Genomic DNA, 57,671 nt, shown 5'->3' on the forward strand with positions numbered 1-57,671 from the left:
GCCTTTGATTTAATTCTTTTATTGTAACGAGAAAAAGAGACATTCTTTGTGTCGAATGTCTCTTTCAGTTCTTTATGGACTTTTTCAGTGGCCTCGCAATACGCGCCGGGGTTTTTTTATATATTTTTTAAGAGGGTATGATATACATCTGCGCGTGGATCTAGTGCTCTTACGTACGTATGTGGGGGCCAAGATGTATGCGGAAAACAGAATACAATGGGTCGCCGGGGAGGTGACAAGGCCCAGTGTATACGGAAAACCGAATACATTGGACAGTGGCGAGGACATGAGGGCCAAATGTATGCGAAAAACCGAATACAATGGGTGTCACGGAGACGACCAGGCCCAATGTATGCAAAAAACCGAATACAATTGGCGGCAGCGAGGAGATTATTTTATATTGTGCTGAAGACATACCAAAAGAACAGGCTTCCTAAAGCTAGCACAGCAGTCATACCAAGCAGCACTCCAATAATGACTTTTTCAGATCTGTTGTATTTCTTCAATTTGATCACCTCAACAAACTCTAATATAAAAAACCAACAGCTCTCTTTTACCGAGAAATAAATCCCCGACTGCTGTTGGTGTATGGAACTGAACGTCTCTGATTAGGTTAATGTATGATTATATATTTTGGTGATCCTTATGATGAAGATCCCTATATTCATTCTTTGTTAAACCAAACAACATAGAATCATGATATTTACCATTGATATAGAAGATTTGACGTCGGACTCCTTCTTGAACGCATCCTACTTTTCTAAGCATAGCAGCCGATGCCTTATTTCCGTCCAGAACATAATCATTAAATTTATTAAGTCTACGCTCGAAAAATGCATATTTTAAGAGCATGTGCACTGCCCTGGTACCGTAACCCTTACCTCGATAGGGATGATCAATTACAATACCTATGCTGAAAGTACCATTCCTCTCGTCAATGCTGTTTAAATTAATACCACCTACCGTTTCACCATTCATATCTTCAATAGTAAACATGATTCGGCCATTAGTGGATGAAAATTCAACGTTCTCTTCAACGAATTTCTTCGCCTCCGAGATTGTAGGCGGCAATTCAATAGTGCATTCCAGAAAACGACGGGCAGGGGTATCGAATGCATTTAAATATATACTTTCCCAATCCTCAGCCTCTATTGAACGCAATCTAATTTCATCATCTTGCCAATAATAGTTTGTATAATCTATATTTCGCATAAGTACACCTCCAAATAATATCACTATTCTATAAGTTTATCTCATGAAATATATATTTTGGAGGTGCTTTTTGATTATAAGTAATCTTAACATGTTGACATTACTTAGATGGTGAAGTTCTAAGAATATTGTTCAAAGTCAAACGGGGGGCGGAAGATCTGCTACATTAGTATATAAGTTATTCCGAAGTATGTTTATAAAAAAGGCGCCTACTCCCACCAAGCGTAGTATGTGCCTAGCTGTTTTGTAAGTTGGTTGATCGTAGGGAGGATCTCTGGCGAATATTCGGTGATCAGAACACCTTGGATGAGCGGCATAGCCTTAAGCGAAAATCCATTCACGTTCCCTCCCAGGTTTAATAGATTATTCTTCAACAGGAACCGAGGACTGGAAGGCATACCATAGCAGTCCATAAGCTATTCCGAAGTAAAGGAGTACACCCAGTATCGATATAGACAGTAGAATGATGATAACTTTATTTCCATTCATACATTTACCTCCTACATAAAAAAAACTCTCCCGATTTTTAGTATGGGGGAGAGGAGTGAAGATGAAGACTGAGCAAAACCCTTACAACATAATATAAAGGAATTATAACTTCAGATCAATCCATTTTACATACTATTCCATCTCCTATATACTTAACCAGAAGAGAATTCTAGTGGCAGACATGGGAGTGGATCATGAAGAATACATATAAGATTATGCTTTCGCTGATGCTCATCCTGGCGTTGATAGGTCCGGTGGCTGGGGCGGAAGGAGCGGCTGTGCCAGCGGAGACCCAAGCGAGGCTTATGGAGCAATATGGGCTGGATGCGCCGGCTCTGCCGTTGTGGGATTGGAGCAGCATTGATGTCGGGGGCAGTGGAATTACAGGTGGGATGCTGTTCGTGTACCGGATGATATTTAATCCGCTGGGGGTCATGTTGCTAGAGATACTATATATTCTGTAGTAGAGGGGGAAAAGAATGAATTCGCGTTATGATACGCCAAGCCCTGCACGCAGAGTCCGCAGGAGATCGGGCGGTAAGTCGTTTCTGGTCCTTATCCTTGTTCTGATTGTGATGGCGGTTACGAATCCGGGAAAGGAAGCATTCAGTGAATATTCTGTAAAGAATCTGGAGAATATGCTCGGTAAGGAAATAGGCGACGGAATTACCAAGCAGGTGGCCCAGCCTGTAATTGAGTCTTTGACCGTGAGGGATAACTACATTTTGTTCTCTGTATTCAGTGTACCGGACCTTAAGAATACCAATTTTTTTACCCGGGATGGCGGGGCCACGAAGAAGTATATCGGATTGTTCAAAATCCTGTTTATTAAGCTGTAAATATGGTTTACATATTGTTCCATGACCCGGTATAATTGAATAGATTCGAGACGGAATCTTTAATATGGTTGTGGAACAAGGAGGAACGAAGTTGAATACGGCTTATAAAGTACTGTCCAGTGATGCTGATCTATTCGCTGCCGCACTGGCACAGGTACAGGTCTACGTCGTTCAGCTGGTTGATGGCAAACCGCATGTGATTGCTGATTATGCCGGACCTGTACAGAAATGGACACCGGAGTACATTGTGCTGGCCGGAATGACTTATAGACGCGATGAATTTGAATTCCGGGTACGATTGAACAAAAAGTAAGCAGATTCGCTGCCCACTACCTGCAACTCTAACTAACATTACTGCCGAATCACACAATCTTTGGAGCCATTCTTGGCATCTCTTATACTATCCAAGTGTAAAAGAGGTGTAAAGATGAGCCAAAGAGAACGTAACCGGATTCGCAGAGCCATTAATGTCCTGCTGACACAGCGGGCTATCCTGCTCGAGAGACTGGAAGAAATCAATGAGAATCTGCGCAGAGTGCCTAGAGGTTCGCGGGCCAGAAGAGAACTGCTGGCAGCCAGAGAATCGATCCGCGAGGCCATCCGTTTGAATACGGTGGCTATCCGTCTGTTGAGAAGTGTGCTGTAGTCTGTATCCGCTCTAATTCATATGAATCACAAGAACCCTTGGGGCGCAATCTGGCGTCTCAAGGGTTTTTGCGACGTTCCTATTCCCGGATAGTGACACGGGTACCTATGGAAACGAGGGCGGCTAGAGCCAGAACATCTGCGTTATACATACGAATACAGCCGTGTGAGACCATGTGGCCGATGGAGGATGGGTCATTGGTTCCGTGGATGCCGTAATGCGGCTTGGACAGTCCCATCCAGAAGGCACCGAACGGGCCGCCTGGATTGGGCTGTTTGTTAATGATGGTGTATTCGCCTACAGGCGAGACGGTTAACATTTTGCCGATGCCGACAGGGAAGCCTCTGGTGACAACGTCATTATCCAGCAAATACAGCATGCGCTGTGACAGATCGACGATAATTCGGTAATTGGGCATACAGATCAGCACTCCTTTGTAACAGGATATGTGCGGAGCTGAGCAGCGGTTCACAGAAAAAGTGGCCAAAAAGCCGAATGAGAACAAATGTTTTCATTCGGCTTTTTGGCCACTACACGAAGTAAAATGAACATAAAACAGGCTGCTTCGCATGGTGCGGAGCAGCCTGTTCTTAAGCGGGGAGTAGATTAGTGGATATCGCGGAATAATCCGATGACCCGGCCCAAAATCGTAACGCGGTTGAGGCGGAGAGGCTCGTACGCCGGATTCTCCGGCTGCAGCCTGATATGATCCCGTTCCTTGTAGAAGGTCTTGACAGTTGCTTCATCTTCTTCGGTCATCGCTACAACAATATCGCCGTTGTCGGCAGTCTGCTGCTGGCGCACGATGACATAATCCCCGTTCATAATTCCGGCATCCACCATACTGTCACCAAGAACAGATAGCATAAATACCTTGTTATCACCTACATAATGAGCAGGCAATGGGAAGTAATCCTCAATATTCTCTGTAGCTGTAATAGGAACACCAGCTGTAACCTTACCCACAACCGGGATGCGGGTAACGGTCTGGACAAATTGATGCACATTCTCTGAATCTTCCTGGCCGAGTAATTCAATGGCACGCGGTTTCGTTGGGTCACGCCGGATCAGGCCCTTCTTCTCAAGCCGGTCCAAGTGACCATGCACGGTAGAGCTGGAGGCCAGGCCGACAGCCTCGCCAATCTCGCGGACGGACGGAGGATAACCCTTGCTGCGGACTTCATTACGTATAAATTCCAGGATCGCCAGCTGACGACTAGAAATCTTTGACATCGGTATCAACCCCATATACTATGTTTGGGAAAATTATAACATAGAACTTCCGTTCGTACAAACATAAGTTCTAAAATGAGGAAAATAAGAGAATGAAAATAAAGAGAACAAATGTTCCGAAAAAACTATTGATCGAAACACATGTTCGTGTTATATTATTTTCGAAAGCAAGAACATGTGTTTGGAGGATGATGATCATGTTAAAGTATAGTACATACAACAGCATCTACAATAATGAGGATATCAAGGTGTCCGCTCCCGGTAATCCAACTGCTTATAGTTATGTAACCAAGATCAAGGACGGGATTCTTCATAGTCTCGCTGCGCTCTCATCACTATTCCGTCAGGTCAGCCTGATGAAGCTGGTCCTGGTGCTGATGCTTGTTATTTCGGGATTCACTGTGGTGGGGAATGTTTTTGCCGGTTCGGTCTCTTCACTGAAGCCGGATAAACGGATCGTAGTCGAACGCGGAGATACCTTATGGAGTATTGCGTTAAGCAACAAGCCTGAGGACATGAAGACTGCCGTATATATAGAAGGAATAATGAAGACGAATCATTTGGAGAACAGCGTCATTAAGGCCGGAGATATTCTGACTTTACCTTTATACTGAAGGAATATGTCAGACTAATGATCGACTGTGAGAGCTTTCAGGGGGTAGACCTTGACAAGCTCTTTTTCTCATGGCAAAGTTAAAATGAATTTAGAGGGAGGGAAACGTATTGAATATTGACGAATTGGTCGCACGCATCAATGAATTGGCACGCAAAGCTAAGAACGGCGGCCTGAATGACGAGGAACTGGCTGAACGTGCCAAGCTCCGCGAGATGTACCTGGGGAATATCCGCACTAACTTTCGGGCCCAGCTTGATACCATCGAAATTGTGGACAATCCGGAGCATGAAGAAGGCAATAACGGACTTAAGCATTAGCCTGTTGCCTTTTCATAGATAATACAGGATGACTAGGGGGAACTTACATGGCCCGTTCTTGGGAAAGAATGGTTCAACGCAACACGAAGCAAATTAACCAGCAAAGAAAGAAGCAGGGGAAGGACTCCATTTACACTTCCAGCACTAAGACTGCCGCGAAAAGCATCGATATTTTCAAAGGCCGCAATATCGTATTCCCCGTTGTACTGATGCTGCTCGGTATCATGTTCTGGGTGGTCGGCTCAATTGACGAAGCGAAAGGAAGCGGGATTCTGGCTAACTGGCTGGGTGTAGTGCTGTACTTCCTGCTCGCTGCGCTGCTGTTCTTCCGCCGTCCGTTCCTTAAGGTAGAGCGTGCGCGTATCTCTACTATTAAATACAACCGCGAACGCTTCCTGGCTGCGGCGGATATTGAGAAGATCACTTTATCGCGTAGTGTAGTTACCATTAAGTATAAGGGTAAGCGCAAGCAGTGGATTTTCTCCAAGCTGATTAACCGTTATGACACTGCTGCGATGGGGGAACGCCTGGAGCAGTTCGCCAAGAACAACAACATTGAGGTCGTGCACGAATAGGAAGACAGACCAGCATATAGGGAGTGGGAGAACAAATGCCGATTACCGCCGTACTATTTGACCTTGACGATACTCTGCTGTGGGATGACCGCAGTGTGGAAGAAGCTTTCCGCCATGCTTGTGAGGCTGCTGGAGATTCCGTTGATCCCGGGGAGCTGGAAGCTGCTGTACGCAGGGAAGCCCGTACACTGTACGAATCCTATGAGACGTATCCGTTCACGAAGCTGATCGGTATTAATCCGTATGAAGCGCTGTGGGCGAACTTCACTGCCGGTGAGCAGCCTGAGTTCCGTCAACTGGAACAGCTTGCCCCTGTCTACCGTAAGGAATCCTGGCGCCGTGGCCTGGCCTCACTCGGGGTAGAGGATGAAGCGCTGGCTGCACAGCTGGCTGACAAGTTCGCCGCAGAGCGCCGCAGCCGTCCTTATATCTATGAGGAGACGCTTCAGGTGCTGGACGAGCTGCGCGGTAAGGTGAAGCTACTGCTGCTGACGAACGGCTGCCCGGCCCTTCAGCAGGAGAAGCTGGATGGTGTGCCGGAGCTTACCCCGTATTTTGACCACGTTGTAATTTCGGGAAGCTTCGGCAAAGGCAAGCCGGACAAGGGAATCTTCGAGCATGCGCTCGGACTGCTGGATATTACTCCAGAGCAAGGTATAATGGTGGGCGATAAGCTCACGACAGATATTCTTGGGGGCTTGTCTGCCGGACTGACCACGGTCTGGATCAACCGCAATAGCAAAGCCTCGGACCCGGAGATTACGCCGGATTACCAGATCAGCCATCTTTCAGAGCTTCTGCCGCTGGTAGACTCCTTATAATTGAATTCTATGAGGCCAGTATCCTATTTTAGGATATTGGCTTTTTTTATAAAGATATGACTATTCTCATGTTCACGAGTGAATCATGCAGCTTCTTTAAGGCAAATTGAATAAAATGTGTATAATAAGAAGAGTAGCGATCTGACTTTCATTGTAATATAGAATGGATATGTTCGTGGATGAAGAAGAATCTACCTATGAACCGGGAGGACTTCAGATGATGAAGCCAAGGATACGCAGGGGACTTATATGCATTGTAATGGGGATGACGCTAGCCGGATGCTCGGGGAATAAGGAAAATGAGATGCAGATGCATGCTGCGGCCAATTCCTCCATGTCACCGATTAAGGTGGAGCTGAGCTGGACCCCGGAGGAAGTAACCGGAGGGACGGCAGTTAGCTTCAAGGCTGTGGTGACACAGGACGGTGAACCAGTGGATGATGCGAGAGAAGTAATGTTTGAGGTCAACGAGGCAGCGGATAAGACCAAGAAGGTTGAAATCAAGGGTGAAAGTGCCGGAGAAGGGGCTTATGTCGGGGAACATACCTTTGCAGAGGCAGGCGAATTCAGTGTCACTTCACATGTGACTGCCCGGACGCAGCATTCCATGCCAAGCAAGAAACTTGTGGTAGCGCCGTAATAGAAATGAAATCAATGGAAATACAAATAATGCAGGGTGGAAAGGAAGGCTTTCCGAAATCCCTTTATTCTGCTAAAATTACTCTAATGTTTCACTGGGGGGATGGAAAGTGGCCAAATACACACTTGCTGAGAGCTTGCAGCAGCGCATATTGATACTGGATGGAGCTATGGGTACCATGATTCAACAGGTGCCGCTCACCGGCGAGGATTTCGGCGGGGATGACCTGGATGGCTGTAATGAAATGCTGGTGCTGACCCGGCCAGAGGTTATACAGGACATTCATGAGAAATACCTGGAGGCCGGTGCGGATCTGATTGAGACGAACACCTTCGGTGCCACTTCAGTGGTGCTTGCCGAATATGATATACAGGATCGTGCCCGGGAGATTAACCTTGCGGCCGCCAGACTTGCACGTAATGCCGCAGATAAATATGATACACCGCAGCGCCCGCGTTATGTTGTAGGAGCTATGGGACCGACCACCAAGACGCTCTCTGTCACCGGGGGAGTCACCTTCAAGGAGCTTATAGACAGCTATGAAGAACAGGCGGTTGCCCTGATCGACGGCAAGGTGGACGCGCTGCTCCTGGAGACATCCCAGGATACCCTGAACGTGAAGGCTGGAAGCATTGGCATCCGTAACGCCTTCGAGAAGAGCGGAATTACGCTTCCGGTGATGATTTCAGGAACGATTGAACCTATGGGAACTACACTTGCCGGTCAGAATATAGAAGCCTTCTATATTTCGCTGGAGCATCTGAAGCCGGTGTCCATCGGACTGAACTGTGCTACCGGACCGGAGTTCATGCGGGATCATATCCGTTCACTGTCCGCGATCTCTTCAGCGGCCGTCAGCTGTTACCCGAACGCAGGTCTGCCGGATGAGAACGGGAATTATCATGAATCTCCGGATTCCCTGGCCCGTAAGCTTGGCGGCTTCGCGGAGAAGGGCTGGCTGAACATTGCCGGCGGCTGCTGCGGAACGACTCCTGATCATATCCGGGCGATGGCTGAAGTGATGGCGGCTTACCCGCCGCGTAAGCTTGACGGCCAGCATCCTCCGGCCTTATCGGGGATAGAGCCGGTGTACGTTGAGAGTGAGAACCGTCCGTATATGGTCGGTGAACGGACCAATGTCCTCGGTTCCCGGAAGTTCAAGCGTCTAATCGTCGAGGGGAAATATGAGGAAGCTTCGGAGATAGCCCGTGCCCAGGTGAAGAGCGGCGCACAGGTTATTGATGTCTGCGTGCAGGACCCGGACCGGGATGAGACGGAAGACATCATGCGGTTCCTGGAGCTGGTGGTGAAGAAGGTCAAGGTGCCGTTAATGATCGATACGACGGACCCGAAGGTCATTGATCTGGCCTTGCAGTATTGTCAGGGTAAAGCGATCATTAACTCCATTAACCTTGAAGATGGTGAAGAGAAATTCGAGCATGTTACGCCTTTGATTCATAAATACGGGGCAGCGATTGTTGTAGGCACCATCGACGAGACCGGCCAGGCTATCCTGGCTTCGGACAAGCTGGAGGTGGCCAGACGTTCCTACGATCTGCTGGTCAACAAATACGGTCTGGCTCCCGAGGATCTGATCTTCGATACCCTGGTATTCCCTGTAGGAACCGGAGATGAGCAGTATATCGGCTCCGCCAAAGAGACGATTGACGGCATCCGTCTGATCAAGGAGGCCATGCCTGCTGTTCACACGATTCTCGGTATCAGTAATGTCTCCTTCGGTCTGCCGGAAGCCGGCCGCGAGGTGCTCAATTCGGTATTCCTGTACGAGTGCACCAAGGCCGGTCTGGATTATGCCATTGTGAACACCGAGAAGGTGGAGCGGTACGCATCGATCCCTGAAGAGGAGCGCAAGCTTGCAGAAGAGCTGATCTATAATACGAATGACGATACCTTGTCTGCGTTCGTGGCGGCTTTTCGCGGCAAAAAGGTGGAGAAGAAGGAGAAGATCTCCAATCTCTCCCTGGATGAGCGCTTAGCTTCCTATGTGGTAGAAGGCACTAAGGAGGGGCTGATTCCGGATCTGGATGAAGCGCTGAAGACCTCACCTCCGCTGGAGATCATTAATGGACCGCTGATGGCGGGGATGTCTGAAGTAGGACGGCTGTTTAATAACAATGAATTAATCGTGGCAGAGGTACTCCAGAGTGCGGAGGTCATGAAGGCCTCTGTAAGCCATCTGGAGCAGTTCATGCAGAAGGATGAGACCTCGGTTAAGGGGAGAATCATGCTTGCGACCGTCAAGGGTGATGTGCATGATATCGGTAAAAACCTGGTCGAGATTATTCTCTCCAACAACGGTTATGAGATCGTCAATCTGGGGATCAAGGTTCCGCCAGAGAATATTATTGAAGCCTTCCGCAAGGAAAAGGCTGACGCCATCGGCTTGTCGGGACTGCTGGTGAAGTCGGCGCAGCAGATGGTACTGACTGCGCAGGATCTGCGGTCCGCCGGTATTGATGTACCGATTATGGTGGGCGGCGCAGCGCTGACCCGCAAATTCACCAAGACACGAATCCGTCCGGAGTATGACGGGCTCGTCTTATATGCCAAGGATGCCATGGACGGTCTGGATATCGCCAACCGGCTGATGAACCCGCTGGAGCGGGTGAAGATTGAGGAGGAGGTCCGCGAGGAGGCTGAGGCTGCCGTAGCTGTCGCTCCGCAAGCGCCGCTTCCCGAGCTTACGCGCGCAGTCCGCTCCAAAATCTCGGCTGATGCCCCGGTGTTCACCCCGCCTGATCTGGAGCGTCATGTCCTGCGCAATTATCCGCTGGGACATGTGATTCCTTATGTGAATATGCAGATGCTGCTCGGCCATCATCTCGGCTTGCGCGGCTCTGTAGAGGCGCAATTGGCAGCGCGGGACCCGCGTACGGTAGAATTGAAAGAGACCGTTGACGATATTCTGCATCAGGCGATGCTCGAAGGCACGATCGTGCCGCATGCGATGTACCAGTTCTTCCCGGCCCAGTCACGCGGGAATGACATTCTGATCTATGATCCGCAGGATCAGGCTAAGGTGCTGCATACCTTCACCTTCCCGCGCCAGAATGTGGAGCCGTATCTCTGCCTTGCTGATTTCCTGAAGCCAGTGGAGAGCGGAGTCATGGACTATGTTGGCTTCCTGGTGGTTACTGCGGGACATGGTGTCCGTGAATTATCGACTGAACTTAAGGATAAAGGAGATTATCTCCGTTCCCATGCTCTGCAGGCAGTCGCTCTTGAAGTCGCAGAGGGTCTGGCTGAACGTGTCCATCATATGATGCGCGATACCTGGGGATTCCCGGACCCGGCAGATATGACTATGAAGCAAAGACATGGCGCGCGTTACCAGGGCATCCGTGTATCCTTCGGCTACCCGGCCTGCCCGGATCTGGAGGATCAGGGGCCGTTATTCAAGCTCATGAAGCCTGAGGATATCGGCGTGCAGCTTACCGAGGGCTTCATGATGGAGCCGGAGGCTTCGGTCTCGGCGATGGTCTTTGCCCACCCTGAAGCGCAGTACTTCAATGTGGAGAAGCTCTGAGCCTTCCGCATGCTTACCGGTCAGAAGGGGCTACGCCCCGACTTTTCGGAACCTCCCGTTACCGGGAGGTTTTTTGCTGCAAAAGATGCTTTTGCAGCAAAAACAGAGTAGAATTCTTGTCATAAGAACGGGCAAGATCACAAAAAATAATAAAGACATCTGGGCGAGAGAGAGGAGGGGCATAATGGAAATCTATTTTCTCGGAACGAATGCCGGGGTGCCGACGCTGCAGCGCAATGTGACGTCGGTTGCACTCCGGCTGCTTGAAGAACGGCGAACCTTCTGGATGTTCGACTGCGGGGAAGGGACACAGCATCAGGTTCTGCGCTCGCCGCTGCGGCTGGGCAAGCTGGAGAAGCTATTTATCACCCATCTGCACGGTGATCATCTGTTTGGCCTGCCCGGACTCATCTCCAGCAGGGGCTACCAGGGCGGGACTTCACCGCTTACGGTGTACGGACCTCCCGGGCTCAAGGCATATCTGGACATATCGCTGTCTGTCAGCCAGTCCCGCATTCCTTATAAGCTGGAGATTGTGGAACACAGCGGCGGGCTGATTTTTGAGGATGAGACCTTCAAGGTGGAAGCAGGACTGCTGGAGCACCGGATTGACAGCTATGGCTACCGGGTTACGGAGAAGGACAGTCCGGGTAACCTGAATACGGAGCTGCTGAAGAGCTATGGACTGAAGCCGGGACCGCTGTATGGCCGGTTAAAAAAAGGCGAGGATATCACTACTGATGAAGGCGTGCTGATCCGGGCGGCCGAGGTGATTCATGCACCCAAGCGCGGACGTATCGTAGTTATTCTGGGAGATACCCGGCCTTGTGCGGGCTCACTGCCGCTGGCGCAGGATGCCGATCTGATTATTCATGAGGCGACATTTGCCCATAGCCTGGCAGAAATGGCTCATCAATATCATCACAGCACTGCACAGCAGGCTGCGGAGCTGGCAAGGGATGCAGGCGGGGCTGAGCTGATCTTGACCCACTTCAGCTCGCGTTACACTTCGCAGGAGGAGCTCGCTCCGCTGCTGAAGGAAGCGCAGGAGATCTTCCCGAATACGCTGCTGGCAGAGGAATTCTGCACCTTCCCGGTCTACCGGAGAACCCCGGGAAATGACGCTGCGGACTGAATTATTTTCCGGGAAAGCGCAGGAAATGACAGGGCTATGCCAAAAATAGCCGGGCGCTGCTGGCGTTCGCTAGCGTTCGACGAAGAATGTTAAATTTAAAGTAAAAGGTAAGGATTAAGGGTACGAAGCAGTAGAGAAAATGCCGAAACAAAGCGGCTAAAAATAGCAGGCAGGCGGGCAATAAACCCATTCGCAGCGCGCTTCCCGGAGAAGCCGCCGCTGCTCTGAAATATAATTCATAGGGTTAATAATAAATGAGATGAACCACCAAGTTCGAATCGATAGGAGGAGTTATGAACAATATCGGAGGCTTGTTAATTGATCTGGATGGCACCTTGTATCATGGCGGCAGAATGATTCCCGGGGCCCAGCGGCTGATATCAGCGCTTCGTGCGGCGGAGATTCCGTTCCTGTATGTGACGAATAACTCTTCAAGAACACCGGCGAGTGTAGCTGCACATTTGCGCGGAATGGGCATTGAAGCCAGGCCCGAGGAGGTCTGCACTTCATCGCTGGCTGCCGCCCGTTACATTGCCGGAGAATCTCCGGGAGCATCCGTGGCGATACTTGGAGAAGAGGGGCTGGTGGAAGCCTGCACAGAGGCAGGGCTAACCCTGGTCTCCGAGCATCCGCAGTATGTTGTGCAGGGGATTGACCGTTCTTTTACATATGAAGCACTGGCCCGCGCCTCGCGTTGGATTCGTGAAGGAGCCAGATTCGTCCTGACCAATCCCGATCTGATGCTTCCCTCCGATGACGGAGTGATGCCCGGTGCAGGTACGATAGGTGCAGCTATTGAAGCAGCCAGCGGAGTGGCGCCCGTGGTCATCGGCAAGCCCGAGACGCACCTGGTGACATATGCGACATCTCTGCTCGGTATCAAGCCGGAGGATGCGGTGATGGTGGGTGACAATATGAGAACGGATATCTTGGCGGGTGCCAATGCAGGTTGCCGGACCGTACTGGTGCTTACGGGACTTACCACCCGGGATAATCTGGAGCATTACCAGCAGCTGACCGGAGTCAAGCCTGATGAAATTTGTGCTGATTTAGCTGAACTTATGGTACTGCTCGGTGTATAATGACAAAGGTGACCATTTGACCATCCAAGAAGGGAAGATGACAATATGCCGGAATTGCCGGAAATGGAGAATTACAGAAAGCTGCTTAGCCAGCATCTAATAAACGTACCCATTACAGGGGTAACCGTAAATAGAGAAAAGACTATCAATATGGAGACTGAAGAATTCGTGAAGGGACTGGTCGGTGCCCGAATTGTATTCGTGGAACGCCGCGCCAAGCATATCCTCTTCCACCTGCATGACGGCCGCAGACTGCTGCTGCATCTGATGCTGGGCGGACTACTGTTCTATGGTACAGAGGAAGAACGTCCTGACCGTACTACACAGGTTGAGCTTGCGTTCGGTGAGCATATCCTCTACTTCATGGGGCTGCGTTTGGGCTATCTCCATCTGCTGTCTGTCAAGGAGGGTGAAGCGGCAATGGGGAAGCTTGGACCCGAGCTGCTGGACCGCCGGATGACGGCCGAACGCTTCGCCGGACTGCTCAAGGGACGGCGCGGCGCGTTGAAGAGTCTGCTGGTTAACCAGCATGTTATGGCCGGAATCGGCAACTGCTATGCTGACGAGATTGCTTATGAAGCCCGTCTGCTACCATCTACGCTTGTTCAGAATCTGTCAACGGAAGCGGTGACCCGGCTGTACGACAGCGTGCGTAAGGTGTTAACGGATGCCACTGAAATCGGCGGGTATATGGAAATGCCGTTCATGACCGGCGACACCGTGACCGGTTCTTATAATGATGCCTGTAAAGTGTATGACCGCGAAGGCGAGCCTTGCCTGCGCGGCGGGGGAACCATAGTGAAGACAGAGCTGTCCGGACGCAAGGTATTCTATTGCCCGGATTGCCAGCATGACGCATAGCCCCTTCATAGGGGCGCATGTCAGCATACGCGGCGGGTACGGGCAGGCTGCCCGGTCCGCCAGGGAGAGCGGGGCTACATGTTTTCAGTATTTTCCGAAGAATCCGCGCAGTCTGAAGCTGAAGCCGGTAGACTACCGCGATGCAAGCAGCTGCGCAGAATACTGCCGGGAGCAGGGGATGGCTTCCATTGCCCACACCCCGTATCCGACGAATCTGGCTGCTGGCCCGGGCGACAGAGAGGTGATGATTGCCTCCCTGCGCAATGATCTGGAGATTGCCGAGGCGTGCGGATCGGTGGGCATTGTGGTGCATTTCGGTCATTTTGCCGGGATGGAGCCGTTACAGGGTTATCAAAAAATTATACAATGTATGAACGAGGTGCTGGCAGACTGGACCGGACGAACCAAGCTGCTGCTTGAGAATATGGCAGGGAATCATGGGTATGAAGGCATGACGCCCGAAGAGCTGGTTAAGGTCCGTGAGCTGTGCCGCTACCCGGAGAAGATCGGCTTTTGCTTCGATACCTGCCATGCTTTCGCTGCAGGCATCTGGAATCCGGAGCAGACGGACGAGCTTATCGTACGCGGTGAGAAGCTGGGGTACTGGGCGAATCTGGCGGCTGTGCATTTGAATGACTCCCGGTTCCCCTACGGCTCAAGGCGGGACAGACATGCTGGAATCGGTAGCGGATACATCGGGGGTGCGGCGCTTAGCCAGCTTGTGAAGATGGAGTTCCTGGCTGATAAAGTGATCGTTATGGAAACAGAAAAGGGACCGGATGGCACGCACAGAGCGGAGATTGCTGCTGTGAGGACCTGGTTTGAGGCGGGGGAGGATTGAAGATGAAGGAAATGAATCAGCCGGAGCTGCTGGAGCTGCTGGCCACGAAGGGCGAGCCGCTTGTCCTGTTCCTGCATACCCCGCTATGCGGAACCTGTAAGGCAGCCCGGCGGATGATTGAGGTGGCGGAGCATCTGCTTCCGCCTGATCTTGTGATTGCTGAGGGGAATGTGAATATGCTCCCTGATCTGGTGAACACCTATCAAATCTCAAGTGTGCCCGCACTGCTGGCCGTATCTGCTGACCGCAGCGCTGAACCGGACATCATTTATTCCATACACTCTGTTGAACGGGTGCTGGCATACATAAGGAGAGTGACATTATAATGATATCATTACAACATCTGTCCCTGCGCAGGGAGGAGAGCCTGATTCTTGACGATGTATCCCTTACCATGAAGCAGGGGGAGAACTGGGTCATTCTCGGACGTAACGGCTCCGGCAAAACCACCCTGCTGGAAATGATGACCGGCTACCTGTTCCCCAGCAAGGGCTCTGTTGAAGTGCTGGGGTACAAGTACGGTCAATGTGATCTGCGCGAGGTGCGCAAGCGAATCGGTTATATCGGCCCGTCCCTGATGGAAAAGCTCTCGCTGACCGACCCGGTCTGGGAGGTTGTAGCTACTGGTGCCTATGCGTATTTACGCTTCTACCAGGAGATTCCGCAAAGTGTGAAGGACCGGTCGCTTAAGCTGCTGAAGGAGATGAACCTCGGCGAACTGGCTTATCATCCGTTCGGCTTGTTATCCCAGGGGGAGCGTAAGAAGGCTATGCTGGCCCGCTGCCTGATCGCAGAGCCTAAGCTGCTTATTATGGACGAGCCTTGCGCCGGTCTTGATTTATATGAACGGGAGAAAATGCTTGCCGAGATCGACAAGCTGCGGCAGCATAACGTTGGAGTGGTGTATGTCACCCATCATGTGGAGGAGATTGTTCCGCTCTTCACTCACGTGGCGCTGATCCGTGACGGGAAGCTGGCAGGAGCCGGTCCCAAGGAAGAGGTGCTGACGCAGGAGATGCTGATGGCTACCTATGATCTTCCGGTCAAGGTTGAATGGGATAACGGACGTCCCTGGATAAAAATAAGTTCTGGAGGCCAAGCGATTTGAACGATGATACGGAAGACAAGATCATTTCAAGATATATCTGCACGGCGAATCATGGCTTCGCCCCCTATGCACAGGAGGAGCTTAGACGCCTGTTCGGAGCGGTGAAAAGCACCTTGCTGCTGCCGGGAGAAATCTTCCTGGCCACGCTTGAGGCGGAGCCGGAGGAGGTAGTGCAGCGGCTGGCACAGAACCTGCCGGTCTTCTTGCGCCACATCCAGCCTGTTGATTTCCAGGACACCGGTGATCTGCCGGCACTGGAACGGCTGGCGGTATACTTAAGCCGGCGTGCGGAGCTGCAAGGCGAGAAGGTGTCGCTGCATGTCCGTAAAGGCTCCTCCTCCTTCTGGGAGCAGAGTCCGGGCGAGCTGCGCGAATGGCTGCAGGGCAAGCTTGATAGCCTGGACGCCGAGTTCACCGTACAGGAGCCCGCTTGGGTGATCTCCGTCTATGCGGACGGTGACGCGCTGTATGCCGGGGTATCCCGGCCGGAGGCGAACCTGTCCAGCTGGAATGGCGGCATGATCCGCTTCCGCAAGGAGGACGGACAGATCTCACGGGCCAAATTCAAGCTGATGGAAGCGGAGAAGGAATTCGCCATTCCGTTCTACAGCTTCAAGAATGCGGTCGATATCGGCGCTTCTCCGGGCGGCTGGACCTCGTTCCTGTTGGAGCGCGGTCTCAAGGTTACCGCTGTTGATCCGGCGCTGATGCACGAATCCTTACGTAAGAATCCGGCACTCAAGATTCTGCGCAAAAATGCCGGAGAGGTCAAATTCCGTGAGAACGAATTCGATCTGCTGGTCTGCGATATGAGCTGGAGCCCCAAGCTGATGGCGAAGCTGGTCACTGAGCTGCTGCATAGCCTGACACCGGGCGGCAGCGCGATTGTTACCGTGAAGCTGATGCACAAGAAGCCAATGGCGGTGATCAAGGAGATCATCACCATGTTTGAAGGCCAGCGGATGCAGGTCCAGCGTGCGAAGCAGCTGTTCCATAACCGGGACGAGATTACACTTTATATGATTAAGTATTAATTCATATTTGCAGGATTATGGGAAAGCATCCCGCAGTCTGCACCTCCGGCTTCTTGCCGGTTCCGGTGCGGGCAGTGGGGGGCTTTTTTTGCGTTATACAACATTCTATATGAACAGGCGGGGAAGAGATGGAATTCACAGGAAAGTTAAGTCCCGGACAGATTCTGGGAGGGCGTTATTATGTAACCGGGCTGATAGGAACAGGCGGAATGAGCCGGGTATATCTGGCGGAGGATGTACGGCTGCCGGGTATGCTGCGGGCCATTAAAGAGAGCGTCATCCGGGAGGGGAGTTATGGTGCGGGCGCCATTCAGGCGGAAGCGGAGCTGTTAATCTCGCTACGTCATCCGCTGCTCCCGCAGATTGCGGATTTCTTTCCGCCGGACGCTGACGGCTACACCTACCTGGTGATGGATTATATCGAGGGCATCACCCTGCATCAGTATATGGCAGAGCATCCCGCTGTAATGACGGGAGAGCGAATCCTCAGCTATGCCCGGCAGCTGCTGGAGGTACTGCATTATTTGCACAGCCATGAGCCGCCAATTATCTACCGGGATCTCAAGCCTTCGAATATCATGCTGACTGGAGAGCATGAGCTGAAGGTCATTGACTTCGGGATTGCGCGCAGGTTGAGGAGCGGCTCCGGTGAGGACACCGAGAAGCTTGGGACTGCCGGATTCGCGGCCCCGGAGCAATATGGCGGCGGGCAAAGCAGCCCGGTATCGGACCTGTACGGGCTTGGTGCGCTGCTGCTGTATATGGCTTCCCGCGGGGAGTTCAGCGCCTGGCAGCCCGGGATGGAGCGGAAGCTGCAGGGTCAGCTCCCGGGCCGGATGATTCCGGTCATACGGCGGCTGCTGCGGCATCACCCGGAGGAACGGTATGGCAGTGCTGAGGAGGTAAGGGCGGCTCTCCAGCAGCTGGAGATTGGCGGTGCGGGGGAAGCCAGACATGAGCGTGAGCGAACGAACATGCTCAAGGCTGCGGAGGACAAGCAAGCGCAGCAGTCTACTGCGGTGGTGGCCGTATTAGGGGTGTCCCCCGGAATTGGGACCACACATACCTCGCTTGCTGTCAGCCGCTGCCTGTCGCCCGCAGGACGGACGGCATGGGTAGATTGTAATCCCGGTTCGCAGGTATTTAACCGCATGAAGGAAATGGCGGGAGGTCCTGAAACTAGCGGTGTTCAGGGGACACAGGAGAAGCCGTTCACCTGGATGGGGGTAGACTACTGGAAGCTTCCCCCTTCGGAGGGACTCCCGCACCTGCCGGATCAAGCCTATGCTTATATCGTCCTGGATCTTGGAACCGGCGGCGGTGAGGGGGCGCTGGAGGTGTTCACCGGCAGCAGCTTCCCCTTGTTGATCGCCTCGGGTGCGGATTGGCGGCTGGAGGATACCCTGCACTGGCTGCGCCGCAGAGGTCTGATTCCCCGGCCGGAATGGCGGATATGTCTGCCGCTGGCCGGAGAGCATACGGTGGCGCTGCTGGCTTCCCTGCTTGAGCCTGCCAGCGTATACAGCCTGCCGCTTCAGCAGGACCCTTTTCAGAGTAAAGGAAAGCTGGTTCAGGCCATTAGGGGGCTGATTGGTCCGCTTAAGGGTGCACGTTCTCCTGCAAAGAATATTAGATTGTTTCAGAAAAAGAGCTGAACGCTCAGAGCTTTTTGACAGTTTTTCAGAAATCGGGCTTTATTTCTATTTCAGTGCAGGGTGCAGGTGTGCTAGAATGGAGCGATATCTATAATTATTGAACCTCTTGGTATTTACAATATAGAATGGAGCTTGCAGAGAATTTATGAGTTTACTTAGTGTAGAAGACGTTTCCCATAATTTCGGGGACCGGGTGTTGTTCAAGGATGTGTCCTTCCGTCTGCTGGATGGAGAGCATGTGGGAATCGTGGGTGCGAACGGCGTGGGCAAATCGACGCTGATGAATATTTTGACCGGCAAATTATTGAAGGACAACGGCAAGGTGGAATGGACGCCGCGGGTCCGTTACGGATATCTGGATCAGCATACCCTGCTTACCGCCGGTAAAACCGTGCGCGATGTGCTTAAAGATGCCTTCCTGCCGCTGCTGGAGCTGGAGCATGAGATGCTGGCGATTACCGATAAAATGGGGGAGGCGACGCCCGAGGAGCTGGACCTGCTGCTTGAGCAGATGGGCGACATTCAGGAGCAGCTCGATATCGGCGATTTTTACCTCATCGATGTGAAGGTTGAAGAGATGGCGAACGGACTGGGGCTGACGGCGATCGGTCTGGACCGGGATGTCACTTCCCTGAGCGGGGGACAGCGGACCAAGGTTCTGCTGGCGAAGCTGCTGCTGGAGAAACCGAATGTACTGCTGCTCGATGAGCCTACCAACTATCTCGATGTGGAGCATATTGACTGGCTGACGAACTATCTGAAGCAATATCCGTATGCGTTCATGCTGATCTCCCATGATACCGAATTCATGAATAAGGTGGTCGATGTGATCTATCATCTGGAGTTCTCGAAGCTGACCCGCTATACGGCCAATTACGAGAAGTTCCTGGAGATGGCGGGGATGAACAAGGCCCAGCATATTGATGCGTACGAGAAGCAGCAGGATTTCATCAAAAAGCAGGAGGACTTCATTCAGCGCAACAAAGCGCGTGCCTCCACCTCAGGCCGGGCCAAGAGCCGCGAGAAGCAGCTTGGACGGATGGAGCGGATTGACAAGCCGGAAGAGGCGATGAAGCCTACGTTCCAGTTCAAGGAGAGCCGGGCCAGCGGAAAGACGGTGTTCGAGGGCGTTGATTTTGAGATCGGGTATGACCGTCCGCTGCTGCCAAGTAAGCTGAATATGATGATTGAACGCGGTGACAAGATTGCGATTGTCGGCTACAACGGGGTCGGCAAATCGACGCTGCTCAAAACGATCCTGGGTGTCATCCCTACGTACAGCGGAAAAACCTACCTTGGTGATTATCTGAGTTCTGCCTATTTCCAGCAGGAGCTGAAGGCGGAGAATATCACGCCGATTGAAGACGTATGGAATGAATTCTCCGGTCTGACCCAGAATGAAGTGCGTGGCCATCTGGCCCGCTGCGGTCTCAAAAATGAGCATATCACCCGTCCGATGAACATGCTGAGCGGCGGCGAGCAGGCTAAGGTCCGCCTGTGCAAGCTGATGATGCGTGAGAGCAACTGGATTCTGTTCGATGAGCCCACGAATCACCTTGATATTGTGGCCAAGGCTGAGCTTAAGCGGGCGCTTATGGAATACAAGGGAACGATTCTGCTGGTGTCTCATGAACCGGAATTTTACGAGGATTGGGTGACGAAGGTCTGGAACGTGGAGCAGTGGTCCGCGCAGACCGTACACTAATGGAGTCCGGGAAAAGTGGAGGTCTGCGCTTTTCCCGGTTTTCACCAAAAACCTACCTACATAGGGGGCTGTTCAGAGATGGGTTCTGATCAAAACACGCCGGTTCCGGCTTCTTCGGCCGGCAGGGATGGCAGATATTCAAGACAGGTCCGCTTCGCGCCGTTCGGCGCAGCGGGACAGCAGGGGCTGGCACGTTCCTGTGTGCTGGTCGTTGGCATGGGGGCGCTCGGGACAGGCATCGCCGAGACATTGGCCCGCTGCGGGGTAGGGCGGCTTATCCTTGTTGACCGTGACTATGTGGAATGGAGCAACCTGCAACGCCAGCAGTTGTATACGGAAGAAGATGCCCGTGTGCGGACGCCCAAGGCGGCTGCAGCCCGTACCCGGCTGATGGCGGTCAATTCGGAGATTGTGATTGATGCCCATGTGCTCGATGTGCGTGCAGAGGAGCTGGAGAGTCTGCTTCCCGGCGTAGATCTGATTATGGACGGGACCGATAACTTCGATACCCGGCTGATCATTAACGACCTGGCGCAAAAGCACGGCATCCCCTGGATCTACGGAGCCTGTGTTGGAAGTTACGGCATTACGTATACGATTCTGCCGGGTGAAACCCCTTGTCTGAATTGTCTGCTGGGCACAATCCCCCTGGGCGGGGATACCTGCGACACGGCGGGCATTCTTCCGCAAGCGGTGCAGATGGTTACCACGAATGGAACGGCTGAGGCGCTGAAGCTGCTCGGCGGATTCAAGGACAAGTTGCGCGGCAAGCTGCTGACCTTCGATATCTGGCGTAATGAGCAGCAGGAGATTGGGGTTCAGATGGCGAAGAAGTTGGACTGTCCCTCATGCGGCGAATCACGGAGCTACCCGTATCTTTTAGCTTCTAACACAGAGCGCAGCGATGTGCTGTGCGGCAGGGATACCGTGCAGATTCGTCCGGCACACCGCAGAAGTCTAGATCTGGAGGAGACAGCTGCCCGCTTGTCCAGGCTGAATAGCGGCAAGGTGGAGAGCAATCCGTATCTGGTTTCTTTTACAGAAGAGCCGTACCGGATGGTTGTGTTCGCAGACGGGAGAGCCTTAATACATGGAACCAGTGATATCGCTGCCGCCCGCAGCTATTATCACCGGTATTTCGGATAATGGAGGAGAAACGTAATGAACAAGGGAACCATCCGTCATATGGCTGTATTTACACTGAAATCTGCCCCGGATTCGGAGGAGACCAGAGCTTTCCTGCGGGATGGTGCTGAGATTCTTAGCGCTATTCCGGTGGTGGAGAATTTCGAGGTGCTGCGTCAGGTCAGCGCCAAGTGTGAGCACCAGTTCGGCTTCTCGATGGAGTTCGCCGATCAGGCGGCTTATGATGCCTACAATAATCATCCGGCGCATCAGGCTTTTGTGGCAGAGCGCTGGGACACCCAGGTGGCCGCATTCCAGGAGATCGATTTCGTACTATAATTAGTGCCGCAAAGAGACCATTCCCCCGAATGGTCTCTTTGTTTTGCGGGAATTCTAGGTATCATCTGCGGCGGCACAGCCGGTGCAAGACTGGTACAGGGGGACTATCCCGGTGAATGAAAAGATAGCATGGTATATACCCGGTCCGCGCCCGGATAGCCTTGAAGCTGATGCAGACAGAGAGGATAGGGCTGCCGGCCATATCGGGCTTGAGGAGGCCATTCATAGCCTTGGTATAAGAACAGCAATAAGCGAAGACCTGGATAGTCTTCGCTTATTGCTCTCAGGCGGTGAGCCTGTGCTTCTGCTCGCGGAGCTGGAGGAACCCGGAGGCTGGGCGGGCTGGGAAGCTGTCTCGGAGGCGCGGAAGGAGGGGATGGTTCTGCCGGTGATGGTCATATCCGGAGGGGCGCCTGGAGTGAAAGGGGAAGCGGCTGTCTCCGTATTCGATGCCGGAGGCAACGAATACATGGAGAAGCCTGTACATACCGGTGAGTTCAAACACAGAATATTGAATCTGCTTAAGCTGACAGGCCGCCGTAGAGATGCGGCCTCGCTGCTTAAGGTGGACGGATTGCTCCTCGATCGCGGACGCCGGCAGGTCATCCGGGATGGAGCCGAGCTGAAGATGACCCCCAAGGAATTCGACCTGCTGTATTATCTGGCAGAGAATCTGGGTGAAGTCTGTCCCCGTGCTGAAATATTGCAGCAGGTATGGGGGTATCATTTTCAAGCGGATACCAATGTGGTGGATGTGTACATCCGGCATCTGCGACTGAAGGTGGATAAAGGCCGCCGGAATAAACTGATTCATACGGTGCGTGGAACCGGATATGTACTGCGGACACCGGAGAGCGGGGCCACAAGCTGACGGCCGCTGCAAGCAGCTCTCCGGCTAATAGACATGTACTCTCTTGGTACAAGCTATAATAGATCTTCTGGCTGTTACAGTACGCGGCGTGATTTCAGGTAGGTTTTTTTCCAGTTACCCGAATTCAGATCTGAAATGGTCACGCCGGGTGAGCCGTAAGTGTGAAGGATCTTGCCATTGCCGGCATATACAGCCACATGGGTGACGTTCTTGCCGTTGGCCCGGCTTCCGCTGGAGAAGAACACCAGATCGCCGACACGCAGATTGGCTTTGCTGACCGATTTACCCACTTTAGATTGGGCAACGGACGTACGGGGCAGATCTACACCATATTTTTTGAAAATATATTGAGTAAAGGAGGAGCAGTCAAAATAACGTGTAGTTGAAGTGGAGGCACCGAACTGGTAACGCGTACCCAGATACTTTTTACCGAAGCTGACCACTTTGGAGCCAGTGGAAGATGCGGATACAGAATCGGCACTTACAGAATCCGCAGATACAGCATCAGCGGATACAGCTGAAGCGGCAGCAGGGGCTGTTCCTGCTCCGGTTGCGAGTAAGGCGCTGAACCCGATTGTTGTGCACAGACCAATTGTCATTGCTTGCTTGAACCAGTGTTGTTTATTCATGTTGTATACCTCCAAGGTTGTAATGAATTCTAGTAGTTTCGTTCGTCTGATTCGTAGTATAGCAGGTTATGACAGGCCTAAATTATGGAAGAGATGGGCTAAATGCAGGCGGGATATGCAATGTAAGCGTTTTATTAAAATCACATTAAAAGTTACAAAATATTAATATTTGCGTAGTGAGTTCGCCGAAAAAAGCCGGGAAACCCTTGATACACAAAGGGATTCCCGGCTTTACGATTTTGAAACAAAGGTTACAGCGATGTCTCCAAAAATCTATGTATTCAGTCCTTGCTCTGAATAATTAGCAGAAGTCCGCTCTCAATATGAACGGTTCCGCTCTGCTCCAGCAGCACATTGCTCACGGCCAGGGATTGTCCTAACTTGAGGGTGGCGTTCTCCAGAGGATATTGGAAGCCCTGAAGGGTGATGCCTGTTACCTCGGGAGTCAGAGGCAGCAAGGAGACATAGGAATACCCCCGTTCCTCTACAACCGCCTGAGAGCCGGTAAGCGTAATGTAGTTGTTCGCATCCATAATAGAGCAGGCTACCTGCCGTTGCAGTGCTCTTGTCATCATTTGAATGCTGGCCAGCGTATGGTCCATGCGTGTACCCGTTACCCCGATCATCAGAATAGACTGCGGCTGGAGGTTCAGGGCAAGATCCAGGGCCATTTCACTGTCGGTAAGGTCTTTGTTGACCGGATCACAGCTTATAGTCTTCTTGCTTCCCGCCTGAATCCGCTCCAGTGCCTCAGGAGAGACAGAATCGAAATCACCAACGGCAAGCTGGGGGGTGAAGCCATGATCAATCAGGAACAGCGCTCCCCGGTCAGCACCGATAATATAATCCTCTTCATCTAATAAGCGCAGGCATTCCGCGGTCAGTTCACCGCCTGCAACAATTACAATACGCCCGGATGGCAATAGCTCCCCCTCCTTGTTGTTCAATTAAGTTCATCATCCTGAACAGTATATAGCAGTTTCAAAAGTTGTACAATTGCCGCGCTGACGCTAAAATAGGGTTAGTGCGTCTGACCGCACCCATCTATTACGGATGATAAGGAATGCTTGAGCGCAGGAGGTGAGAGGGATCGTTAACGTGTTGTTTGTATGTCTTGGGAATATTTGCCGTTCGCCGATGGCGGAGGCTGTGCTGCGCAGCAAGATTGAACAGCGTCAGCTTACGGATCAGATTACAGTGGATTCTGCAGGAACGGGAGACTGGCATATCGGGAAAGCGCCGCATGAAGGGACAAGGCGTATCCTTGATCTGCATGGCATCAGCTATGAGCATATGAGAGCAAGGCTGGTAGCCAGTGAGGATTTCGAGAGATTCGAATATATCATCTGCATGGACAAGTCCAACGGGGAGAATGTGCGCAAAATTCCCGGCGGTGAGCAGTCCAAGCTGTTGTTCTTCATGGATCTGTTGCCGGATGAGGAGCTGCGTGAGGTGCCTGACCCGTATTTCACCGGTAATTTCGAGCAGGTCTATGATTTAATCAACGCCGGTTGTGATGTGCTGCTGGAACGGATTATTCAAGAGAAATAAATTATCCTTCTATTTCTCGCTGAAACGGTACCGCCCTTTAAAAGGACGGCAAAGCCGCTTCCACTTGGCAGGCATAGTGCTACAGCCGGACCGGTTGCCGTCCTTATGATTTAAGGAACGGCACCGTATGTCCGATTCGTGATGAAAGCGCAGTCAATCGTACTGCATACATAAGTTCGTAAGATGTTCACTTTTGGGGTTCTATTTGCTGTTTCAGGAGCTGAAGAAATAGAGTAATGATTCCGGGAGCTCTTTTTGCCAAAAACCCCAAAGATGCTGGCCGTCCTTCTCGCGGTAGGACACCGTGGCTCCCTTGGCTTCAAGCATGGCCTGGGTCTCCCGGTTCATCTCCACGAAATCATAGACGCCGGTATCGGTCTTGTAGTCGCGCTCTTGAAGCCCTACAACCATGTTGATCTGAAGCCAGGAGAGATCCTCCTCTTGTGATAGCAGCTCGCGGGTCTCGGGATAGTAGGCGCCGGAGAGGCTGAGCACACGGCTGAATAATCCCGGATACGCCAGCGCCAGGTGGAGGGAGACACTGCCGCCCAGGGAATCACCGGCTACGATCCGCTCCTCCGGTGTGCGCCGGACAGGATAATTATGTTCAATGAAGGGAATAATCTCTTCGGCGAAGCATGCAAGGTACTGCTTGAAGCGGCTGCCGAACGGAGCGTATTCAGCGGTGCGGACTGCCACGTTCACTTCGACGCCCACTATAATGAAGGGTTCCACATCCTGCTCCAGAATCAGCTGACCAGCCAAGGTGGCAATCCGGCCGAAGTTGAAGAATTCTTCACCGTCCTGGCAGTAGACGACGGGATAGCTGAGTACTTCATTATATCCGGGGGGAAGATAGATACGCAGCTTGCGCTCTTCCTGCAGATGTTCGCTCCACAGTGTTTGTTTTACAATTGTACGTTTCAGAAAAACAGGTTCGCTCATTGTCAAATCGTCACCTTTCATGTCGGATTTTGCTTAAGACTTAGTGTTGCGTTAAAATTAACCAAGCGGCAAATGTGGGATATATCATTTACTTGATAAATATCCTTCAATCTGTTATAGGATATTTAAACGCCTGTTATACATACAAAATTTATGGAAACATAAATTTTATGCGTATTTCTTTGACGAAACAGATACAACAGGTGTATAATAATTCTATAACAGAGACCACTGATATTCAAATTTTTTTATTGAGGTGAAGATAATGACTAGAGTTCCTTATGAAGTGTATACAGAGGACGTTGAAGCCCTTACGGTTCTTTCCCCGGATGGAGAAATTATCAACAAGGAAATGATGCCTAACCTTACCGATGATCAATTGAAAGAAATTATGTACCGTATGGTATTTACCCGTACCTGGGATGACCGTGCTGTCAACCTGGGCCGTCAAGGCCGTCTCGGCTTCTATGCACCGGTATCCGGTCAGGAAGCTACAATGATCGGCAGTGAGTACGCTTTGCAGAAGGAAGATTTCGTCTGCCCGGGCTACCGCGATATTCCACAGCTCGTATGGCATGGCCTTCCATTATATCAGGCGTTCCTGTATTCCCGCGGACATCAGCATGGCGGACAGATTCCTGATGGCGTTAATGTACTTATGCCGCAGATCATTATCGGAGCACAGATTCTTCATGCTACCGGTATTGCTATGGGCTTCAAATTGAAGAAACAGCATAACGTTGCAATCACATATACCGGTGACGGTGGTTCGTCTGAAGGCGACTTCTACGAAGGCCTTAACTATGCAGGAGTATACAAGCTGCCGGTGATCTTCTTCGTTCAGAACAACGGTTATGCCATCACTACTCCGTTCTCGAAGCAGACAGCAGCGAAATCCATCGCCCACAAGGCAGTTGCCGCAGGAATTCCCGGAATCAAGATCGACGGTATGGACGTCTTTGCAGTAATCTCTGCTGTACAGCAGGCTGCTGAACGTGCCCGCAAAGGCGAAGGCGCCACACTGATCGAAGCGGTAACCTACCGTTTCCGTCCGCATTCCCTGTCCGATGATGCCAGTAAGTACCGTACGAAGGAAGAAGAAGGCCAATGGAATGAGAAAGATCCGATTGCCCGTCTTGCCAAGTACCTGGAGAAGAAAGGCCTCTGGACTGAAGAGGACACTCTGCGCGTAAGAGAAGAAGCGAAAGCTACTGTCAACGAGCAGATTAAGAAAGCAGAACAGACCGAAAAAATGACCATTCCCGGCTTGATCGACAGCATGTTCGAGGTAACTCCGAAACATCTTGAAGAACAAAAAGCCGATTTTGAATAAGGGGGATATCAGGCAATGGCACAGATGAATATGAAAGAAGCAATTCGTGACGCAATGCGCGTTGAACTGACTCGTGACCCCAATGTTCTTATCTTCGGAGAAGACGTTGGTAATGTAGGCGGCGTATTCCGTGTAACGGAAGGGCTGCAGAAAGAATTTGGCGAGGAGCGCGTCTTCGATACACCGCTGGCAGAGTCTGCCATTGGCGGTTTGGCTTTCGGTCTTGGCGTGCAGGGCTTCCGCCCGATCGCTGAGATCCAGTTCGTAGGCTTCATCTTTGAAGCTCTGGATCAGATCGTTATTCAGGCAGCGCGCCTGCGCTGGCGTTCCGGGGGCAAGTACAATGCTCCTGTAGTCTTCCGCACTCCATTCGGCGGCGGCGTTAAGGCAGCCGAGCTGCATACCGATTCCCTGGAAGGTCTTATCGCCCAGAGTCCTGGGATCAAGGTAGTTATTCCTTCTAATCCTTATGATGCGAAGGGACTGCTGATCGCTTCGATCCGCGACAATGACCCTGTATTCTTCATGGAGCACTTGAACCTGTACCATGCTTTCCGGGCAGAAGTGCCTGAAGGTGAGTATACCGTTGAACTCGGCAAAGCGAATGTAGTACGCGAAGGTACGGATGTATCTATCATTACCTACGGCCTAATGGTACATACAGCGACCAAAGCGGCCGACCAGCTCGAAAAAGAAGGCATCAAAGTCGAAATTATCGACCTTCGTACCGTTAGCCCGATTGATATCGACACCATTGTGGCTTCCATCAAGAAGACTAACCGCGCGATTGTTGTACAAGAAGCTCAGAAGAGCTCCGGCGTAGCCGCTGAGGTTATTGCCCAGATTAACGAAAAAGCTCTGCTGCACCTGGAAGCCCCTGTGCTTCGTGTAGCAGGTCCAGATACAATTTTCCCGTTTGCTCAAATCGAAGATACTTGGATTCCTACCCCTGCACGTGTCATCACGGCAGTTAAGAAAGTCATGGAATTCTAGGAAGTAACGACCTTGCCGTCCTTGTATTTAAGGGCGGCAGCCGTTTCTGTCTTTTATCAAACAGGACTGTTGGAATAACTCAACATAATTTATAGGAGGTTATCAAGGTGGCAAAATTTGAGTACCGGTTCCCTGAGCTGGGCGAAGGTCTGCATGAAGGCGAAATTATCAAAATGCATATCAAAGCCGGCGACAAAGTAACCGATGACGATATCGTAATGGAAGTTCAGAACGACAAGGCGGTAGTAGAGGTTCCTTGTCCGGTCAACGGCACAGTGCTTGAAGTCTTCACCAAGGACGGACAAGTATGCCGTGTAGGGGAAGTTGTAGCCATTATTGATGCAGAAGGCGACATCCCTGAGCAAGAGGGCGGCCATCCGGCAGAGCAGGCTTCCCAGGAAGCTGATGCAGCCAAGGGCGGAGCGGATACTGCTTCTTCTCCGGCAACCAGCAGCCCGGTTACTGGCGGAGCAACGAACTTCGAATACAAATTCCCTGAACTGGGCGAAGGCCTGCATGAAGGGGAAATCATCAAGATGCACATCAAGGTTGGAGACAAAATCACTGACGACGATATCATTATGGAAGTTCAGAATGATAAAGCAGTGGTGGAAGTTCCTTCTCCAGTCAACGGTACTGTAGTCGAAGTGTTCACCAAAGACGGCCAGATCTGCCGTGTAGGTGAAGTTGTGGCGATCATTGCTGCAGAAGGTGATGTTCCTCACGAGGAGGGCGGCCATGCTGAAGCATCCGGTGCCCAGGCAGCAGCTCCTTCCCAAAGTACTGCTCCGGCAGCGGCGGCAGCTCCAGCCCCTGACCGTGAAGTGCTGGCAACACCAAGCGTGCGCAAGTATGCCCGTGATAAGAGCGTAGATATCTCCAAGGTGAATGGCTCCGGCAAGAACGGCAAGATCACCCTGGAAGATGTGGAAGCCTTCCTGAAGGGCGGTTCAACAGCCCCAGCGGCATCGGCTCCAGCAGCATCTGCACCGGCAGCAGCAGAAGCGCCAAAAGCTAAGGCAGCAGCTGCACCAGCAGCTTCCGCTTCTGGAAATGCAAGTCTGGAAGAAGAACGCGTACCATTCAAGGGTATCCGTAAAGCGATTGCCAATGCCATGGTTAAATCGGCTTACACTGCACCGCATGTTACGATCATGGACGAAGTGGATGTTACGGAGCTCGTTGCCTTCCGTGCCCGCATGAAGCCGGTAGCCGAGAAGAAGGGCGTGAAGGTTACTTACCTCCCGTTCATCGTGAAGGCACTCGTGGCCGCTTCCCGTCAGTTCCCGGCGCTTAACGCGATGATTGACGAAGCTACGAACGAAATTGTCTACAAGAAATACTACAACATCGGTATTGCTACAGATACAGACAACGGTCTGATCGTTCCTGTCATCAAGGACGCTGACCGCAAGAGCATCTGGATGATCGCAAGCGCGATTTCAGATCTGGCTGTGCGCGGACGCGACGGCAAGCTGGCTCCGCATGAAATGAAGGGCAGCACGATCTCGATCAGCAATATCGGCTCTGCCGGCGGTATGTTCTTCACTCCGATCATCAACTTCCCTGAAGTTGCTATTCTCGGAACCGGACGTATTACTGAGAAGCCTGTTGTGAAGAATGGCGAAATCGTAGCAGCACCAGTAATGGCTCTGTCCCTGAGCTTTGACCACCGGATTATTGACGGCGCAACAGCACAGAATTTCATGAATTACATTAAGACCCTGCTTGCAAATCCTGATATGTTAGTTATGGAGGTGTAATTAATGGTAGTCGGAGACGCTTCAATCGAAATTGACACATTGGTTATTGGTGCAGGTCCCGGCGGGTATGTGGCGGCAATTCGTGCCGCCCAGCTCGGCCAAAAGGTCATCATTGTAGATAAATCGGAACTCGGCGGCGTGTGCTTGAACCGCGGCTGTATTCCTTCCAAGGCCCTGATCTCGGCCGCTCATCAATTCGAGGCTGCCCAGCACGGTGAAGTATTCGGTGTTACTGCCGAGAACGTCAAGGTGGACTGGTCCAAGACTCAGGCCTTCAAGAACGGCGTAGTCAAGAAAATGACTTCCGGCGTTACCAGCCTGATGAAGGGCAACAAGATCGAAGTATTCAGCGGAGAAGCTATGTTCATCAGCACAAACGAAGCCCGTCTGTTCAATGATCATGAATCCCCGCGTTACAAGTTCAATAACTGCATTATTGCAACGGGCTCCCGTCCGATTGAACTGAAGCCATTCCCGTTCGGCGGACGCATCCTGTCCTCCACGGAAGCGCTGGATCTGCCTGAAATTCCTAAGAGCATGATCGTTATCGGCGGCGGCTACATTGGTGCGGAGCTGGGTCAGATGTATTCCAAATTCGGCACCAAGGTTACCATCATTGAAGGTCTGGATACCGTTCTGCCTGGCTTCGACAAAGACATGACCCGTCTGGTTGCCAAGAATATGGCTAAGACTGGCATTGAAATTGTAACTAACGCCAAAGCCGAATCTGCGGTTCAGAACGACAAGGAAGTTACTGTGAAGTACTCCGTAGGCGGAGAGTCCAAAGAAGTGACTGCTGAATACCTGCTGGTAACCGTAGGACGCCGTCCGAATACTGACGGCGAGCTGGGCCTGGATCTGATCGGCGTTGAGCTGGATGACCGCGGTCTGGTGAAGGTAGACCATCAGGGACGGACTAATATTCCTAACATTTTCGCAATCGGCGATATCGTTCCGGGTCTTGCCCTGGCGCACAAAGCTTCTTACGAAGGTAAGATTGCTGCGGAAGCCATTGCCGGACACAAATCGGTTGTAGATTACAAGGTAATGCCGGCTGTAGTCTTCACAGATCCTGAATGCTCCAGCGTAGGTCTGACCGAGAAGGAAGCTAAGGATAAGGGCTATGCGGTTAAGGCCGGCAAGTTCCCGTTCGCAGGCAACGGCCGTGCCGTGTCCCTGAATGCTCCTGAAGGCTTCATCAAGATTGTAGCGAAGAGCGACAACAATCAGGTGCTCGGCGCACAAATCGTCGGTATCGAAGCTTCCAACCTGATCGCTGAGCTGGGTCTGGCGATTGAAATGGGCGCAACGCTTGAAGATATCGCACTGACCATCCATGCGCATCCAACCCTTGGCGAGATCGTTATGGAAGCGGCTGAGCTGGTAGAAGGCCACCCGATCCACGTAATGAAATAATAACCGCTTAAGCTTATGCGGTAAGAACACAAGAGGATGTTCCCGAAGCCATGCAGATGGTCAGGGAACATCCTCTTTTGAGTGAGGTCACTGTCCTGAACGTTCGGAAATAGCTGGCAGTCAGCCCAATTCGGGCAGAGAAATGTATGTTTTTTTGCGTATTTTTATCGTTAGGGAAGTTACAACGACCGTCAGCTCATGGTAAACTAATAGAAGAAAAAAGAGAGTGGGGTGTGATACGGCTTGCGTAATTACTTGGATTTATTGCAGGATATTCTCGACAACGGTACAGCTAAGAGCGACCGGACAGGTACAGGTACAGTGTCCGTCTTCGGGCGTCAGCTCCGCTTCGATCTGTCGAAGGGCTTCCCGCTGATGACCACCAAGCGCATTCATTTGAAATCGGTGGTACATGAGCTTCTATGGTTCCTCAAAGGGGATACCAATACAACGTATCTGAAGGAGAATGGCGTCTCGATCTGGGATGAATGGGCCGATGAGAACGGGGAGCTGGGACCGGTATACGGTTCGCAGTGGCGGGCGTGGGAGAGCAAGGACGGGCAGCATATCGATCAGATTGCGAATGTGATTGAGTCAATTAAGCATAATCCCGATTCACGGCGACATATCGTTAGTGCGTGGAATGTAGGCGAGATTGAGCAGATGAAGCTTCCGCCCTGCCATTTCGTGTTTCAGTTCTATGTAGCGGGCGGCAAGCTCTCCTGCATGCTTACGATGCGTTCGGTGGATACGTTCCTTGGTCTTCCGTTCAACATTGCCAGCTACGCGCTGCTTACCCATATGGTGGCGCAGCAGACGGGGCTTGAGGTCGGAGAATTCATCTGGTCCGGCGGAGATGTGCATATATATACAAATCATATGGAACAAGTGGCCACACAGCTTGCACGGGAGCCTTATGCGCTGCCGAAGCTTAACATCCGCAGAGTACCGGACAGTATTTTTGATTATACTTTTGAGGATTTTGAATTTACCGACTATGTCTATCATCCGGGAATCAAGGCACCGGTTGCTATATGAGCATTACCATGATATGGGCGATGGCCTCAAATGGCGTAATTGGCAAAAATAATGACATGCCCTGGCATTTGCCGCTGGATTTCGCTTATTTCAAAGCAGAGACACTCGGCAAACGGATGCTGATGGGCCGAAAAACCTGGGAGTCGCTGGGCAGCAAGCCGCTGAAGGGCCGTACCAGCCTGATTCTGACCCGCGATAAGAGCTTCGCACCCGAAGGGGCTGAGGTCATCCACACGCTGGCTGAGGCGCTGGCTGAGGGGCGCAAAGAGGATGAGCTGATGGTGATCGGCGGAGCCGAGATCTATACCCTGATGCTGCCGTATGCCGACAAGCTGCGTGTTACACGGATAGAGGCGGAGATTGAAGGCGATACGAGATTCCCTGAGGTAGACTGGAGCCAGTGGAAGGAAGTTTCCAATACACCGGGACTCAAGAATGAGCAGAATCCGTATGATTATCGTTTTATGGTGTACGACCGCAAGGAGTGACAATGAAGCGTTTTCTCTGACACAAGATGTGAAATAGTACAAATAATCAGTAGATTAGTCCATTACAGTGCGAAAGTATTGAATGCTAATATAATTAAAATTAGAAATGGTGTACTATACATCAACACGAAGAGAACGGATGGGGGAAACGTATATATGTCTACACCTACTGGATTTATGGAGTATAAGCGCCAGCTCCCAGGGGACCGCGATCCCGAGCAGCGCGTGAAGGATTGGGAAGAATTCCACGAGCATCTGACCGAGGACGAGCTTCGGACCCAGGGTGCCCGTTGTATGGATTGCGGCACACCGTATTGCCACACCGGCATGGATATGAGCGGCGGTACTTCAGGCTGTCCCGTGCATAACCTGATTCCGGAGTGGAATAACCTGGTCTACCGTGGCTTGTGGAAGGAAGCACTGGAGCGCCTGCACAAGACCAATAACTTCCCTGAATTCACTGGCAGCATCTGTCCTGCACCCTGCGAGGGCTCCTGTACCGTCGGTCTGATTGGACAGCCTGTTACGATTAAGACGATTGAGCTGGCCATTGTGGACAAGGGCTTTGAAGAGGGCTGGGTAGTCCCGAGTCCGCCGGAGAAGCGTACAGGCAAGCGGATCGCCATTGTCGGCTCCGGTCCGGCAGGACTGGCCGCAGCAGCCCAGCTGAACAAGGCGGGTCACACGGTAACGGTCTTTGAGCGCAGTGACCGTATCGGCGGACTTCTGATGTACGGCATCCCGACGATGAAGCTGGACAAACGTGTCGTACAGCGCCGTGTCGATCTGCTGGCTGCAGAAGGTATCGAGTTCGTGGTTAACACGGAGATTGGTAAAGACATTCCGGCGCAGCAGCTGGTGGATGAATATGATGCCGTTGTTCTCTGCGGCGGGGCTACCAAGGCAAGACGCTTCAACGTGGAGGGCCATGACCTCAAAGGGGTTATGTATGCCATGGATTACCTGAACGGCACGATCAAGAGCTATCTGAATTCCAATCTGGAGGATGGCAACTATGTATCCGCCGCAGGCAAGGACGTAATCGTGCTGGGCGGAGGCGACACAGGCTCTGACTGTGTAGCGACTTCCTTGCGGCATGGCTGTAATAGCATCACCCAGTTCGGCACACATGACAAAGCGCCGCTTACGCGTGATCCGATTGCCAACCCTTGGCCGCAGTTCCCGAATGTCTACACCCTTGATTATGCCCAGCAGGAAGCCAAAGCGGTCTTCGGTGAAGACCCGCGTGAATTCTCTATCATGACGACGAAGTTCGTCGGCGATGAAGAAGGCAACCTCAAGGAGCTGCATACGGTGCAGATCCGCCGGATGGTGGACGAGACAGGACGGAAGATCTACCAGCCGGTTCCGGGCACCGAGGCTGTCTATCCGGCCCAGCTGGCGCTGATCGCGATTGGCTTCGACGGACCGGAGCAGGATATCATTGAGCAGCTTAAGCTGGATACAGACCGCCGTACCAATGTGAAGGCCCGTTATGGCAAATTCAACACGAACGTGGATAAAGTATTCGCAGCCGGAGATATGCGCCGCGGACAGAGTCTGGTCGTCTGGGCTATCAACGAGGGACGTGAAGCAGCGCGTGAAGTGGATAAATACCTGATGGGTTCGACTGTACTTGCTTAACCCTATATGTACCAAAAAGCCGTCCTTCAGCATTGCTGAGAGACGGCTTTTTATTATGCTTTTATTATGCTGCTATATTATTGAATGGTCTTCACCGCTCACATGATTACGGGGGCTAGTCTTCCAGCTTGAACCGTTCAATCTTAAGCTGCAGATCGCCCGCCATCCTGGACAGCTCCGTAGAGGAGGCGGAGATCTCTTCCATGGAAGCGAGCTGTTCCTCTGTAGCTGCCGTTACACTCTGGAAGGCGTCAGAAGTAGAACGGGAGATGCCGGAGATCTCGTGAACGGAAGCGGCGACCTCCTGCGCTCCCGCTGACATCTGCTCGGTAATAGCCGAGATGTCATGCAGCTGGCTGTTGATTTTGGCCGTAGACTGTTCAATGCTGTTGAAGGATTCCTTGGCTTCGGCGGTAACCTGAATACCCAGCTCAACATCAGCTGCAACGGTATGCCGGATCGCTTCATAGGTCTGGTCGATCAACCGGGTCATCTGCTGGAGGGTATCTTGAATATCTCCGGCGGTATTCTTCGATTGATCGGCCAGCTTCCGCACCTCAGCAGCCACGACGGCGAAGCCCCGGCCCTGCTCTCCGGCCCGGGCCGCTTCAATGCCGGCGTTCAGCGACAGGAGATTCGTCTGTACGGCGATCGCCGAAATTGCACTGCTCATCGCGGACACCTCATCGTTCAAACCGTTTAATTGCCCGATCAGCTGCGAAGAGTGGTGGGTAGAGGTCCGGATGGCATCCATTTGCTGGCTGACCTGTTCCATCTTCCGGCTGCCGCTGCGCACATCTGCTTCAGTGCTTGCGGAAGAATCGACGATGGAGGCGGCGGCTTCGGCGATCCTTTGAATACCGGAAGACATTTCCTCCATCGCGCGCGAGGTCTCTGCCATGGCCGAGGTCTGTGTCTGCGCACCCTCGGAAGAATCCTGCACCAGTTCAGCCACGTAAGCGGTGGCTCTGGAGTTCTCTTCGGTGGTTGCATTCAATTGCTGGCTGGAGGCTGCGAGTTGTCCCGAGGTGTCCGAAATATCCGATACGATGCCGCGCAGAGAGCCTACCATCAGGTTGTAATTCTGTGACAGCTGACCGATCTCATCCACCCGGTTCATCTGGATCTGCTCATTCAGATAGCCTTCGCTTACCCGCTGTGCAGAACGGTTCAGGCTGCGGATCGGCTTCGTAATAGAGCGGACAATCAGGTACATTAGGGTTAAGGCGACAATCAGGGCAATGGCCAGAACCATAAGTCCGGTATAGATAATGGGCTGTGAGGCATCCGAGAATTCTTGGGTAGGCAGAATGCCGACAATTTTGAAGCCGGTGTTCGGATCGGTTGTATAATAACCCTGCATGTTCATCTCCGTGTCCGGATTGGTATAGTGCAGGTCCCCGCTGTCGTTTGCTAGCATTTTCACTATATAATCTGCTACATCCTCACCTGCTGCTTTGCCGGGATAAGAGACGAATTTATTATTACGGTCCACAATGTAGAAGTAGCCGGTTTCACCCGGATGGGTAGTATGGATTCTTTCACTCATTGCCTTGAGATTGAGGCTGGTGGTCACAGCTCCTTTGCCATCCTCCAGCGAATGGGAGATGAACAGCGTATAATTGCCGGTTGTTGCGGAGACAAAAGGATCAATGATTGTAGTGGTACCGGCATTCTGCATGGACGCCTTATACCAGTCCCGTGTACGCGGATCATAATCCTGTTTGCCGGGGTCCGGAGCCTTCATCCAGGCACCTTGTTCGTTGCCCGCCGTAAGAATCTCAAGCTCAGGATGTGCCTTCATGAACTGATCGATGAGTGTGCGTGTTGCGGGAGCCTTCACATCGAGCCCGGAAGACTCAATCTGGCGGCTGAGCAAATCTACATTCCGCATAGCAGCGGATACATATTCTTGAATGGTCCCGGCGACCAGATCTACACTGGAATGCGTGGCTTTCTGCATTTTAAGCTCCAATTCCCGTTTCGCACTGGAATAGGAGAAATAACTGACCAAGAGGATCGGGATCACCAGCATAATGGTGAAAAGCATCATCATTTGTCTTTGCAGTGATCGTGATCTGAGCTTACTGGTGAAGCGGTTGACTGACTTGAACATTGGAACGGTTCCCCCTCTGGTACATGGAAATCGGCTGGTAGCTAGCCGTTTCTCTCTAAATACCTCAACTCATATTCGGTTTATCGACACATTCTTTTCATATCTTAAGGATTTGATGTAAAATATTTAATTGCGTTCACAATCTATTCATCGCCCGCTTGACGCAGCCTCGAATATCGTATAGATTAAGAACCAACATTTATAACGTAACAGCGTTGACCAAGGACCTGGTATCCGTAAACGCCGTAAGCAGAGAGGGGATTCACCGGCTGAAAGATCCCCCGAGTGCGTAAGACACCAATCCTGCCTTGGAAGCTGCAGCTTATGCTGAAGATGGGCATAAGTCTGCCGGAACCGGCCGTTATCCGGATTAGAGGACCGCAGGCTTGGATAGTCTTGGGGTTGAAACAGGGTGGTAACACGGCGCATTCGTCCCTGACGGATGCGTCTTTTTTGCGTTCTCATTATGGCAGCGAAATGTTCTGGAGCTCTACACACTTTTCGACGAAAGAGGCTGATCTGTATGCGTCAAACCAATCTATTAGTTACCACTCTGCGCGAAGCTCCTGCGGAAGCAGAGACAAGGAGCCACCAGCTCTTGCTGCGTGCCGGATATATCAGGCAGGTGGCCGCCGGGGTATACACCTATTTGCCGCTCGGACGGCGGGTGCTGCGCAGGATGGAGCAGATCGTGCGCCAGGAGATGGAGTCCGCCGGTGCGCAGGAGGTGCTCATGCCTTCGATGCAGCCGGCAGAGCTCTGGAGAGAATCGGAACGTTATGAGGTGTACGGCAAAGAGCTGATGAAGCTCCGGGACCGTCACGACCGTGAGTTCGTGCTGGGTCCGACCCATGAGGAAGTGGTTACAGCGCTAATGCGCGCAGAGATCAGCTCTTACCGGCGGCTGCCGGTGGCTGTCTATCAGATTCAGACGAAGTTCCGGGATGAACGTCGTCCGCGCTCAGGGCTTCTGCGGGGCAGGGAATTCCTGATGAAGGATGCCTATTCGTTTGATACGGATTGGGAGGGCCTGGATCTGGCCTATCAGGTGATGTACAGCACTTATGAGCGGATCTTTGACCGCTGCGGCCTGAAGTACCGGGCGGTGCAGGCGAATGCCGGAGCGATTGGCGGCAAAGGCCAGAATCATGAATTTATGGCCCTGTCAGAGATAGGTGAGGATACGATAGCTGTGTGCTCCCTGTGCGGATATGCTGCGAATCTGGAGCAGGCGGAAGTGCGGGGCGGGTCCGTACCGCATAGACAAGATTTTGCCGGATTGCCTGTCCCTGAGCAATTCCATACGCCTGCCCAGAAGACTATTCAGCAGCTGGAGCAGGAGAGTCAGCTCAGACCGCAGGATATCATCAAGACCTTAATCTACACGGGCGGAGGCAAGACATTCGCTGTGCTGGTCCGTGGCGATCATGAGGTGAATGAGCTGAAGGTGCAAAAGTATCTCGGCTGCGGTGACATTACGCTGGCTGATGTTGAGCAGGTGCAGGAGACCGCCGGAGTAGGAAGCGGTTATGTCGGTCCTGCCGGATTGTCCGTGCCAATCCTGGTGGATGCTGCTGTTGCAGCCATGACAGAAGCAGTCACAGGCGCGGGGGAAGAGGATTACCATCTGCGTGGAGTGGTGCCCGGCCGGGACTTTCCGCTGACGCAGGTGGGGGATTTCCGCAATGCGGTTGCCGGCGACAGCTGTCCGCAGTGCGGCGAAGGGGAGCTGGATTTCCAGCAGGGCATCGAGGTAGGGCATGTCTTCAAGCTGGGCACGGTCTACAGTGAGAAGCTGGGGGCAGATTATCTGGATGCAGACGGCCGCACCCGGCCTATGGTAATGGGCTGCTACGGCATCGGAATCTCCCGCCTGCTGGCCGCAGTGGCTGAGCAGAACAACGATGACCAGGGGCTGATCTGGCCGCAGGGCCTAGCTCCGTATGCGGTTCATATTCTGCTGATGTCGGTCAAAGATACAGCGCAGCGTGAGCTGGCTGAAGCCCTGTATGCACGGCTGACCGCCTTGGGCATTGATACCCTGCTGGATGACCGCGATGAGCGGGCCGGGGTCAAATTCAAGGATGCCGGACTGATCGGTATACCGGTTGCGCTGGTGGTCGGCAAGCTGGCCGCAGAGCAAAGGATTGAATACATGGACCGCAGAACGGGTAACAAGGAAGTAATCAATGTTGGTGAGGCCGTGCTGCGCGTAAGCAGGCCTCAATAATGAGCAGCGGATTTTGGGGTCCAGGAATGGTATAATAGACTACTGGACAACTTTTGTAATGAACCAAGGGTAAGGAGCGATTATTGTTGAAGACACTCATTATTGCGGAGAAACCGGACATGGGGCGGAATATCGCCGCCGCAATAGAACCGAAGGCCAAAAACTACCGTTCCTATCTGGAAGGGGAGCAGTACATCATCACCTGGGCGATTGGGCACCTGATTGGCCTGGCAGAGCCCGAAGCCTACGACAATAAATATAAAAAATGGAACATTAATGATCTGCCGATCATTCCCGAGGAGTTCAAACTGCTGCCCAATGCACGCACCATGGATCAGCTGAAGGTGATCGGGGAGCTGGCGAAGCGCAGCGATCTGCTGGTGAACTCCTGCGATGCCGGGCGTGAGGGCCAGCATATTTTCTCATTAATCCAGCGTTACCTGGAGCTGAACCAGCCGGTGAAGCGGCTGTGGATCTCCGACCTGACGCCGGAGACGATCCGCAAGGGCTTCCAGGAGCTGAAGGACGGATCGGAATACGAGAATCTGACCAAAGCGGCCCGGGCGCGCAGCGAGGCGGACTGGCTGATCGGGATGAACGGCTCGCGCGCTTTTACCACCAAGCATAATGTGCTGCTCTCTGTAGGCCGGGTGCAGACCCCGGTGCTGGCGCTGATCTATGACCGTCAGAAGACCATTGAAGCGTTCTCCTCGCTGAAGTTCTTTGAGGTGGAAGGCCATTTTACCCAGAATGAGCTGACGTATAAGGGAATGTGGCAAGGCGACCGGTTAACGGATGGTGCGAAGGCAGAAGCGCTTGCGGCCAAGGTCAAAGGCAAGCCCGCCCGGATTGTTCTCTATGAGGTCAAAGAGACCAAGGAATATCCGAATAAGCTGTACGATCTGACGCTGCTGCAGCGTGAGGCGAACGGGAAATATGCCTTCTCCGCCAAAAAAACACTGGATATCGCCCAGGCGCTGTATGAGAAGCATAAAGTAATCTCGTACCCGCGTACGAACTCCAACTATGTCACCGAGCAGAATATTCCTGAAATGCACAAGACGCTTTCGGCCCTTCAGGGCACGCAGTACGACGATTGGGTGAAGGGTGCGAACCGTAACCTGGTTCATAAAGGCAACAAGTTTATCTGTAATCCGTCCAAGGTCGAGGATCACCATGCGATTCTGCCTACGAACCGTAAGGCGAACGGTCTGAGTGCGGACGAGGCCAAGCTCTATGATCTGATCGTGCGCCGCTTCCTCTCCCAGTTCTATCCGGCAGCGGAATATAAGGTGCATACGGTGATGACCGAAGTGGAAGCCGAGAAGTTCAAGACTACAGTCAAGGAGCTGCTCAGCCTCGGCTGGAAGGTGATTTACGCAGACCAGAAGAAGGACAAGTCCAAACCGGCCAAGGGCAAAGGCAAGGAGGACGAGGAGGAAGAAGAGCTTGAGGTGAACGAGCCGTTCTCGGTTCAAGCGGAGGGTGAAGTGATCTGCAGCGATGCGGTTGTGAAGGAGAAGGATACCCAGCCTCCGAAGCATTACACGGAAGGAACCTTGCTGAAGGCGATGGAGAGCGCAGGCAAGCAGATTGAGGATGAAGAGCTGCGCGATGCCATGAAGGATTCGGGGCTGGGCACTCCGGCGACGCGGGCCGCTACGATTGAACGGCTGAAGAATGTCGGCTATGTGGAGATGCAGGGGAAAAAGATCGCCATCACCCAAAAGGGGCGGACGGCGGTTGAACTGATCCGCGGGGCTGGCGTAGAGCTGCTGACCTCCCCGGAAATGACCGGGCAGTGGGAGCGCCGCCTGAATGAGATCGCCCGCGGCACCGCAGCGGACGGGCAATTCATGGAGAACGTCAAGCGGTTCGCTTCGATGATTGTGGACAAGGTCCGCGTGCAGTCGCGCGCCGCTAAAACCTCCTTCGAAGGGGATACGCCTTCGCTGAACAGCGGCAGCAAGGGCCGCAGCTCCGCAGCTGCGCCGCGCAAATCGGCTGGCAGCAAGGCGGCTGGCAGCAAAGCGGGTGACGGCCAAGCGACAGCCCGGCCGGCAACGTCCAAACCGCGCAGCGCGGCGTCTGCCGCTGCCGGGAAGAGCGGGGATGCCGGGCCGAAGGTCATCGGCAGCTGCCCGCGTCCAGGCTGCGGCGGCATGATCTTCATGGGCCGCAAGGGCTACGGCTGCTCTCATTATAAGGAGGGCTGCGCCTTCGTGATCTGGAAGGAGAATCACGGGCGTACACTCACCGATACCCAGGTGAAGGCTTTGATTGAGAAGGGCCGGACCGGGAAGCTGAAGTTGACCGGTGAGGACGGCGCGCCGCTTGAAGGCAAGCTGGTGCTGCAGAATATGGATACCGGCCAGCTGGCCGTGGAATCATAATTCCTAAATACCAAAAGCGCCCCGGCCAGATTTTCATGGCGGGGCGCTTTGTTATAGGATAATGAGCTTCACCTGCAAGAAAGATTACGGGGATTCATTCAAAGCCGCTTCAATGGCGGCACTTAAGCCTTCATAGGAGGAATCCGGCAGCAGGACGCCGTTCACCATGAATTTCGGTGTGCCGTTGACGCCATAGGCTCCGGCGATTTTGAAATCCTCTTTGACATCGTACATATACGTATGGTTCTTCAGATCCTGCTCAAAACGCTCTTGGTCGATCCCTGCAATATTGTCCTTCACGAACTTAAGGATGAACTTCTGGGTTGCCCAGATTTTGCTCTCATCGCCCTGGCTCTCGTAGAGCTTGTGGAGATACTCCCAGAACTTCTCATTATTCTGCTGATAGATAGCTTCCCCCGCACTGGCGGCGAGGTAAGAGTCCCGGTCAATGAAGGCGAAGTTCATGAAGTAGAACTGGACTTTCCCGCTGTCTACGTAGTCTTTGATGAACGTATCCAGGTAGGAGGCGGTCCAATTTTTGCAGGCAGGGCATTTGAAATCGGCGAATTCAATCACCTTCACCTTGGCGGATTCGCTGCCCAGATGCGGCTGCTTCTCGTATTTCAGCCCGTCCACCACGATCTTGCCCTTCACATCGGTGTAGTTGGGGAGATTATCGAGCGCCTCAGTGCCGGACGATTTGCCCTGTGTAAGGAAGAAGGCAAGAAGAGCGATCAGCAGCACGGCAATCACTGCAAGCAGCATAGGGAGCAGACGCCCGTGATTCGGGGTATTCCTGGAACGGTTAGCTTTGTTATTCATGGCCAGCCTCCTGCACGATGTGAAAATCTACTCAAATAGTATAATCATACCGGCGGCAGGCTGCCTATGCCATTTGTAACAATTGCCCGATTCTGATGGTGCAAGTCAATCAGCCGTGATGCTCCCGCAGCGCAGCGGTGCGGATCACCGGAGGCACCTCGTGAATGGCAGAGATGGTCAGGACGGACTGCTGCATCTCCCGTTCCAGCTCAATCAGATTGTAGAGCCACTCATTCGGCTGCTTCAGATAGATGCTATTGATCCCGGCAGTCAGCGCGGGCAGTACATCTGTACGCAGGGAGTTGCCGATCATCCAGGTGATTTTACGGTCGAACGGATAGGTGGTCAGGATATTCTCAAGCGCCTCCACATTTTTGTGCTGGCGGATATAGATGCGGTCATCGAAATAGGCGTCCAGCTTCATTTGGGCGATTTTGCGCTGCTGGATGGTGTCGTCGCCGCCGGTATAGAGATAGAGGGAATGGCCGTCCTGCTTGAGGGTATCCAGCGTCTCTACCATGCCGGGATAAGCTTCCACCTCCTGGTCGTACACACTCAGTCCCAGCTTCATCAGCTGCCGCTCCTCGAAGGCATCCGGCTTGCGGTTATATTTGCTGCAGAAGTAACGGTAGGTGGCAATCAGCGATTTCGGGAAATTGTCGCTGGCCAGGCCGCTTGTGCTAACGGTCTCGACATCGATCTCCACCTGCTTGCTGCGCAGTTCGCCGATGGTAGGCTGGTAATCGCTGAACCAGTCAGACATCAGCTCGAAATATTGTCCAAGGATAAGGTCAAAATACTTATTGCAATGCACCAGGGTATCGTCGAGATCAAAGATCACTTGTTGGGTCAAATACTTCATGAGGTTCACTCCTAAGTTGGTCTGTTAGATACGGATGTAGGACTCCAGAAACATCTGGAGCTCCGAGGCCCCGTCAGGACGTATGCTGTAGCGTTCGGTGCCTTCACCGCGCAAATGGACCCGCAGAAGCCCGGCGACTCTTAGACTAAGCAGGTGATGCATCAGCATCTCCCGGGACAGGCTCAGCTCGGACTGCATCTCCCACAGTGTCTTCGGTTCGTTCGCTACGAAGCGCAGCAGTCTCAGCCGGGTAGGATCAGAGAGAGCCTGTGTTAAACGAAGCAGCACCGTTGGAGGCTCCTCCTCATTGTCTGAGGGGACATCAACCGGATATTGCACCAGCATCAGGTTCTTGAAGAAGCAGTACGTGTTGATCGGCCGGTTATGCACGGTAGGCAGCAGCACAATCGTCTTCAGTCCGGGAATGTCCTCAATGACAATTCCGCCGGAAGCATATTCGATCAGCGGGACCATGTCCATTTTGCTTTCCAGCATTTTTTTCTCAGAAGCGTCTTCAATCAGCAGCGGCAGCAGGGTATGCTCCACATGGCGGAAATAATGCTCATACCATATCCGCAAAAGAGGCGTATATCCGTTCTTGATCCGAGCGCATTCCTCGGCCGTGAATTGATGGAAGAAAGGCTCGGTCCGCCGGAGGCAATCCTCCAGAGACAAGCTCTCCAGCTCAGCCAGGAACTGCAGCACCTTGGAAGCCTCGCCCCGGCTGTAGGCCCAGGCGTAGAGTACATCATAATCTTCGAACGGCCACTCGGCGGCCTGCTTCAGTGCAGCCAGCTGTGTGGGGGTGAAGCGGCCATCCACATCCCGGATCCAGTCGGTGCCGATGTCCAGATTGGAGGTCCATTTCTTGGTTACATATAACATGAAACTGTCCAGCAGTTCGTATACGGGGGAAACATCAATGTTCAGTTCATACTTCATTTAAGCCGGGTCACCTCCAGAAAATCAGTCACTTCTATATATTATCTCTTGTTTTGAAGAGGGTTGTCTACTATAATGTTCGGTGTTTGCCGCATGGAGATCAGGTTCCGTTCATCAATGAATTACATAGGAGGATTTATTTGTGTCAGATTCTATACCGATGCCGCATGGACAGAGCGGTAGAATGAATTATTCGATTTTGATTGCCGTGATTATTCTGGCAGGGCTGAGCCAGGGGATGCTGCTGCCGGTCTTATCTATTCTACTGGAGCAGGAAGGCGTATCGTCCTCGCTGAACGGACTTAATGCGGCTGCCTTGTATGTAGGCTCATTTGCCATGACCTTGATTGCAGAAAGGGTACTTGGCGCCATCGGCTTCAAGAAGCTAATCGCCGCGGGTCTCGCGCTGGTGCTGGTATCACTCCTGCTGTTCCCGCTCCTTACCGGCGTGAAGGTCTGGTTCGTGCTCCGCGTGCTGGTCGGGATCGGCGATTCAGCAGTGAATTACGCCGCGCAGCTCTGGGTGCTGCTCATGACACCGGCGGAGCACCGTGGACGGAACCTGTCACTCTACGGGATGTCCTACGGACTGGGCTTCAGCCTCGGACCGCTGGGCATCAGCCTGCTGCGGTTCGGGCAGCCCGCACCGTTCCTGATTACAGCCCTGCTGTTCGTAATCGTGCTGCTGATTGTGGGCTTCAAGCTGCCTGACTCGCGGCCGGAAGCTATGGATCACAGCGAAGGCCAGGCGAGCAGATTCGGCCGGAGCTACCGGCTTGCTTGGTATGCGCTGATTCCGGCGCTGCTATACGGCTATATGGAAGCCAGCCTGAACAGCAGCTTCCCGGTATACGGGCTGCGCACCGGGTTCAGTGCAGACCAGATTGCCGCCTTGCTGCCCTTTGCAGGCATTGGAGGCCTGCTGCTTCAGCTGCCGCTCGGCATATGGAGCGACCGTTATGGCCGCAAGGCCATCCTGATTGCTGCGGGGACAGGAGGAGGCCTGGCCTTCACGCTGCTGCCGCTTACCGGCGACCATGTCCTGCTCACCCTGCTGGTGCTGATGGTGGCCGGGGGGCTTGTCGGCTCCTTTTTCTCGCTAGGATTAAGCTATGCCGCCGATATCCTGCCGCGCAAGCTGCTTCCCGCTGCCAATGTAGTCGCTTCCTTCCATTATAGTCTGGGAAGTATTGCAGGGCCGGGCATCGGCGGGCTGCTGCTGCAGTTCGGCTGGGGCGGCAGTGTGTTTGCCGTAATGGGCGGCCTGTATATTGTATTTGGGCTGGCAGGGTTATTGTTCTCGCCAGGGAAGAAGATATGAGGTAGAATAAGAACGAATGCTCGCATGGAATTTGATCCCGCTTTCAGAGTACACTATAGAGTAGAGTCGAAGACAGGAGAGGCTGACCTATGATTACAGTTGAACATTTGGCCAAAGCGGTCGGGGAAGATAAAACACCGGTACTTCAGGATATCGGATTTCAATTAGAACCGGGAGAATTTGTAGCGCTGCTGGGACCCAGCGGCAGCGGGAAGTCAACGCTGCTGCGCTGCCTGGCCCTGCGCGAGAAGTGGGACAGAGGGAATTTTAGGGTAGATGGGCAGGATATTATGAAGAGCCCCTTCGCCGGCAAACGCAAGATCCGCCGGGAATGGGCCTATCTGGAGCAGAACGCGGAGCTGAATCCGAACCGTACTGCACTGAAGAATGTGCTGATCGGACAAGCCTCCCAGACGCCGCTGTGGCGGATGGCTACAGGCATGGTCCGCTCAGATGATTATATGGGGGCGATGGACCAGCTCGATCTGCTGGGTCTGCTGGACAAGGCCAAGCTGAAGTCCGGCCAGCTCAGCGGCGGCGAACGTCAGCGTGTGGCGATTGCCCGGGCATTGGTCCACGGCGCCAAGGTCATCCTGGCGGATGAGCCGGTGACGGGCCTTGACCCCAAGACTGCGGAGAATGTGCTGGAGACCCTCCGCAATCTGTGCAAGGAGACAGGCCTTACCGTGCTTACGGTGCTGCCGATCGAGCTGGCCGAGCGTTATGCCAGCCGTCTGTGGGTGCTGGAGGACGGAAGAATTAAGCATGATGTCAAAGGACGCCGGCTAACCTCACAGGAGCGGCTGCATCTGTGAAGTGAGGCAAGGCGTTCAGTAAGGAGAGCGTAAATGAAGTTGAATATGCGTGTGCGTCTACTGGGAGGAATTGCCGCAGCCGCCCTGTCGCTGTTTGCCCTGTCGGGCTGCACCTTCATCAGTGATCCGGTATCCCAGATGAGGGTGCCTCAGCTACCCGCTGACAAGGCTTCGCTGATGGCCGCCATTAACTCTTCTCTGAAGGCGCTGGATGGCACCTTGACCCGTCCGGCCAATGATGATAACAGCTCTATTTTTACAGAGGACCTGGACCAGGATGGCGTGATGGAGACGCTTGTGTTCTACCAGAACAAGAATGAAGCCGTGGTTAATCACGGAATGATTCTGGAGAAGCAGGGGGATACCTGGGTCAAGAAGCTTACGTTCGATGGTGTTGGCAACAATCTTGATTCTGTAGATCTTAAGGATGTAACAGGTGACGGTAAGCTCAACATTATTGCCGGGTATTCCCGTGGGGAAGAGAAGGGCATGGTCGTCTACAGCTATTCCGGGGGAGTGCTGGAAGAGATTTTAACGAAGCCGTACACCAAATACATCATCGATGATCTGAATGAGGATGGAATCGCGGATATTACCGTGGTGTATTTCAAGCGTAATGAATTCGCTACAATAACCACCTACCAGTACAATGACAGCTTCAAGGTGCTGGATCAACTGGACGACCTGGACCCTTATTTCAATAATTATTACAATATTGTCTCAGGAAAAGTAGCTGCGAACAAAGAAGGGATTGTACTGGATTCTGCCGTGGATTCTCACTCAGCGTATACAACAGTGGTTGTAATGGAGAATAACAAGCTTCGTGTCGCTATTCCAGGGGATGCCAGCACCTTCAAGGACCGCAAAATTGTCAGCGAGGATATTGATTCGGACGGAATTATTGAGATAGGGATGCTGGTTCCCCCCAAGGGCTGGGAGTATTTCGATCCGGAGACCATTCCGTATTTCAATTCCTATTATAAATGGGACGGGAAAGACGGCCTGACCTTCAGTACCCAGCTCTATAATGATCCGCTCGACCGGTTCACGATTAACTTCGCCCCCGATTGGCTGGAGCGGGTGACTGTGGACACGAAGTCGGTTCAGAACAAATCGCTCAAATTCATTATGACGGATACCGGAGAGACGGTCGCCGAAGTAACATTCTTCTCGCCTGCGGAATGGGACAATGCGAAGAACAACGGCTGGAAGCTGCTCGGCCGCGATCTGGATAAAATGATCGGTTACCGGGGAGGACTGGAACAAAATACAATCGGAGGAGGAGACGGGCGAATTCAATCCTCTATTGAAAGGAAGGGAATCAATGAGTAAAGTACTGATACTGGAGGACGAAGAGTCTATCCGCAGTTTTATTGTTATTAATCTGAAGCGCAATGGCTTTGAGGTGCTGGAGGCGGCGGATGGCCATGAGGCGCTGCATAAGCTTACTACTATACATGATATTGATATCGCCCTGCTGGATGTGATGGTACCAGGCATCGACGGTTTTGAGGTATGCAGACGCATCCGGGAGACCAATGAGCGGCTGGGAATTATTTTCTTGACGGCCAAGGTACAGGAGCAGGACAAGGTCTATGCGCTGTCGGTGGGAGCAGATGACCATGTCAGTAAGCCGTTCAGTCCCACTGAGCTGATCGCCCGTATCCAGTCGCTGCTGCGCCGGGTCAATGTTCACCGCGAGCAGTCAGCCAAGGTATCGTTCCAGTCGGGTCCGTTCACATTAGATCTGATCTCCAAGCAGTTCAAGCGGAGCGGGGAAGCCATTGAGCTTACGCCAACAGAGTTCTCGCTGGTGCAGTTCTTCCTGGAGAAGGAGAATACGCCGCTCAGCCGTGACTCCCTGCTTGATCATGTCTGGGGCAAGGAATATATGGGGGACCCCAAGATTGTTGACGTCAATATCCGCCGGTTGCGCCAAAAAATTGAGAATAATCCATCGGAGCCTGAATACCTGCAGACGGTGTGGGGACACGGCTATAAATGGAAAGGCCAGGTACAATGATCAAGAAGGGGATGCGCAGACAGATCGTACTGCACTATATTCTTGTAGTCTTTGTAGCGCTTCTCCTGGTTGAGACAACCTTTCTGCTGGCGATCCGTACCTATTATTACGACAGCATCTACACCAAGATCACTACACAGATTAGTGCAGCTGAAAGTATGGTTAAATATGGAAGCTTAAACGGCACATCAGCGAACCAGTTGCAAGGGTTACTCGAATTGTTCAATCTGGAAAATACAGAGCTGGAGGTCCTGACGCTTAAAGGAGATATTATTACCAGCTCCACCGGGTTTCAGCCGGACCGGACGATCACCACCAGTGATGTCCCAGAGGCGGTGGGAGGCAGTACAGGACGCTGGGTGGGGCGGCAGGCCGGCACCAATGAAAGTGTCATGGCCGTATCCAAGATGGTGCGGATCAACACTCATGATTCCTATGTCCTTCGGTATCTGTCCTCGATGGAAGGCGTAAATAAAGATCTGCTTAATTTGACCCTGCTCTCCCTTGCCATCGGTGTAGCAGTCCTCACCATCGTGCTGCTGCTCAGCTTCGGGCTCGCCAATTCGATTGTGCGTCCGCTGAATAATATTACGGCCGTGTCGGCGCAGATGGCGAAGGGCAAGTTCACGACCCGGATCAAAGGCGATTACCGGTACGAGATCGGCGAACTCGCTTCAACGCTCAACTATATGGCGGACGAGATTGTCCGCAGCAACCAGATTAAGGATGATTTCATCTCCTCGATCTCTCATGAGCTGCGGACCCCGCTGACCAGCATCAAGGGCTGGAGCGAGACCCTGGTCTCCGGGGGCTACGACCCTGAAGAGACTAAGCTTGGGGTCGGAATTATCTCCAGGGAGAGTGACCGGCTGATCGGGCTGGTGGAGGAAATCCTCGATTTCTCGAAGCTGCAGCAGAACGAAATGAAGCTGTCGATGGGGCAGGTGGATATTAAGGTTCTGCTGCAGGAGACGCTGCTCAATATCTGGGCCAAGGCCGAGAAGAAACGGATTCATCTGCTGCTGGAATGTGAGGAGACGATTTTCATCAAGGCGGATGCCAACCGCCTCAAGCAGGTCTTCCTCAATCTGGTGGATAATGCGGTGAAGTTCTCGCCGGAGGATTCCAGTATCGTGCTGTCGGCGGAGCGTCTATCCGGTACCGAGATGGCTGTCACTGTCCGTGACAGCGGTATTGGCATTAGTGAAGCGCACCTGGCCAGAGTACGGGACCGCTTCTTCCAGGTCGATGCCCTTAACGGGGGAACGGGCCTCGGGCTGGCGATCTCCCAGCAGATTGTGGAGCTTCATAACGGCAAGCTGGAAATGGACAGTGAGCTGGGCAAGGGTACCCAGGTTACCGTCATTCTGCCGCTTGATGACAGCCAGCAGGGGAATGCCCGTCCCAGCAACTCACCGGTAACTTCATAAGCAAGCCAAGTGGAAACGGCTTTGGCGTCCTTACAGGGACGGCACCCGTTTCAGCGAGAAATATAAGGATAAGTTATCGTGTGAAACATATAATTTCTTATATTTATACAAAAGGGATACAGCTATCATCCGGACAGACCGGAGCTGTATCCCTTTGTATGTAGCAGCCCTATGGGCTGAACGATTGTGCTAAACGATTGTTATGAAGGCATTCCTTCCGCACGCAGACGGCCGGCCTTCTCATAGACCTCCTGAAGCAGGCGGGCAGGCTGGGTACGGACCAGCGGCTTGGCAGCTACAATCTCATGCGGGCCGACAACCACAATGTTGTCTGCACTGCCTTTGATCACAGCGCCGTCCTTGATCACAGCACCTTCACCGATAATGGCGTGTTCAATCAGAACACCGCGTCCAATACGGGCACCGGGCATTACCACACTCTGCTTGATTCTGCTCTGCTTGCCGATCTCTACACCACTGAAGATGACCGAGCGCTGAGGGCTGCCTTCGAGCTGGCAGGTCTCGTGAATCAGGCAATCTGCTGAAGCCGCTTGTTGAGTGCGGGGTCTGAGCGCAGTCAGCTTGGTCCGCTGTGCACGGCTGTACATCGGCCAGCGTGAATTATCAAGCTGGAAGCCGTCTTCTTGCAGGAGATCCATATGAGCTTCCCAGAGGCTGCCAACTGTACCCACATCTCTCCAATAGCCCTCGAAGCGGTAGGCGAACAGTTCATCACTCGCATCCAGCATAGCTGGAATGACATCCTTGCCGAAATCATGACCGGACTCCGCATTCGCGGCATCCCGCAGCAAATGAGCCTTCAAGTACGCCCACTCGAACAGATAAATACCCATGGAAGCCAGATTGCTCTTCGGAGCCTTCGGTTTCTCGGCAAATTCGGAGATCTTGAAATCTTCATCCACGTTCATCACGCCGAAGCGGCTCGCTTCATCCCAAGGAACCTCCATAACTGATATCGTTGCCTTCGCAGACTTGGCGATGTGATAATCGAGCATTTTGCGGTAGTCCATGTGGTAGATATGGTCTCCCGACAGAATAAGTACATGCTCCGGGTTCTGGCTGTCAATATATTCAATATTCTTATGAATAGCATCGGCGGTGCCTGTATAGCTGTCTCTGCCTTCAATCCCAGAAGGGAGCAGTCTTACACCACGGTCACTGCGGCTGTGCAGCCCCCAGGGCTCACCTTCACCGATATGCTGATGCAACGATTCTGCTTCGTACTGAGTCAGTACTCCGATGGTATCAATCTTGGAATTCACACAGTTGCTTAGGGGAAAATCAATAATTCGGTACTGTCCGCCGAAAGGGACTGCAGGCTTAGCCATGCTGGAAGTCAACGGGGCTAATCTGCGGCCTTCCCCGCCTGCCAGGAGCATGGCGATACATTCTTTCTTACTCATGTGTTATCCCTCCCATTTTTTTGTCAATGCTTGTAATATACACGCAGAACAAGCGCTTGAAACGACATAGGTGAATTATATTGCTGCATATCTGCAAAAATTACATGTTTATTTTCAATATTCAGAAATTGCCCGGACTTCTCTCAAAATCATTTTCAAAATCTATATATTCGGGTAATGTAATAGGTGCATCCTATATCCTAAGGTGGTGATGATTTGGCCGATTTACCAAAAACAGAAAACCTCCCGTCCGCTGAAGATATTTATCTGTTCCATGAGGGCACGAATTATCGCAGCTATACGATGCTTGGCGCGCACATTGCCGTCCAAGAAGGGCAGGCCGGCGTTCGCTTTACCGTGTGGGCTCCTCATGCGGCATATGTAGGACTGGCGGGAGATCATAACAGCTGGGATGGAACATCCGATCTTGATACGTTATATAAGATACCCGATTCAGGATTTTGGAGTCGTTTTTTTCCGGGAATGGAGCCGGGAACTTTTTACAAATACAGGATTACAGGAGCAGATGGTACAAGCTTCCTCAAAGCAGACCCATATGCCTTCCACGCGGAAGTTCGCCCGGCAACAGCATCCGTTGTAGCGAATCTGGACGGATACAAATGGGGGGATGCTGCTTGGAGGCGGAAGAGTAAAGGTCCGTATCAGGCACCCATGAATATTTATGAAATGCATCTGGGCACCTGGCGGCAAAAGGAAGACGGCGAACTCTATACTTATCGGGAGATCAGCAGTCTGCTGATTCCTTACCTGAGCGAAATGAGCTATACCCATGTGGAGTTTATGCCGCTCGCTGAACATCCATATGATCTGTCCTGGGGCTACCAGGGAACCGGTTATTTTGCGGCTACCAGCCGCTTCGGAGAGCCGCAGGATCTGATGTATCTGATCGATCAGCTGCATCAGGCCGGCATCGGGGTTATTCTGGACTGGGTTCCTGCCCATTTTGCCAAGGATGCTCATGGCCTACGCCTGTTCGACGGTTCGCCGCTGTATGAGTATGCTGATCCGATGCTGGCGGAGAAGCCGGGCTGGGGCACCTTGTCCTTCGATTTCAGCAAGCCGGAAATCTCATCCTTCCTGATCTCCAATGCCTTGTTCTGGTTCGAGAAGTATCATATTGACGGCATGCGCGTGGATGCGGTTACGAGTATGCTGCGGCTTGATTTCGAGAAGGAACCCCATCAGTACCGGACGAATGAGCATGGCGGGCTGGAGAATCTGGAGGCTATCCGGTTCATTCAGCAGCTCAACCAGACGATTTTCCAGTATTATCCGAAGGCGCTCATGATGGCGGAAGAATCCAGTGCCTGGCCGGGTGTAACCTCGCCGGTGCATGAAGGGGGCCTGGGCTTCAACTACAAATGGAATATGGGCTGGATGAATGACACCTTGGGCTACATAGAACGGGATTTCGATTCGCGCCCTTATCATCATAATTTGTTGACCTTCCCGATATGCTATGCGTATGCCGAGAACTATACACTTCCGCTGTCGCATGACGAAGTAGTGCACGGCAAGAAGTCGCTGCTGGACAAAATGCCGGGGTCCTATGAGCAGAAATTCGCCGGTCTGCGCCAGCTTCTGGGGTATCAGATCAGCCATCCGGGCAAGAAGCTGCTGTTCATGGGCGGAGAGTTCGGGCAATTCATAGAATGGAAGGATCAGGATCAGCTTGACTGGCTGCTGCTGGATTATGAGAGCCACCGGCGGATGCAGGCCTATACAGCTGCGCTGAATAAGCTATACCTTGCCGAAAAAGCGCTGTGGGAGCTCGATCATGACATGACGGGCTACCAGTGGATCGATGCCGATGACAGCGGGCAGAGTGTCGTATCCTATATCCGCAGAGGCAAACGTCCGGTAGACACGCTCTTGATTATTATCAACTTCCAGCCGGCCGAGCGCCGCCATTACCGTATCGGCGTGCCGCGTCCGGGTGTTTATGAAGAGTTATTTAGCTCGGAGAGCAACGAATACGGCGGATCGGGCTTCCATAATGAGCCGCTGAAGAGCACCAAGACCGAGTGGCATAATCAGGTGAACAGTATAGAACTGACCCTGCCGCCACTTAGCTTCTTGGTGCTTAAGAAGTCAGGCCGCAAGACCGTTTAAGGGCAGGAAGTGTCCGAATAAGCCACTATATAAGGGGGAGATGGAATGAAAGTATTATTTGCTGCGGCGGAAGCCCATCCATTTATCAAAACAGGCGGACTGGCCGATGTCATCGGCGCTTTGCCGAAAGCCCTCAAGGCGGCCGGGGTCGATGTCCGGGTAATTTTGCCCAAATACAAAGGAATTCCTGAGAAGTATTCCGCTCAGATGGAGCATGTCGCTACTCTGGAGGTCCCGATTGGCTGGCGCAATCAGTATTGCGGGATCGAAAAGGTGGTATTTGAAGGGATTCCCGTCTATTTCATCGACAATGAGTATTACTTCGGCCGTGACGGAATCTATGGCTATATGGATGACGGCGAGCGGTTCGCGTACTTCAACCGGGCGGTGCTGGAATGTCTGCCGGCCATTAGCTTCCAGCCGGATGTAATCCATTGCCATGACTGGCATGCTGCGGTGGTTCCGCTGCTGCTGCAGGCGCATTACCGGCATAATCCGTTCTACAGTGAGATGCGTACGGTATTCACCATACATAATCTCCTGTATCAGGGAGTCTTCCCGTATACCGTGCTGGGTGAGCTGCTGGGTCTGGACGACAGTTATTTCCTGGGCGTGGAGTATTACGGGAATGTGAATTATATGAAGGGCGGGATTGTCTACAGTGACCATGTCACCACCGTCAGCCCGACATATGCCGATGAGATCCGGACCCCGTACTACGGCTATGGTCTCGATGGTCTCCTGACTGCGCGCTCTGACGCGCTCAGCGGCATTGTGAACGGAATTGATACCAAGAGCTATAATCCGTCCAGTGATACGGCAATCTTCACCAAGTACCGCTCTAACCTGGCCAAAAAAGCCGAGAACAAGCTGGGACTCCAGCAGGAGCTTGGATTGCCGGTGGCCCCTTACATTCCAATGGTAGCTATGGTTACGCGTCTGGTGGATTCCAAGGGACTGGATCTGCTAACCCGTGTGCTGGATGAGCTGCTGTACTACGATGACATTCAGTTCGTGCTGCTGGGGACGGGGGATGAAGTCTACGAACGCTGGTTCCGTGAGGCGCAGTGGCGTTATCCGACCAAGCTGTCGTCACAGATTACCTTCAGTGATGCCTTGTCCCGCAAAATCTACGCCGCCAGCGACATCTTCCTGATGCCGTCCAAATTCGAGCCTTGCGGCATCAGCCAGCTCCTCGCGCTACGTTACGGCAGCATTCCGGTGGTCCGTGAGACAGGCGGGCTGAACGATACCGTGCAGGCATACAACGAATATACCGGTGAGGGCAACGGCTTCACCTTCAAGGATTATAACGCCCATGATATGATGCATACGCTCCGCCGCGCCGTATCGTTCTACCACAAGCCCGAGCACTGGAAAAAAGTAGCCAAAAACGCTTTCTCCGGCGACTACAGCTGGAACGTATCCGCTCAGCAGTACATTGATATTTATAACAAGATTACTGTGGCTGCGGAGGAATAGCATTCTTGCTTTTGCTTTAAAAAAAGGCACTCACCCGATCAGCATGAACCGGGGAGTGCCTTTGTGTGTTTATGTGTAAGCTCAAGCTCAGCTATAAGGATAATAATGCGGTATTTTCGATTGAAATTCCTTTAGACTCACGATTTGATTCTCAGCGTTAAATTCAACTATGGAGACTCCGTCAAACGCATCGTTCACTGCATCATACTCATACTTAAAGTACCATTCAACCACAGTCATATGGCCTTGATGGATGAATTGCTTGATTGTCCAGCTCAATACGGTTCCGCGTGTATTCCAGTCCTCGAACCATAATAACAGGGTGCCTAATCCCCGATACTGAGGGCCGTAGCTTTCGGTGTAGACGATGTTCGGATCGAAGATGGTGCTTAATATAGAGTTATCCTTGTTGATCCATGAATCGAAATATTGTCTGATCCGCTGCTCACGTTCAATCATTAGATCCCACCTCCACAATATGCCGGAACAGAATCCGGTACTCGTACGGCTCCAGTGCCACATTCATCATCCCGCGTTCCGGGGCTACTGCTTCGCCGGTCAGCGCATCCAGCCAGTCACTGGTCTCCATCGGGTGGCTGAGCGTGCGTTGCTGCGGTGAATTGTTCATCCAGACCGTGAAATGGATCAGCTCATCTGCGCGCTCATAGACAATGCACGGGTCATGCTCACAGGCCTGAAGAATCCGGAAGCGGCCTTCACGAAGCGCCTTATGCTCCTTGCGCAAGCTAATCATCATCCGGTAAAAGTCATACAGCTCGCGGTCCTGCTTGCCCTGATCCCATTCCATACATTTGCGGCAATCCGGGTCCTCGTAGCCGGTCAGGCCAATCTCATCGCCGTAATAGATGCAGGGGGTGCCCATGAAGGTGAACAGGAAGACGACCGTCAGCTTCAGCTTCCGTTTGTCTTCACCAAGCACGGTGAGCAGGCGGGGGGTGTCATGGCTGCCAAGCAGATTGAAGACCACCTCGTTCGTCTGCTGCGGATAACGCATGAGCAGGCCGCCGATCCGGTGACCGAAGGTGATGCCGTCCATCCCGCCGTTGAAGAATTCCAGCACCGTCCCCGAGAAGGGATAGTTCATCACCGAATCGAACTGGTCGCCGAGCAGCCAGGTTAAGGAGTCGCTCCATACCTCGCCGACGATGTAGGCATCCGGGTTCGCGGCTTTGACCACCTTGCGGAAATCGCGCCAGAAGTGATGGTCCACCTCGTTGGCCACATCCAGCCGCCAGCCGTCCACCTTGATCTCCTTGATCCAGTATTCGGCCACCTCCAGCAGATAAGATTTTACTTCATGATTGGCGGTGTTGAACTTCGGCATATTGCCGTAGAAGCCGAACGTGTCATAGGTGGGAATACCGTCCACAATCTCAGCCGGAAAAGAGTTCACATGGAACCAGTCCCGGTAGACGGAGTATTCCCCTTTGGCCAGCACATCCTGGAAGGGCGGGAACTGATCGCTGCAATGGTTGAACACCGCGTCAAGCATGACGCGTAAGCCCCGTCTGTGGCATTCCTCGACGACCTGCTTCAGCAGCTCATTATCGCCGAAATGCGGGTCAACTCTCCGGTAATCCACAATGTCATATTTATGGTTGGAAGGGGAGACGAATAGCGGCGTGAAGTAGAGGGCGTTGACGCCCAGCTCCTGCAGATCATCCAGATGGTCCAGCACGCCCTGAAGGTCCCCGCCGAAGAAATTATTCAGCTCAGGCTTGCCGCCCCAAGGCTGCGTGCCTTCCGGATTAATCAGGGGATTGCCATTCGCGAAACGCTCGGTCATGATCTGGTAGAATACGGCATCCTTTGCCCAGGGAGGAACCCGGAACAAGTCGATCCCGTGGATATAGGGGAATTCGTAGAAGTGATTCGGCGGCGGAGGACACTCAGAGCGAATACCGTTATCGAGCAGATAGACCGTCTCCATACCCTTACTTACGCGAAAAGTATAGCTAAGCCGCTTATATTTGGGCCGGACCGCCGCTTCCCAATAGTCGAATTTGTCATCGGAGGCGGCCTTCTCCATGATAATGTCATAAGAGGTATGCTGCCAATCATACTTGTCGCCGGTGAGGGCGACTACGTAGTCCACATCATCACGTTTGGTGCGCACACGCAGATGAATCGTTTCAGTATCATAGGCATAGGCCCATTTGTCACGGGGAACATGGTACATCGCTTCAAGCAGCATAGTAGCACCTCCTGTAAGTTGGGTGGAAGCTGTAATGATTCGTGCGGCATTTGGAGATAATCTATAGTAGATAGTATTATATACCACCTTCATAGGATGTGCATTTTTTTGTCGCCGTAACAGGTTTTTGTCACAAAATCGTCTTTGCATATTCATGCGAAGTGATTTATAATAAGTCGGTCCATGGGACGGATAGAATAGAGAATATAAATAGAACAGGGAGACGAGACAAATGAACAAATGGGGTAAACTTTCTATGGGACTGCTGCTGGCAGCAGGACTCTTGGCCGGATGCGGCTCCAATAACGATAAGAACAATACCGCAGCAAGCGGAAATGGCGGTGCTGCAAGCACGGAGGCTCCGGCCAAGAAGCTGATTATGGGTACAAGCGCAGACTTTCCTCCATATGAATTCCACAAGATGGTTGAAGGTACGGATACGATTGTTGGTTTCGATATCGAGATTGCCAAGGAGATTGCCGCTGATTTGGGCCAGGAGCTGGAGGTTAAGGATCTTCCGTTCGACTCTTTGCTGAATGAGCTGGCAAGCGGCCGGATCGATATGGTGATCTCGGGACTTAGCCCGACACCGGAACGCGCTGAAGCTGTAGGTCTCTCGGACATCTACTATAAGGCAGAGCAGGCTGTCGTAGTGCGTGAAGCCGACAAGGACAAATTCGCCAGCATGGACGCACTGAAGGGTGCCAAGATCGGAATTCAGACCGGTTCCATCCAGGAGGGGATCGCCAAGGGCATCGAAGGCGCACAGCTGACCTCCCTCAGCAAAATCTCCGAAATCGTCCTGCAGCTGCAGTCGAACCGGGTGGATGCTTCCATCATGGAAGGACCTGTTGCCAAGTCCTTTGTGAAGAACGTCAAGGGCCTCGTGATCACGGATGCCAAGCCGGAGGTTGAAGATGACGGCTATGTCATCGGTGTGAAGAAGGGCAACACCGAGCTGCTCGATCAAGT

General features: G+C 52.6%; 53 protein-coding genes (1 of these 53 running past the window's edge). 40 read left to right on the plus strand and 13 right to left on the minus strand.

Going from position 1 to position 57,671, the window contains the following annotated elements; all coding sequences use genetic code 11:
- Positions 1–624 precede the first annotated feature (624 nt).
- Positions 625–1,212 carry a GNAT family N-acetyltransferase gene (locus J2Z70_RS13390; protein WP_209873607.1) on the minus strand — a complete coding sequence of 196 codons (588 nt, stop codon included), beginning with the start codon at positions 1,210–1,212 and terminating at the stop codon, positions 625–627.
- Between the two features lie 683 nt (positions 1,213–1,895).
- On the opposite strand from J2Z70_RS13390, the gene J2Z70_RS13395 reads away from it, so the two are divergent.
- The 4 genes from J2Z70_RS13395 (at position 1,896) to J2Z70_RS13410 (ending at position 3,186) form a co-directional block, all read left to right on the plus strand.
- The gene (locus J2Z70_RS13395; protein ID WP_209873609.1) at positions 1,896–2,165 is read left to right on the plus strand and encodes a hypothetical protein; all 270 of its coding nucleotides are present in this window, start codon (positions 1,896–1,898) and stop codon (positions 2,163–2,165) included.
- Positions 2,166–2,180: 15 nt separating this feature from the next.
- Entirely contained in the window at positions 2,181–2,540 is a 360-nt protein-coding gene (locus J2Z70_RS13400) for a DUF4359 domain-containing protein (protein WP_209873612.1), read from the plus strand.
- 91 nt (positions 2,541–2,631) lie between these two features.
- Positions 2,632–2,853, plus strand: a complete 222-nt coding sequence (locus tag J2Z70_RS13405) for a hypothetical protein (protein WP_036695469.1) — start codon at positions 2,632–2,634, stop codon at positions 2,851–2,853.
- A gap of 114 nt (positions 2,854–2,967) precedes the next feature.
- Complete coding sequence (locus J2Z70_RS13410; RefSeq protein ID WP_036726416.1) at positions 2,968–3,186, plus strand: hypothetical protein; 219 nt, start codon at positions 2,968–2,970, stop codon at positions 3,184–3,186.
- Positions 3,187–3,265: 79 nt separating this feature from the next.
- Here the strand turns inward: J2Z70_RS13410 and J2Z70_RS13415 are convergent, their stop codons facing one another.
- Both J2Z70_RS13415 and lexA read right to left on the minus strand, forming a co-directional pair.
- Positions 3,266–3,604, minus strand: coding sequence for a L,D-transpeptidase (locus tag J2Z70_RS13415; RefSeq protein ID WP_209873615.1), 339 nt, complete (start codon positions 3,602–3,604; stop codon positions 3,266–3,268).
- Positions 3,605–3,792: 188 nt separating this feature from the next.
- The gene (lexA, locus tag J2Z70_RS13420; RefSeq protein ID WP_036695466.1) at positions 3,793–4,419 is read right to left on the minus strand and encodes a transcriptional repressor LexA; all 627 of its coding nucleotides are present in this window, start codon (positions 4,417–4,419) and stop codon (positions 3,793–3,795) included.
- Between the two features lie 197 nt (positions 4,420–4,616).
- Between lexA and J2Z70_RS13425 the strand changes: the two genes are divergently transcribed.
- The 18 genes from J2Z70_RS13425 (at position 4,617) to J2Z70_RS33875 (ending at position 22,691) form a co-directional block, all read left to right on the plus strand.
- Positions 4,617–5,033, plus strand: coding sequence for a LysM peptidoglycan-binding domain-containing protein (locus J2Z70_RS13425; RefSeq protein ID WP_209873618.1), 417 nt, complete (start codon positions 4,617–4,619; stop codon positions 5,031–5,033).
- Positions 5,034–5,142: 109 nt separating this feature from the next.
- Complete coding sequence (locus tag J2Z70_RS13430; RefSeq protein ID WP_036726418.1) at positions 5,143–5,352, plus strand: DUF896 domain-containing protein; 210 nt, start codon at positions 5,143–5,145, stop codon at positions 5,350–5,352.
- Between the two features lie 47 nt (positions 5,353–5,399).
- Entirely contained in the window at positions 5,400–5,927 is a 528-nt protein-coding gene (locus J2Z70_RS13435) for a hypothetical protein (RefSeq protein ID WP_036726420.1), read from the plus strand.
- A gap of 35 nt (positions 5,928–5,962) precedes the next feature.
- Positions 5,963–6,748, plus strand: a complete 786-nt coding sequence (locus tag J2Z70_RS13440; protein WP_209873622.1) for an HAD family hydrolase — start codon at positions 5,963–5,965, stop codon at positions 6,746–6,748.
- 163 nt (positions 6,749–6,911) lie between these two features.
- Complete coding sequence (locus tag J2Z70_RS13445; RefSeq protein WP_209873625.1) at positions 6,912–7,388, plus strand: FixH family protein; 477 nt, start codon at positions 6,912–6,914, stop codon at positions 7,386–7,388.
- 169 nt (positions 7,389–7,557) lie between these two features.
- Complete coding sequence (gene metH / locus J2Z70_RS13450) at positions 7,558–10,935, plus strand: methionine synthase (protein ID WP_245368230.1); 3,378 nt, start codon at positions 7,558–7,560, stop codon at positions 10,933–10,935.
- 184 nt (positions 10,936–11,119) lie between these two features.
- Positions 11,120–12,070 carry a ribonuclease Z gene (gene rnz / locus J2Z70_RS13455; protein ID WP_209873631.1) on the plus strand — a complete coding sequence of 317 codons (951 nt, stop codon included), beginning with the start codon at positions 11,120–11,122 and terminating at the stop codon, positions 12,068–12,070.
- A 293-nt stretch (positions 12,071–12,363) separates the two neighbouring features.
- Positions 12,364–13,152: a TIGR01457 family HAD-type hydrolase gene (locus J2Z70_RS13460; protein ID WP_209873634.1), complete on the plus strand. Its 789-nt coding sequence runs from the start codon at positions 12,364–12,366 to the stop codon at positions 13,150–13,152.
- Between the two features lie 45 nt (positions 13,153–13,197).
- Positions 13,198–14,013, plus strand: a complete 816-nt coding sequence (locus J2Z70_RS13465) for an Fpg/Nei family DNA glycosylase (RefSeq protein ID WP_209873636.1) — start codon at positions 13,198–13,200, stop codon at positions 14,011–14,013.
- Positions 14,003–14,854 (plus strand): deoxyribonuclease IV, encoded by an 852-nt coding sequence (locus J2Z70_RS13470; RefSeq protein WP_036726429.1) that lies wholly within the window; start codon positions 14,003–14,005, stop codon positions 14,852–14,854. The genes J2Z70_RS13465 and J2Z70_RS13470 overlap by 11 nt, the downstream gene beginning before the upstream one ends.
- 2 nt (positions 14,855–14,856) lie before the next feature.
- Positions 14,857–15,180, plus strand: a complete 324-nt coding sequence (locus J2Z70_RS13475) for a thioredoxin family protein (protein ID WP_209873639.1) — start codon at positions 14,857–14,859, stop codon at positions 15,178–15,180.
- Positions 15,180–15,962, plus strand: a complete 783-nt coding sequence (locus tag J2Z70_RS13480; protein WP_209873642.1) for an ABC transporter ATP-binding protein — start codon at positions 15,180–15,182, stop codon at positions 15,960–15,962. Before J2Z70_RS13475 ends, J2Z70_RS13480 begins: the two co-directional genes overlap by 1 nt.
- Positions 15,959–16,996, plus strand: a complete 1,038-nt coding sequence (locus tag J2Z70_RS13485; protein ID WP_209873646.1) for an SAM-dependent methyltransferase — start codon at positions 15,959–15,961, stop codon at positions 16,994–16,996. Before J2Z70_RS13480 ends, J2Z70_RS13485 begins: the two co-directional genes overlap by 4 nt.
- A gap of 128 nt (positions 16,997–17,124) precedes the next feature.
- A complete protein-coding gene (locus J2Z70_RS13490) occupies positions 17,125–18,651 on the plus strand; it encodes a serine/threonine protein kinase (RefSeq protein WP_209873649.1) in 1,527 nt (508 codons plus the stop codon).
- Positions 18,652–18,796: 145 nt separating this feature from the next.
- The gene (locus J2Z70_RS13495) at positions 18,797–20,356 is read left to right on the plus strand and encodes an ABC-F family ATP-binding cassette domain-containing protein (RefSeq protein ID WP_209873652.1); all 1,560 of its coding nucleotides are present in this window, start codon (positions 18,797–18,799) and stop codon (positions 20,354–20,356) included.
- 78 nt (positions 20,357–20,434) lie between these two features.
- Positions 20,435–21,502: a ThiF family adenylyltransferase gene (locus J2Z70_RS13500; protein ID WP_209873655.1), complete on the plus strand. Its 1,068-nt coding sequence runs from the start codon at positions 20,435–20,437 to the stop codon at positions 21,500–21,502.
- A gap of 15 nt (positions 21,503–21,517) precedes the next feature.
- Positions 21,518–21,820 carry a Dabb family protein gene (locus J2Z70_RS13505; protein ID WP_036726439.1) on the plus strand — a complete coding sequence of 101 codons (303 nt, stop codon included), beginning with the start codon at positions 21,518–21,520 and terminating at the stop codon, positions 21,818–21,820.
- Between the two features lie 112 nt (positions 21,821–21,932).
- Positions 21,933–22,691, plus strand: a complete 759-nt coding sequence (locus J2Z70_RS33875) for a winged helix-turn-helix domain-containing protein (protein WP_209873657.1) — start codon at positions 21,933–21,935, stop codon at positions 22,689–22,691.
- A 74-nt stretch (positions 22,692–22,765) separates the two neighbouring features.
- Here J2Z70_RS33875 and J2Z70_RS13515 read toward each other — a convergent pair whose 3' ends face one another.
- Both J2Z70_RS13515 and J2Z70_RS13520 read right to left on the minus strand, forming a co-directional pair.
- A complete protein-coding gene (locus J2Z70_RS13515; RefSeq protein ID WP_209873661.1) occupies positions 22,766–23,320 on the minus strand; it encodes a C40 family peptidase in 555 nt (184 codons plus the stop codon).
- A 281-nt stretch (positions 23,321–23,601) separates the two neighbouring features.
- Entirely contained in the window at positions 23,602–24,243 is a 642-nt protein-coding gene (locus tag J2Z70_RS13520; protein WP_036726443.1) for a thiamine diphosphokinase, read from the minus strand.
- A gap of 166 nt (positions 24,244–24,409) precedes the next feature.
- Here J2Z70_RS13520 and J2Z70_RS13525 point away from each other — a divergent pair, with 166 nt between their 5' ends.
- Positions 24,410–24,871 carry a low molecular weight protein-tyrosine-phosphatase gene (locus tag J2Z70_RS13525; protein WP_036726628.1) on the plus strand — a complete coding sequence of 154 codons (462 nt, stop codon included), beginning with the start codon at positions 24,410–24,412 and terminating at the stop codon, positions 24,869–24,871.
- A gap of 213 nt (positions 24,872–25,084) precedes the next feature.
- Here the strand turns inward: J2Z70_RS13525 and J2Z70_RS13530 are convergent, their stop codons facing one another.
- Complete coding sequence (locus J2Z70_RS13530; protein ID WP_209873664.1) at positions 25,085–25,816, minus strand: alpha/beta hydrolase; 732 nt, start codon at positions 25,814–25,816, stop codon at positions 25,085–25,087.
- Between the two features lie 265 nt (positions 25,817–26,081).
- Here J2Z70_RS13530 and pdhA point away from each other — a divergent pair, with 265 nt between their 5' ends.
- From pdhA to J2Z70_RS13565, 7 genes are all read left to right on the plus strand, one after another.
- On the plus strand, positions 26,082–27,149 hold the full coding sequence (pdhA, locus tag J2Z70_RS13535) for a pyruvate dehydrogenase (acetyl-transferring) E1 component subunit alpha (RefSeq protein WP_209873667.1): 1,068 nt from the start codon (positions 26,082–26,084) through the stop codon (positions 27,147–27,149).
- 15 nt (positions 27,150–27,164) lie between these two features.
- Complete coding sequence (locus J2Z70_RS13540) at positions 27,165–28,142, plus strand: alpha-ketoacid dehydrogenase subunit beta (RefSeq protein WP_036726449.1); 978 nt, start codon at positions 27,165–27,167, stop codon at positions 28,140–28,142.
- Between the two features lie 107 nt (positions 28,143–28,249).
- Positions 28,250–29,905: a 2-oxo acid dehydrogenase subunit E2 gene (locus J2Z70_RS13545; RefSeq protein WP_209873672.1), complete on the plus strand. Its 1,656-nt coding sequence runs from the start codon at positions 28,250–28,252 to the stop codon at positions 29,903–29,905.
- Positions 29,906–29,908: 3 nt separating this feature from the next.
- The gene (lpdA, locus tag J2Z70_RS13550) at positions 29,909–31,321 is read left to right on the plus strand and encodes a dihydrolipoyl dehydrogenase (protein WP_076079331.1); all 1,413 of its coding nucleotides are present in this window, start codon (positions 29,909–29,911) and stop codon (positions 31,319–31,321) included.
- Between the two features lie 243 nt (positions 31,322–31,564).
- On the plus strand, positions 31,565–32,359 hold the full coding sequence (gene thyA, locus J2Z70_RS13555; protein WP_209873674.1) for a thymidylate synthase: 795 nt from the start codon (positions 31,565–31,567) through the stop codon (positions 32,357–32,359).
- Positions 32,356–32,847: a dihydrofolate reductase gene (locus tag J2Z70_RS13560; protein ID WP_209873677.1), complete on the plus strand. Its 492-nt coding sequence runs from the start codon at positions 32,356–32,358 to the stop codon at positions 32,845–32,847. Before thyA ends, J2Z70_RS13560 begins: the two co-directional genes overlap by 4 nt.
- Positions 32,848–33,003: 156 nt before the next feature.
- The gene (locus J2Z70_RS13565) at positions 33,004–34,491 is read left to right on the plus strand and encodes a glutamate synthase subunit beta (protein WP_036726458.1); all 1,488 of its coding nucleotides are present in this window, start codon (positions 33,004–33,006) and stop codon (positions 34,489–34,491) included.
- A gap of 115 nt (positions 34,492–34,606) precedes the next feature.
- On the opposite strand, the gene J2Z70_RS13570 is transcribed toward J2Z70_RS13565, so the two are convergent.
- A complete protein-coding gene (locus J2Z70_RS13570; protein ID WP_209873680.1) occupies positions 34,607–36,607 on the minus strand; it encodes a methyl-accepting chemotaxis protein in 2,001 nt (666 codons plus the stop codon).
- A gap of 523 nt (positions 36,608–37,130) precedes the next feature.
- Here J2Z70_RS13570 and J2Z70_RS13575 point away from each other — a divergent pair.
- Complete coding sequence (locus J2Z70_RS13575) at positions 37,131–38,837, plus strand: proline--tRNA ligase (protein ID WP_209873683.1); 1,707 nt, start codon at positions 37,131–37,133, stop codon at positions 38,835–38,837.
- An 86-nt stretch (positions 38,838–38,923) separates the two neighbouring features.
- Entirely contained in the window at positions 38,924–41,230 is a 2,307-nt protein-coding gene (locus J2Z70_RS13580; RefSeq protein WP_209873685.1) for a type IA DNA topoisomerase, read from the plus strand.
- Between the two features lie 84 nt (positions 41,231–41,314).
- Here the strand turns inward: J2Z70_RS13580 and J2Z70_RS13585 are convergent, their stop codons facing one another.
- The 3 genes from J2Z70_RS13585 to J2Z70_RS13595 all read right to left on the minus strand — a co-directional run bounded on the left by J2Z70_RS13585 (position 41,315) and on the right by J2Z70_RS13595 (position 43,856).
- The gene (locus tag J2Z70_RS13585; RefSeq protein ID WP_209873688.1) at positions 41,315–42,052 is read right to left on the minus strand and encodes a DsbA family protein; all 738 of its coding nucleotides are present in this window, start codon (positions 42,050–42,052) and stop codon (positions 41,315–41,317) included.
- Between the two features lie 109 nt (positions 42,053–42,161).
- Positions 42,162–42,914, minus strand: a complete 753-nt coding sequence (locus J2Z70_RS13590) for an HAD family hydrolase (protein WP_209873691.1) — start codon at positions 42,912–42,914, stop codon at positions 42,162–42,164.
- Between the two features lie 24 nt (positions 42,915–42,938).
- A complete protein-coding gene (locus J2Z70_RS13595; RefSeq protein ID WP_209873694.1) occupies positions 42,939–43,856 on the minus strand; it encodes an ArsR/SmtB family transcription factor in 918 nt (305 codons plus the stop codon).
- 160 nt (positions 43,857–44,016) lie between these two features.
- On the opposite strand from J2Z70_RS13595, the gene J2Z70_RS13600 reads away from it, so the two are divergent.
- The 5 genes from J2Z70_RS13600 to J2Z70_RS13620 all read left to right on the plus strand — a co-directional run bounded on the left by J2Z70_RS13600 (position 44,017) and on the right by J2Z70_RS13620 (position 49,445).
- Positions 44,017–45,177, plus strand: coding sequence for an MFS transporter (locus tag J2Z70_RS13600; protein WP_209874183.1), 1,161 nt, complete (start codon positions 44,017–44,019; stop codon positions 45,175–45,177).
- A gap of 89 nt (positions 45,178–45,266) precedes the next feature.
- A complete protein-coding gene (locus J2Z70_RS13605; protein ID WP_209873697.1) occupies positions 45,267–45,992 on the plus strand; it encodes a phosphonate ABC transporter ATP-binding protein in 726 nt (241 codons plus the stop codon).
- A 33-nt stretch (positions 45,993–46,025) separates the two neighbouring features.
- A complete protein-coding gene (locus J2Z70_RS13610) occupies positions 46,026–47,324 on the plus strand; it encodes a hypothetical protein (RefSeq protein WP_209873699.1) in 1,299 nt (432 codons plus the stop codon).
- Positions 47,317–48,015 carry a response regulator transcription factor gene (locus J2Z70_RS13615; RefSeq protein ID WP_036695433.1) on the plus strand — a complete coding sequence of 233 codons (699 nt, stop codon included), beginning with the start codon at positions 47,317–47,319 and terminating at the stop codon, positions 48,013–48,015. Before J2Z70_RS13610 ends, J2Z70_RS13615 begins: the two co-directional genes overlap by 8 nt.
- Positions 48,012–49,445 (plus strand): sensor histidine kinase, encoded by a 1,434-nt coding sequence (locus tag J2Z70_RS13620; RefSeq protein ID WP_209874186.1) that lies wholly within the window; start codon positions 48,012–48,014, stop codon positions 49,443–49,445. Before J2Z70_RS13615 ends, J2Z70_RS13620 begins: the two co-directional genes overlap by 4 nt.
- A 200-nt stretch (positions 49,446–49,645) precedes the next feature.
- Here J2Z70_RS13620 and J2Z70_RS13625 read toward each other — a convergent pair whose 3' ends face one another.
- The gene (locus tag J2Z70_RS13625) at positions 49,646–50,869 is read right to left on the minus strand and encodes a glucose-1-phosphate adenylyltransferase (protein ID WP_209873703.1); all 1,224 of its coding nucleotides are present in this window, start codon (positions 50,867–50,869) and stop codon (positions 49,646–49,648) included.
- A gap of 216 nt (positions 50,870–51,085) precedes the next feature.
- Between J2Z70_RS13625 and glgB the strand changes: the two genes are divergently transcribed.
- Positions 51,086–53,002, plus strand: a complete 1,917-nt coding sequence (gene glgB, locus J2Z70_RS13630) for a 1,4-alpha-glucan branching protein GlgB (protein ID WP_209873706.1) — start codon at positions 51,086–51,088, stop codon at positions 53,000–53,002.
- Positions 53,003–53,047: 45 nt separating this feature from the next.
- Positions 53,048–54,484, plus strand: coding sequence for a glycogen synthase GlgA (glgA, locus tag J2Z70_RS13635; protein ID WP_209873709.1), 1,437 nt, complete (start codon positions 53,048–53,050; stop codon positions 54,482–54,484).
- Positions 54,485–54,571: 87 nt separating this feature from the next.
- Here glgA and J2Z70_RS13640 read toward each other — a convergent pair whose 3' ends face one another.
- Positions 54,572–54,943, minus strand: a complete 372-nt coding sequence (locus J2Z70_RS13640; RefSeq protein ID WP_209873711.1) for a nuclear transport factor 2 family protein — start codon at positions 54,941–54,943, stop codon at positions 54,572–54,574.
- The gene (locus tag J2Z70_RS13645; RefSeq protein WP_209873713.1) at positions 54,936–56,699 is read right to left on the minus strand and encodes an alpha-glycosidase; all 1,764 of its coding nucleotides are present in this window, start codon (positions 56,697–56,699) and stop codon (positions 54,936–54,938) included. Before J2Z70_RS13645 ends, J2Z70_RS13640 begins: the two co-directional genes overlap by 8 nt.
- 232 nt (positions 56,700–56,931) lie before the next feature.
- Between J2Z70_RS13645 and J2Z70_RS13650 the strand changes: the two genes are divergently transcribed.
- Positions 56,932–57,671, plus strand: partial view of a transporter substrate-binding domain-containing protein gene (locus tag J2Z70_RS13650; protein WP_209873716.1) — the 5' portion only. 85 nt of this gene lie beyond the right edge of the window; 740 of the gene's 825 nt are visible here — the first part of the coding sequence; its start codon is at positions 56,932–56,934; the stop codon falls past the right edge of the window.

The organism is Paenibacillus silagei (assembly GCF_017874735.1).
GTDB lineage: Bacteria > Bacillota > Bacilli > Paenibacillales > Paenibacillaceae > Paenibacillus_AQ > Paenibacillus_AQ silagei.

Excerpts from the sequence above, each read along its gene's own strand:
- J2Z70_RS13390 (WP_209873607.1), bottom strand. The coding sequence starts at position 1,212 with ATGCGAAATATAGATTATACAAACTATTATTGGCAAGATGATGAAATT.
- J2Z70_RS13395 (WP_209873609.1), top strand. The coding sequence starts at position 1,896 with ATGAAGAATACATATAAGATTATGCTTTCGCTGATGCTCATCCTGGCG.
- J2Z70_RS13400 (WP_209873612.1), top strand. The coding sequence starts at position 2,181 with ATGAATTCGCGTTATGATACGCCAAGCCCTGCACGCAGAGTCCGCAGG.
- J2Z70_RS13410 (WP_036726416.1), top strand. The coding sequence starts at position 2,968 with ATGAGCCAAAGAGAACGTAACCGGATTCGCAGAGCCATTAATGTCCTG.
- J2Z70_RS13415 (WP_209873615.1), bottom strand. The coding sequence starts at position 3,604 with ATGCCCAATTACCGAATTATCGTCGATCTGTCACAGCGCATGCTGTAT.
- lexA (WP_036695466.1), bottom strand. The coding sequence starts at position 4,419 with ATGTCAAAGATTTCTAGTCGTCAGCTGGCGATCCTGGAATTTATACGT.
- J2Z70_RS13425 (WP_209873618.1), top strand. The coding sequence starts at position 4,617 with ATGTTAAAGTATAGTACATACAACAGCATCTACAATAATGAGGATATC.
- J2Z70_RS13435 (WP_036726420.1), top strand. The coding sequence starts at position 5,400 with ATGGCCCGTTCTTGGGAAAGAATGGTTCAACGCAACACGAAGCAAATT.
- J2Z70_RS13440 (WP_209873622.1), top strand. The coding sequence starts at position 5,963 with ATGCCGATTACCGCCGTACTATTTGACCTTGACGATACTCTGCTGTGG.
- J2Z70_RS13445 (WP_209873625.1), top strand. The coding sequence starts at position 6,912 with ATGGATATGTTCGTGGATGAAGAAGAATCTACCTATGAACCGGGAGGA.
- metH (WP_245368230.1), top strand. The coding sequence starts at position 7,558 with ATGGGTACCATGATTCAACAGGTGCCGCTCACCGGCGAGGATTTCGGC.
- rnz (WP_209873631.1), top strand. The coding sequence starts at position 11,120 with ATGGAAATCTATTTTCTCGGAACGAATGCCGGGGTGCCGACGCTGCAG.
- J2Z70_RS13460 (WP_209873634.1), top strand. The coding sequence starts at position 12,364 with ATGAACAATATCGGAGGCTTGTTAATTGATCTGGATGGCACCTTGTAT.
- J2Z70_RS13465 (WP_209873636.1), top strand. The coding sequence starts at position 13,198 with ATGCCGGAATTGCCGGAAATGGAGAATTACAGAAAGCTGCTTAGCCAG.
- J2Z70_RS13470 (WP_036726429.1), top strand. The coding sequence starts at position 14,003 with ATGACGCATAGCCCCTTCATAGGGGCGCATGTCAGCATACGCGGCGGG.
- J2Z70_RS13475 (WP_209873639.1), top strand. The coding sequence starts at position 14,857 with ATGAAGGAAATGAATCAGCCGGAGCTGCTGGAGCTGCTGGCCACGAAG.
- J2Z70_RS13480 (WP_209873642.1), top strand. The coding sequence starts at position 15,180 with ATGATATCATTACAACATCTGTCCCTGCGCAGGGAGGAGAGCCTGATT.
- J2Z70_RS13490 (WP_209873649.1), top strand. The coding sequence starts at position 17,125 with ATGGAATTCACAGGAAAGTTAAGTCCCGGACAGATTCTGGGAGGGCGT.
- J2Z70_RS13495 (WP_209873652.1), top strand. The coding sequence starts at position 18,797 with ATGAGTTTACTTAGTGTAGAAGACGTTTCCCATAATTTCGGGGACCGG.
- J2Z70_RS13500 (WP_209873655.1), top strand. The coding sequence starts at position 20,435 with ATGGGTTCTGATCAAAACACGCCGGTTCCGGCTTCTTCGGCCGGCAGG.
- J2Z70_RS13505 (WP_036726439.1), top strand. The coding sequence starts at position 21,518 with ATGAACAAGGGAACCATCCGTCATATGGCTGTATTTACACTGAAATCT.
- J2Z70_RS13515 (WP_209873661.1), bottom strand. The coding sequence starts at position 23,320 with ATGAATAAACAACACTGGTTCAAGCAAGCAATGACAATTGGTCTGTGC.
- J2Z70_RS13530 (WP_209873664.1), bottom strand. The coding sequence starts at position 25,816 with ATGAGCGAACCTGTTTTTCTGAAACGTACAATTGTAAAACAAACACTG.
- pdhA (WP_209873667.1), top strand. The coding sequence starts at position 26,082 with ATGACTAGAGTTCCTTATGAAGTGTATACAGAGGACGTTGAAGCCCTT.
- J2Z70_RS13540 (WP_036726449.1), top strand. The coding sequence starts at position 27,165 with ATGGCACAGATGAATATGAAAGAAGCAATTCGTGACGCAATGCGCGTT.
- lpdA (WP_076079331.1), top strand. The coding sequence starts at position 29,909 with ATGGTAGTCGGAGACGCTTCAATCGAAATTGACACATTGGTTATTGGT.
- J2Z70_RS13560 (WP_209873677.1), top strand. The coding sequence starts at position 32,356 with ATGAGCATTACCATGATATGGGCGATGGCCTCAAATGGCGTAATTGGC.
- J2Z70_RS13565 (WP_036726458.1), top strand. The coding sequence starts at position 33,004 with ATGTCTACACCTACTGGATTTATGGAGTATAAGCGCCAGCTCCCAGGG.
- J2Z70_RS13570 (WP_209873680.1), bottom strand. The coding sequence starts at position 36,607 with ATGTTCAAGTCAGTCAACCGCTTCACCAGTAAGCTCAGATCACGATCA.
- J2Z70_RS13575 (WP_209873683.1), top strand. The coding sequence starts at position 37,131 with ATGCGTCAAACCAATCTATTAGTTACCACTCTGCGCGAAGCTCCTGCG.
- J2Z70_RS13585 (WP_209873688.1), bottom strand. The coding sequence starts at position 42,052 with ATGAATAACAAAGCTAACCGTTCCAGGAATACCCCGAATCACGGGCGT.
- J2Z70_RS13590 (WP_209873691.1), bottom strand. The coding sequence starts at position 42,914 with ATGAAGTATTTGACCCAACAAGTGATCTTTGATCTCGACGATACCCTG.
- J2Z70_RS13595 (WP_209873694.1), bottom strand. The coding sequence starts at position 43,856 with ATGAAGTATGAACTGAACATTGATGTTTCCCCCGTATACGAACTGCTG.
- J2Z70_RS13600 (WP_209874183.1), top strand. The coding sequence starts at position 44,017 with ATGCCGCATGGACAGAGCGGTAGAATGAATTATTCGATTTTGATTGCC.
- J2Z70_RS13605 (WP_209873697.1), top strand. The coding sequence starts at position 45,267 with ATGATTACAGTTGAACATTTGGCCAAAGCGGTCGGGGAAGATAAAACA.
- J2Z70_RS13610 (WP_209873699.1), top strand. The coding sequence starts at position 46,026 with ATGAAGTTGAATATGCGTGTGCGTCTACTGGGAGGAATTGCCGCAGCC.
- J2Z70_RS13615 (WP_036695433.1), top strand. The coding sequence starts at position 47,317 with ATGAGTAAAGTACTGATACTGGAGGACGAAGAGTCTATCCGCAGTTTT.
- J2Z70_RS13620 (WP_209874186.1), top strand. The coding sequence starts at position 48,012 with ATGATCAAGAAGGGGATGCGCAGACAGATCGTACTGCACTATATTCTT.
- J2Z70_RS13625 (WP_209873703.1), bottom strand. The coding sequence starts at position 50,869 with ATGAGTAAGAAAGAATGTATCGCCATGCTCCTGGCAGGCGGGGAAGGC.
- glgA (WP_209873709.1), top strand. The coding sequence starts at position 53,048 with ATGAAAGTATTATTTGCTGCGGCGGAAGCCCATCCATTTATCAAAACA.
- J2Z70_RS13640 (WP_209873711.1), bottom strand. The coding sequence starts at position 54,943 with ATGATTGAACGTGAGCAGCGGATCAGACAATATTTCGATTCATGGATC.
- J2Z70_RS13645 (WP_209873713.1), bottom strand. The coding sequence starts at position 56,699 with ATGCTGCTTGAAGCGATGTACCATGTTCCCCGTGACAAATGGGCCTAT.